Raw genomic sequence first — 49,209 nt, 5'->3', positions numbered from 1 at the left:
GGTGAAAGGAATTACATTGAGCGATATTATTCCAAACTCAGTCATTGGTGCTGTTTCAAGTGTTATTGCTGCTGACTATTACAGCCACAGTAAACTTAATGCATTATTTATGGAGTCAGGTGCACCTGGTGATGTGCCGGAAGGTAATTGTGAAAAAAAAAGTACCAACTGGTTTATGCGGTGTAATCAAGATCCTGATATAGATGCTATGCAAATATTAGGGTTGGTTATACAAAATTTTATGGATAGAGAGTCCCCTTCATCACTTTTCGCTAATGTTCAAGTAGAAGCTACTTTACAAGAAGGTCGAGACAGTATTATTTCTTCATTAGCAAGGAATAATCTTACATATAAGCCAAATGGTTACGTAATAAAGTCAGGCTCTACAGTAGCAAGTAAAACCTTAGAGGACTATCTGAAAAATGGTGACTTTGCCTCTATAGAAATTGAGTTTGATCGAGCATTGCAAAATATTAATACTGATCCTCATGCTTCAATTACTGCTTCAAGTTCAATAATCGAAGCAGTATTGAAACACTATATTGAACGTCATTCTTTAACTATGCCAACTAAGATGAATATTGGACCTCTTTGGCAAACCGTACGACAAGATTTGACATTAAATGCCAATACTCAGCTTAGCGATGATCAGAAGAAAATTCTTACTGGTATTACATCCATAATTGATGGTGTTGGCGCATTTCGTTCGCATATAGGATCTGCACATGGTCGTGGCGTTACTCCGCCGCAAATTTCAGAGTATGAAGCACGACTAGCTGTAAATGTCTCTCATAGTGTCGTTACGTTTATAATGGATCACCTTTCGCGGTAATTCACCTAACAAGTGACTAAGGTTATGAGTGTCCGCAATTGGCACTCTCCAGCCATTCAACAACATAAAATATTAATAATAATTGGCAAGATATTTTACTGTGTCGGATGGCGCTTTGCTTATCCGACCTACACAGGCACTTACCAGTCATAAATAAACCACCCAAACACTAACAAAAAAGGCGCTTCCTTTACGGTAAGCGCCCTTCTGTTATCTCACTAATGACTTATTTTACGATTGTCATTTCGTCTAACAAGTTTTGTGCATTATCTACTTTATCCATTACCCACAACATGTAGCGTGAATCAACGTGTATTGAGCGATTAAGCTCAGGGTTGTAATCCCAGTCACCAATAATACTTTCGTAAACACCGTCGAACAGTAAGCCTACAAGCTCTGCTTTACCGTTAAGTGTTGGCGAACCTGAGTTACCACCGGTAGTGTCTACATTTGATAAAAAGTTAACGGGTACTGTATTCATGCCGCCCGTGTAATCACCGTAAAGCTTGGCTTTAATTTGCTCTTGCAGCTTTTTAGGTGCGTTGAATGGGTCAACATCAGTGTTTTTAGCGAGTAACCCTTCAAGCGATGTAAAAGGTGTTGCTACCAAGCCATCTTGAGGTGAATAGCCGCCTACGGTGCCATAGGTTACACGTAGTGTGCTGTTGGCATCGGCGTATACAGGTTTGTTTTTAGCTTTGTTAAACGCAATGATTGCGCTCATTAGCTCAGGGCGAGCTGCTTGTAATTTACCTGCAAGTGCTTTTGATTTATCTTCCTGTGCTTTCATTACTTTAAAGATTGCTTTAGCGTACTGCACAAATGGGTCTTGGCTTTGATTTAGCTGGCTAAACGATTGCTCAAATAATGAATTGCGAACAGTGGCATTATCAAGTCTTGACTGTTCATACATGCTATCAAGTAACGCGCTTTGAGTTGCTTTATCAAACCCATTTTGTACTTTAAATACTTTATCAACGTCGCTAAAACGCTCTTCTTTTGGAAGTGCTGCATACAGTTCTAAAAAGTGCAGTAAAATAGCTTTGTCTACTTTGCTATCATAGCGGCGCGTCATGCGCTCAAGCCCTGCTTTAATGCGAGGTAAGTCACGTTCTTGATAACCAGATTCACGTTCGCTATTTGGCTTTTGCTTTTCATAAGCTAGGCGGTATAAACGTCGTGCTGTGCTGATCATTTGTGAGCGGTGTACATAACCTAACATACGGTCGCGCTCACTGTGCTCTTGTGATTGCGCAATTAGATCAGATAGCTCACCTAATACGCTTCCGTATTGCTCTTTACGCTCACCATCGCTATTGATCCATTGTGTTAACTCTTGCTCAAACTGTTTTTTGCGCTCAAGCATAGTGCCTTTTTTGAAGCTTTCGATCATCGAACCAAAGTTTTTAATATAGTTGTTATAACCTGCAATGGTACTTTCGTAAGCAATACGCGCTTTACTGCCGTCTTCTGAGTTTTCTTCAATAAGCGACACGTATTTTGAGTTATGAACGCGTGCTTTAGGGTAGCTGTCATTAAATACGTTATCTACCTCTGTTGAAATGCGGTAGCGGTTAGTGCGACCTGGGTAACCTGTAACCATTACAAAGTCGCCCTCTTGTACACCTTTAGCACTTACTTTTAGGTAAGAGTCTGGTACGTAAGGTACGTTGTCTTCGCTGTACTCTGCTGGTTTTCCATCTTTGCCTACATAAGCGCGGTAAAAACCAAAATCGCCGGTGTGGCGCGGCCACATCCAGTTATCTATATCGCCACCGTAGTTACCTACACCCATAGCTGGTGCGTAAGATAAACGTACGTCTTTTATTTCAAGTGACTTAATTAGGTAAAACTCTAAACCACCATGAAACGAATACACGTTACAGCGATAACTTTCATCGGCTTCACACTGGGCTACTAGCGCTTTTTCGTTTTTTACTATTGCGTCATAGCGTGCTTTAGCGCTTAGTTTTTCAATACCTTTACTAACTTTGTCAGTCACATTAGTAACCGTTTCTGTGACGTATACGCGTGAACCCGGCGTTGCAGGTAAATCCTCAGCAGGACTTTTAGCTAAAAAGCCATTTTCTAAAATATTGTTCTCAGGCGTTGAGTTATATTGCACAGAGCCATATACACAATGATGGTTTGATACTACGAGGCCTTTTGGCGATACAAATGATGCTGTACAACCACCTAAGCTAATTACCGCATTCATTGGGAACTCGGTTAATTTAGATATAGAGTCAACATCAATTTCAAGCCCTTTGGCTTTTAAAATTGATTCTAACTCTGGAAGTTGATGTGGTTGCCACATGCCTTCGTCGGCTATGGCACTATTTGAAAGTGATAGTGCAAGTGTGGCTGCTAATGTAGCTACAAGAGGTTTTAAACGCATTATAGAATCCTTTTTATTTGTTTCTATAACAGGTTACTCGTCAGTAGCTAATGAGGTCAATAGCCGTGCAATAATTTGTTACAACATAGCATTTAAGCTTACTTTAAATACTCCGATGAGTATTTAAGTAGCTCCGCTGCTGGTATTGGTTTGCTAAAATAAAAGCCTTGCATAAAATCACAGTCTAGCTCTTTTAATAAGTTGTGCTGTTCTTGTGTCTCTACGCCTTCAGCCACCACTTTAAGCCCTAAACTATGAGACATAGCGACAATTGCTCTTACTAGGTTACTATCTTCACTATTTAAAATGATACCGTCAATGAAGCTTCTATCTATTTTAAGCACATTAAAAGGGTATTCCCGTAAATAACTTAATGATGAATAGCCTGTGCCAAAGTCATCCATTGATAAGTTAATACCTAAAGCCGCTATTTCTGTTAATAAATCCACAACATTTGTGTGGCAACTCATCAATACTCCCTCTGTAATTTCAAGCTCTAAACGTTCAGGATCTATATTAGTTTCGCTGAGTAAATTTTGAATAAAGCTTAGTAACCCAACATCTCTAAATTGACGAGGAGATAAATTAACAGCCATAGTGTACTTGTGTTTGCATTTAGAGCTACATTGCCAGGTATTTAAAAAGTGTACTGCTTGGTTCATTACAAACTTACCGATGGGCACAATTAATCCTGTATTTTCGGCAATAGGTATAAACTCATCAGGTGTTACATTACCTAAAATAGGGTTATGCCAACGCAATAATGCTTCTGCACCAACTATCGCTTCGCTTTTTACATCAAATTGAGGTTGGTAATACAGTTCAAACTCGTGCCGTTCAAGCGCACTGCGCATTTGATCTTCTATTAAAAGTCGACGTTGAATAATCGCATTCATTTTTTTTGTGAAAAATGAATAAGTATTACGGCCATAAGACTTAGCTTGGTACATTGCGGTATCTGCATTTCTTAATAAATCAGAAACCGTAGTACCATTTTCTGGGTATATTGCCACGCCAATACTGGTAGTAAGTACAAGTTCTCGATTTTCTATTTTAAAAGGGGTTCTAAAATTATTAAGTAGTTTTTCAGTGATTCTAAGTGCAGAGTGATGATCCTTTATATCTCTAAGCAATATAATGAACTCATCTCCACCTAAACGCCCTACCGTATCTTCTTTTCGTAATTCGTGTTGTAATCTTTGTGCTGAATCAATTAAAAGTTTATCGCCTGTTTCGTGTCCTAAAGAATCATTAATTTTTTTAAAATCATCTAAATCCAAAAACAGTACTGCAGCTTTTTCATTATTTCTTTGTGCTTCTATAAGTAGTTGCGACAACCGATCTAGTGATAAAAATCGGTTAGGCAGTAACGTCAAACTATCGTAATAAGCCTGGTGTCTAATTAACTCATCTGATTTATGTTGCTCAGTAATATCTCTAATAATGACTATTAGCTGATTGTGTTTAGCTATTTTGTTTATTCTTGCTTCAAAAAAAACGTCGCCATGCGGCATCGATAATTCATATTTAAAGTTCATCATCTCTTCTTTTTCTAAAACAAGACTGATGTATGTTTCAAACTTTTTAGCTACATCTGCGGGTAGTACATCTCCCATTTTTTTGCCAATGAATTGTTTTGGTTCGGTGTATAAATCTGTTTCATTACTCGCGTGATATTGTAAAATAGTGCCGTCATTTTCCATTAAGAAAAATAAGTCGGGAATTGCGCCAAAAATAGTTTTTAGCATATGCTCATTAAATGATGCATCAGCTTGTGCTTTTTTTACATCAGATAAATCAATATCAATACAGTACATTTGCTTTGTATTATATTGATTTGTAAACATAACGTGGCTAGAAAAAACAGATACACTTGTTCCATTTTTACATTGTAATGTTATTTCTGACGCTGGGATCTCTATACCATCATTAACCCAATTAGAATGAGCGTTAATAACCACTTCACGCATTGGCGCTGGAATAATTAAATCTTCAAGTCTCTTTCCTTTCGCTTCCTCTTCGGTAAAGCCATAAAGTTGCTCACTTCCCTTATTCCAATATATTACTCGCCTGTTTTGGTCATATCCTTGTACAGAAATAACATCTATAGCATCAAATAGTTGGTGAAGAGGATCATTAATCACATACTGGTGAATGAGTTTATTTATATTTTGTTCAGATTCCATGTCAGCAGGCTATCCAATGTTTGAAAAGGTTTAATAGTAAGAGCAAAGTATTAGCTTACTCGCCTTAACTTTAATTTAAAAGTTAGAGAATGCATACAAAATATAAACTTTATTTAAAATAAAAAAGGAGCCAAGGCTCCTTTTAAATAAATATTAAAACAAATTGTAATTATTTGTTTATTGGATGATCCACACCAATCCATGCTTTAAATAAAGCTTTTTGCTCAGGTGTTGCATCTTTATTCGCGACAACTTTTTTAGGTTTATCGTAATCTTTTGATAAAACTAACGTTAAGCTTTCAAGAGCATCTCGACGAATATAATCAATAGTCACCTCATCGCCTGCTTTAAACGTTTCTAAGGTACTTTTAAGATCTTTACCTACATGTTTTTTATTAATAGCAACAATTTTGTCGTCAGTTGTTAAGCCAGCCTGCCATGCACTGCCACCGCGTTTAACATAGTTAAGCGTTAACAGCTCACCCGTACTTTTAGCACTAGCATCAATGCTTGCAACTACTTTAGCTTTTTCAGGACGCTCAAGCTTTAAACCAACTTTTGCAAGTAGCTCATCAAAATCAATCGTTGCAGGAGAGTCTACATTTTCTTTCCACCACATTGAATAATCGCGACCAGTCAAATCTTTTAATATATTCAGTACATCATTTTGAGTAAAACCAGCTGGCATTTTGTGTTTGTTATAAAGTGCTTTATGTACGTCACGGTAGCTTATTTTACCTCGACTTTTTTCTAGTAAATCAATATCCAAAGCAAGTGAAAGTAATGAACCTTCCAAGTATATATTTGTACTATAATTACGCGCGTGATCACCACCCTGGTTTATCCACTTATCAAAGCTTGTTTCACTTGCACTTTGTACTTCTCGACCCGGTGTTTGTAGGTGGCGGTTAATTGTTTTGCTCATCACTTTAAAAAATTCGTCTGTGGTTTCTATACCAGAGCGAACTAATAAATGATCTTCAAAATAGCTGGTAGAACCTTCTGCGATCCATAGCAATTTTGAGTAGTTTAAATTTGTGTAATCATAGGGTACTAGACCTTGAGGGCGATACGCTTTGACATTCCATGTATGCACAAATTCATGGGCAGCTGTGCTTATAAACCCAAGGTAATCTTCGCGACTAGCATAACGATTTCTAGGACGCTGTATAATGGTTGAATTTAAATGTTCAGTTGCACCACCCGCTCCCGAAGTTGCATGAACCATAAATACATATCGCTCATACGGATAGCTATCCCATATAACATTGCCAGTAGTAACCAACTTTTTTAAATCAGTTAGCATTAATTGCTCGTCGTAATTACCTTCTCCCCAAATGACAAGTTCGTATTTTCGCCCGTCGACTTCAAATTTATGCAACTTGTTGATACCGGTTTCTATAGGCGAGTCAACTAGTACATCGTAATCAGCAGCCTTAAAGCTATGCTCATTAGTATTGTTTTGCATGCCTGATACAGAACGCCATTTTTTAGGTACTTCTAGATTGACAGTGACAGGCTCTTGTCTAAATGACTCACTAAACATGAAAAACCCTGATGCATCGACAAATGCATGGCTGTCGTCAATATGACGAGCGCGTTTACCAAGTTCATTTGCATATACCTGATAATCAATATTCACTTGCGTTGGCTTATCTAGGTGTACCCGCCACGTGCTGTGATCTATTTTTTCCCATTTTAGTGCGTCGCCTTCACTATCTTTTGCATCAAAGTAACGAACACCATTTGCTAAATTTAAAATTTCATAGCGGCCTGTGCGCCAAGCTGGAAGCTTGATATCAAGGTGAGACTGCGCTGTTTTTGGAAACTCTACACTTACATCACCTAGATGATGTTGTGGCTGCGAAATGTTTAAAGAATAATTTACATCAGCAAATACTGGCGCTGAACAAGCAGCTAAAATTGACAAGGCTAATAACTTTTTCATGGACACTCTTAGTGGTAACTTAATTACAAGTAAGGTTAACAACCTCATTGTTAAAAGTGAATTAAATACGATAAGTTGCTCTGTATACGAGTTTATACGTAGTAACTTACAAAAAATTCTAAGATTTTAACTAGATAACTACACTTAATAAAATTTTGTTGTAAACTGAACTTAATGAAACTAACACAATGGCGGTATGCTTAGGTGACTGATAAATCTAACGCTACAGATAAAAAATTGAAACAAGCTATTGATGCTCGTATGGCAGTTGAAACAGCCCGAAAATACCAAGTTGATATTTTATCTAATTTAGCTGCAAAATTGTCTTTAAGTTGCAAAGGCTTAGATACAGAACTCGACAATAGATTAGCTAAATTTCGCTCTGCATTAGTCAAGGGTGTAAGCTTTGAAGATTTATTGCCATTAATTGAAGAGTTAGTTGGCTTATTACAAAACCAAGAAGCGGTGCAATTAGCGCAGCAAAGAGACTTATTTTTAAGTGTTCAGAATGCTGGTAAGCAATTACAAAAAACAAAAGGCTTACCTGATGAAACTCGTCGCACTTTGCGTCATTTGTTAGATCATGAAATCAGTAACGTTCAATCTACACACGATTATATTCCATTATTAGACCAGCTTATTCGTTTTTATCACCAGGCGCTTAATACTAAGCTTACCACCAGCCAAAATGAAGAAAACTCGGCCTCCTCAACATTGGCAAAGCAGTTGTTAGAGCTTGCAGATGAGTTAGTTCTTGAAGATGAATCGACTGGTCAAATAAAAGCAATAAAAAATTCAATCACTGATAACGACTGCCTCGAGCACCTTCTTGATGCAGCCATTAAAATAATAAGCGTTGTAGTCAAAAATATTAATAAAGAGCGCCAATCAGCACAGAGCTTCTTAACGTCTCTTAATCAAACACTAGAAGAGCTTCATCACTCCATCGTATCTACTAGTAAGCATTCTGAATCAATGAGTGTTGAGTTTAATGTTTTAAACAAAAGTATTGAAAATAAAATTAAAAACCTTAATGAGCAAACTCAAAAAGCTACGTCTATCTCTTCACTAAAAGAGCTGGTTGATAACGAGTTAAAGTCGTTAAGTGAAGACTTTATTGCCAAAGAAAAACTAGAGCGACAAGACAGAGAAATGCTCAGTACGAGTTTTAAAGAAATAAATACAAGAATTGGTAATTTAGAGAGCAAGTTAACTACTTATAAAAAACGCTTGAACGAACAACGTTTTAAAAGTCTACTTGATGGGCTGACTAAATTACCTAATCGTGCGGCATTTGACGAGCGCTATAATCATGAAATGCACTTGTTTAATGTACAACCGTCAGATGTTACCCTTGCCGTTATTGATGTAGACCATTTTAAATCAATTAATGACCGATTTGGTCACACTGCGGGTGATATTACACTACAGGTTATTTCTAAAGCACTACAAAAATCGATAAGAAAATCTGATTTTATAGCCCGATATGGTGGTGAAGAATTTGTGTTACTAATGCCGGGGGTGTCATTAGAAAACGCCGCCTTACCTTTAGACAAGGTAAGAAAAGTTATTAAAAATATTCCTTTTAAATTTAGAGAAAAGCAAATTGAGATCACCATATCTGTTGGTGCAACTCAATTTAAAAAAGGCGATACCCCGCTCAAAGCATTTGATAGAGCAGATGACGCCCTTTATGAAGCAAAAAATTCTGGTCGGGATCGCCTTTGCACTAGTAAGTAATAAATTATGAACATTTAATTTATTACCAAGCAGTTTACTATTTTAGCCTCAAGGAGAACGCCGATGTTAATACAGTTAAACCCTACAGGGGTTTTAGATTTACTGTCGCAATTAGAAGTGGATTTATTAGAGCAATCTTCCGCTAGCGAGCGTTATAAATTATTTAGAAACTGTGCGCTTGCAGTACTTAACGTAGGTAGTCATACCGATGCAAGTAACGAAATTTATGACAAATACCAAGACTTCGACATTCGATTAATTAGTCGTGAACGCGGTATTAAAATTGAGCTAGAAAACCCACCTCATACAGCCTTTGTTGATGGCGAAATAATTACTGGTATCCACGAACATATTTTTTCGGTTATTCGCGACATTTTATTTATTTGCCAAAAATATGAAAAAGACCTCAAAGAGCAAAAAACTATCACACATATGGTTTTCGATATGCTTAGAAATGCGGGGGCTTTGCGGGTTAATAGCGAACCAGACATGATAGTTTGCTGGGGCGGCCACTCAATCAATGAAGTTGAATACAAATACACTAAGCAAGTAGGCTATGAGCTTGGTCTTCGTGGATTAAACATTTGCACAGGATGCGGACCAGGTGCTATGAAAGGCCCAATGAAAGGTGCAACCATTGGCCATGCTAAACAACGTAATATTGATAACCGTTATTTAGGCCTTACAGAGCCAAGCATTATTGCTGCCGAGCCGCCAAATCCTATTGTTAATGAACTTGTTATTTTGCCAGACATTGAAAAACGCTTAGAAGCCTTTATAAGAACAGCTCACGCAATTATTATTTTCCCAGGTGGTGCAGGAACGGCAGAAGAATTACTCTACCTTTTAGGAATTTTACTTCACCCTGATAACGCTAAACAGTGTTTACCTGTCATTTTAACAGGACCAAAAGAAAGTGAAGATTACTTTAATGAGCTCTGTGAGTTTATTAAAATGACTTTAGGTAGTGAGGCACTCGATAAATTTGAAGTTATTATAGATAACCCTGAACTTGTAGGCCAAAAGCTAAAATCGGCCATGGCAAGCGTACGTAATTATCGTAAAAGTGAAGGTGATGCTTATTACTTTAATTGGACACTTAAAATTGATAACAATTTTCAGCAACCGTTTGCCCCTACCCACGAAAATATGGCAAACCTTGATTTGCATCTTGAACAACCAAAACAACAGTTAGCGGCTAATTTGCGTCGTGCGTTTTCTGGTATTGTTGCTGGAAATGTAAAAGACGAAGGTGTTAAAGCCATTAAGCAAAATGGTCCATATGTTTTAAGTGGCGAACCAGCCCTTATGGAAAATATGGATACCTTATTACAAGCATTTGTTGATCAAGGCCGTATGAAACTCCCTGGCAGCAAGTACGTTCCGTGTTACAAAATAAAAGCATGAGTTTTATAGTTTGAAACCCCAATTACTTCTTATCGATGCGCTTAATTTAATTAGGCGCATTTACGCTGTTGATGCTAATCAAAAACACCACAGTGACGCACAAATGATTGAATCTTGCTGCTCACGCGTTGCCCACGCATGTAAAAAACTACTTAAAAGCAGTAATGCAACACATGCTATTGCGGTCTTTGATGGAGATAGAAGCTGGCGCTACCATTTTTATAAAGATTACAAACATTCACGCGCACCAATGCCACAAATGCTAAAAGACGCGTTGAAAGATTTTAAAGCAGCAATAGAGCAAACAGGCATTGTTGTGTTTGAACCTATTAACGATGAAGCGGACGATATAATAGCAACGCTTGCTTACAAAGCCGCCAGTAATCAAATAAGTAATATTGTTGTATCAACAGATAAAGGGTTTTTGCCGCACATTGGCCCTTATATTAGCGTTTATGATTACTTTAAAAAGTTATACCTTGATGAAGCAAGTATAAAAGAGCGTTTTGGAGTAGAGAAACATAAGCTGGTTGATTTTTGGGCTTTAGCAGGAGATAAAACCAATGATATACCCGGCGTTAAAGGTATTGGCACAAAGTCTGCGCAGCAGTTAGTAAATAACTATAGCTCTGTAGAGCAAGCGCTAGAGGATGACTCTTTAGCCCCGAGTATTAAAAATAAGCTTGCCGTTAATATGGATATGTACGTTATTTCAAAACACTTGGTTAGTTTACGTACCGATATAAATTTAGGCTTTAGTTTAAAGCAGTTAAGACTAAGTTAGTCGCAAGCTTATAGCCTGCGTTACCATCAATACGTATACTACTATTAGTTACAGCAGCCAGAGTTAAGCATGTTTAAAAAGTTTATTAGGTATTTAATTTTAGGTTTAGGGCTATACGCGCTCATAGCAGCATCTGTGATCATGTTTTATAAAGACGATCCGCAAGCTATGATCTGGCAAGACCGTGAAGCATTTAATAAACGTTTTATAGAAAAACTATCTCTTGAGGAACCGACTACTTTAAATAGTGTGCTTGATTACTTAGGCAGCCCCGATTTAACGTATGCTAAACGCGATGGAGAGCAGGTTTTTCAAATTGTTTTTTATCGTACACAACATAAAACATCTGACGGTATTACAACAATGGATGAATGTACTGGACTACTTTTTAAAAATGGTCAGCTATTTCTATGGGGCCCGAGTGCTTATAACAAATACCAAGAACAAAATTAGGTGCAGGTTTAATGCTAGAAGCCGTATCTACCACTTTAGAGCAACTACTTAATAATACGCAGTTATTTTTAAGTAGTTATAATAATAAGCAAAAGTGGGCAGCCATCTACCCTATGGCAAATAAGCTCGCCGTGCAATATAGAACACTCTATGATGAACACCCCCATGCGCTTCAAGCACGGCTTACGCTTTACAATCCAAGTTATTCATACGCTATAAACCTCGTTATTGTACAGTGTGTTGTCACTGCAGCTTTGTGTAAATCTCAAAGCTACGACTCAAAGCTAAGCGAGCTTTATATTAGCGCCGCGCTTATTGAGCATTTATGTGTTAGTCCTCAGTTAAACAAGTTAGGTAATCAAGATGAGTTTACCGATACAGATAAACATATTTGGAAGATGCGTCATAAACTAGCCGCAAAGATTATGCTGACGGCAGGAGAGCCAGCCCAGCACGTTGCGCAATTGCTCGCTAAGCTAAACAAATACAAGCACGCATTGGTGAGTACCCCAAAAATTATGCTTTATGATGGCGGTATTACATTACTTGCCATCGCAAATATCATTGCAATGAACATTAGTAACAATTCGCAAAAAAAGCACATGAGCACATATAAAGCATTGAGTGATTTATATATTCGTACTCCAAACTTGTTTGCCCTAGAACTCATTAAATCACTAGTTGCTCATTTAGGTCCGTTATTACCAGGTAGCCGAGTAAACCATGCTGCCCAATCAATGATTTATTTAGCGACAGACCCCCAAGGGAAGCATGTATTAATAAGTACTGAAAATCCTAAAAAACTTACATGGTACAAAGTTAAAGCATCCTTTAGCGACAACGCAAAACAATGGAAGTGCGTAAGTAAAAACATCAGCTTTACCGCATTTAACAGCGAGCATGTAAAAACAAACAGTTCCACGCATGAAGATAAAGCACAAGTGCTACTTAATTTAGTAAGCCATATTAAATTACAGCATGAATATAGCTTTAAAAGGTTAAGCCAACTAATGGCAGCCCACCCACTGGTGGTTGCAAATTTATGTGAAGCAGTAAAGCCCTACAACAAAGAGTATCAAGCTGCTAAAGATTTAAAGCACAGTCTGTCAATGGTCGGCTATTATAACGCGCCAGCTATAATACAACGTGTTGTATTTGAACAGCTTGTTAATGTTACCCCCCACCCTTTACATGCCTATATTGTTAATAGATTAAATGCACTGGTAAAAATAATGGCTTTGCTGGTAAGTAAAAATAAACACGATCAGTTTGAGCATATAACATTGCCCTTATACGCATACACACATTTTTTACTAACACAGTGCAGTACATCACTCTCTCGTAAAACATTAATAGATGGTACCCCTAATAAAATATTGAGTGCACCCATATGCTCATTTTTTGGCGTTAAAGAAGTTAATTCTGATGCACTAACTCAGCAATTAACTCATCTATTAAGTGATAACCCATGGACTATGTCATTATTAGAAGCAGAGCAAACACCTAAAAAACATTTAACTAATTCTCATAAGCTATGGGTGTCACTTAAAATAATTGCACAAATCGTTTTTAAACCAGACCTTGAAATAAGTGCTTGGCAAAAGCAAACATTAAACGAGCAACTAAAAATACAAAAGTGGCATGACGAAACAGATTTCAATCTACATTTAGCTGCTTTGGGTATATTCAATAGTATTTAACCTAAATTGCGAATAATAAATTTAATTTACGTTGAGTAATGGTTATTTAATATTTCTATACCCACTATAAATGGTATTTATACCCAGTATTTACTGTATAAACTAGCAAAATGGGTGATAAATTGGTATAAATGCGCCCTTAAATTTTCAAGCACATTCACATAAATGACCTAACAAGCAGTTACTCTCTCAGAGTAATAATTTATGTGCAAATCAAACTCTTTAAAGGAAAAGTCAATGGCCAAACAAACCATCACAGTGATCAAAGGCGACGGCATCGGTCCGAGCATTATCGACTCAGCACTTGAAATATTAAAGGCCGCAGGTTGCGACTTTGATTATGAATTTGTTGATGCAGGCCTTGCAGCACTTGAAAAAACAGGTGAGCTACTTCCACAAGAAACAATTGATACAATAGCTAAAAATAAAATCACTTTAAAAGGCCCATTAACTACGCCTGTAGGTGAAGGTTTTACGTCTATTAACGTTACACTTCGTAAGCAATTTGGTTTATACGCAAATGTTCGCCCTGTAAAATCGTTTGTTGGTACTAAAGCACGTTACGACGATATTGATATCATCACTATTCGTGAAAACACGCAAGGTATGTACTCAGGTGCAGGGCAAGTGGTTAGCGAAGATGGAAACGAAGCTGAAGCAAAATCAATTATCACCCGTGAAGGCGCAGAAAAAATTGTAACGTTTGCTTATGAGCTTGCAATACGTGAAGGCCGTAAAAAAGTAACAGCGGTACATAAAGCAAATATCTTAAAATCAACATCAGGCTTATTTTTAAAAGTAGCTCGTGAAGTAGCTGAGCGTTACCCACAAATTGAGTCAACAGAAATGATTGTTGATGCAACATGTATGAAACTTGTAATGACACCGGAAGAGTTTGACGTTGTTGTAACGACTAACTTATTTGGTGATATTTTATCAGACTTATGTGCTGGCTTAGTAGGTGGTTTAGGTATGGCACCAGGCGCTAACATTGGTGAAGATGCTGCTATCTTTGAAGCTGTACACGGTAGTGCGCCAGATATCGCTGGTAAAAACCTAGCTAACCCTACATCAGTAATTTTAGCGTCTATTCAAATGCTTGAGCATTTAGATATGGGCGACACTGCAGAGCGTATTCGTAGCGCTGTAGCTGATGTAATTAAATCAGGTGACCGCACAACACGTGATTTAGGCGGCAGCCACGGTACTACAGACTTTACTCAATCAGTGATTGATCGTCTTTAAAAAGTAGCCTCTCAAAAGGAGCACCTATTTTAAAGTTAAAAAGCCAGCTATGCTGGCTTTTTTGTTTTAAGCGCGAAGAAATAGTTTTATACCAATTCGCTTAATTAAGCTATTTTGAAGCTGGAAAAACATGTTGATAGCTAGGCTAAAAATTCGCTATTTAGTTGTTCTCGTCAATTGCTCATGCATTGCGCTACCTTCTGCAACCATGCAGTCATAAATGAGAATTTTTAATACCGGTTGCAACACGTTATGCCCTGCAAAATGATTAAGTATTATTGCGCATTGGTATTACTCTCAGGGTACTAAAGGCTAGTAAAATTAGTAAACCAGCCATTGTTCCACCACTAGAGCCGGAGCTACTTTGCTCTACCTTTACACTTACAATAAAGCTTTCAGTAATCACTTCACCCGTCTGAGCATCAGTTGCTGTAAGTATTACGGTATAACTTCCTTCGTTTTCATAAACGTAACTTGGGTTTTGTATACTAGAAACACTGCCATCACCAAAATCCCAGTTGTATGTATAGTTACCAAAACCACCGCTAATATCACTATTAAACTGAACTGTTAAGTTATCAGCAGTAAATCCACTTTCAATGTTCATTGGCACTGTCGCAGAAATATCTAGCGTTTTTTCAGTTTGATTGTCTTGGCTGTCTGTTACTATTAGCTCAACTTGGTAATTACCTGAATATAAATAACTATGTGTAATACTTTGCGTCTCCAAGCTGATGTTATCACCTAGGCTCCACTGATAAGTAAAAGGTGAAACGCCACCCGTAATATTTGCTTGGGCTGTTAATACCCCTTGATTAACATCATAATCAACGTCGTTAATAGCTAAAGGCTCATTAATATTTACTTCAGTGGTAAATACTTGCTCAGCGTTCTTGTTACTCACGATAAACTCAACATTATAAGTGCCAAAATCAGCATACTCATGTAAAGGTGCAAGTTCAGTACTTGTTGAGCCATCATCAAAATGCCACACAAACGTATCAAGTGGAGTTAAGGTTAATCCTTCAATATCAAATTGTACATTAAGATCAGTAATACTAAATTTGATCCCATTTGCAGAGCTATAACTTAAATCAACATTCACGCTGTCATTATTAGTTGACTGATTTAATATAGTAAACCCAAAACCTAATTGTGGTAATTCAACCCCAGATTCATTTTGTAGCGAAAAACTATAATCAGTTTTATCACTAAATTCACTAATGGCTGATAAGTTATCATCGCCTAAACCCGCACGCTGATCGTATACACTAAATGCAGCATCGCGCATTTGTATTGCTGTATCGGCAGGTATTTGCGTAGTACCTTTATTAATTGCTCGCTGATCCGCGTCAACGACTAACGCAAAGCCAGTTCCAGGGTGCTCGGTGATATTATTATCTGATTGAGATTCATCGGCATACCACAAAAGTACTCCTGGCAAATATTGCTCACTTTGCAACCCGCTATCTATACCTAGATAAGATCGTAATTGTAAATAATAATGCGAAGGTGAGGCATATATGTAACTGCCTATTCTTTCAAAGTTTGTTAGTTGAGCAGACGTTTGTGCCTCTGCATTATTTTGCCAAATTAACGTTTCGTTTTGCCTAACCTGCATATCATCAACAACAAAGCCATAATAATGAGTATTTGCATCAGTTATGTATTCAATACTAAGCTCTACTGTTTGCCCTGCATAAGGTGTTAAATCAAACTCGTGCGTTAAATAGCCGTTAGGTTGTTTAGCATCACTATTTAAAAAAGAATCACCGGTAATGTAAGGCCCAATATCGCCATAATATGGGTTAATGCCTTGAGTGTAATTACCACTCATTGGTGTGCCGTTTACTTTTATTTGCACTAAATCGTAATCACGCTCAATACTGTAATAGGCAATAAAACTTAGCGTTAGTGCGTCATTGGTTGCTGGCAGTTCTATCGTATTTATAAAACTATTTCGCAGATTGTCGCCAGTATTTGAATAATATTGAAACTCCCCTTCAACCGGTGTTTTAAACTTTTCTAGGCGTTTAGGTAAAACTACTTTTAACTGGCTTTTTGATTGCGTAGTACTTGATGTATCAACAAGTATTTGCTCAGAATTTTCATTGACTTGTGTCATTTCAAGCTCTAGCTGATTAACCCAATTACCTTGATAGCGCGTTTGCAAGTATTCAAGTGCATAAGGGCTAAACATCACAGGCTCCGAACCTCTTAGCGCCCCCGCCCAACTACCTGTAGACATAACAGACCAAGATGCAACCGGCTCACCTACAGTATTAGATTGCAAGTCGTATTCATCAAGCAATCCTAAATCGTGGCCAAACTCATGCACAACCACACCAATTCCAGCATCAATTGGGTTGATTGTGTAGCCAAAAAGCTTAACAGAACTTCCCGTTACTTCACTAGGTTGGCTATTTTCATCAAATACATAGTAACGATGAGACCAAATTGCATCAGTAGCTAGGTAACCTCCTCCGGCTTCTTCTCCAATACTTGAATGAAAAACCATTACATGGTCTATTATTCCATTAGGTTCGTTCATATTACCGTCACCGTCTATATCATCTAAATCAGTAAGGTCATAATCACTTAAATTAATATTAAATTGCGCTACTGCTTTTTCTACAGCTTCTTTAACTAAAGATGGCGCATTAATATCTCGGGTATTACCTTGTCGCTCTCCATATACTTTGGCGTTATTATCAGCGGTTACCCAACCATAAACATCACCGCTAAAATTTAAGCTACCACCCGATGCGGCTGAATAATAGCTTTTTGCCGTTAATAAGTTTTGACCATCTGGACCTAAATAGCTTTCGCTATTGAATAACATCTGTTGATAATGTTCTTTAGAATAATCAGCGTAAAACATATCTGTATCTGGGGCTGTTAACTTATTATCGTCATGTTTTAAGTCGGGAAAGTCTATCAATATAGTCAGTATTTTTACTTGATTTACAGTTTGATCGGGGATTAAAGAAGAAGAAAAAGCAGCTTGAGATTTTACTGAAACCAGTGAATTATCAATTTTAGAATTAAACTGTCTAAAACCATTTTTAATTAAACGTGAGTTATTAGTACTCATATCCATGTATTGCATATATGAGGACTCAAGATCACTCTGCGCAATGTTATCTCTTTTATTGAGCCAATATAAAATGCGTGCCTTGTTAGTAATACCCACATCATGCGAAGAGGCAGTATCAGCAATTACTAAAGGGCTTATTAATGTAGATAAAAGCGAAATCATAGCCACTTTTTTCACTGTATATTCCTCAATCATTTTTATAGATTCATCATACCTAAAATTTACTATTAAGGCAGTTTCTAAAACATATAATTAACACAATTGATCTTAGCTAAAATTAATTTTTAGGATCGCCTTTACAACTGTCAAAAATGCATAATATTTATTAGGTATCCTGAGTAAACGGGCACCTTTTGCAAGATAAAGCTGAAAAAACACTTGAAATGAAACTTTAATGCAAAAAAGCCATTTCAAGGTTGACATAAAGCCTTAAAACCCTTAAAAATAAACCTATAGAGAATATTTAATTTAAAAGCAGTGTTTTGCTAAATAGAGTAAAAACTATGAACACACATATTAATCTTTTAGTCGTACTCGTACTGGTCTTAGTTATAAGCCCAGCGGGGATGTATTAAGAAGTGATACTGCTTTTTAAAAACCCTCGCACTACGCGGGGGTTTTTTTATGCACAAAAAAGCGCACAGAGGAATGAGGATGAGCAAACAAGAATACAATGGCTCTGAACTAGTAGTTCAGGCCTTAAAAGAGCTAAAGGTTAAATACATATTTGGCTACCCTGGTGGTTCGGTTTTAGACTTATATGATGCACTTTTTCAACAAGATGATATTGAGCATATTTTAGTGCGCCATGAACAAGCAGCAACGCACATGGCTGATGGCTATGCCCGTGCCACTGGTGAAGTGGGTGTTGTGCTTGCTACCTCAGGCCCTGGCGCTACAAACTGTATTACAGGTATTGCTACAGCGTATATGGATTCAATCCCTATGGTCGTTTTATCAGGGCAAGTACCAACAAGCCTTATTGGCGACGATGCATTTCAAGAAACCGATATTGTTGGGTGTTCGCGCCCCGTAGTTAAACACAGCTTTAACTGTCGAAGCGCTAAAGAGATCCCAGCCATACTTGCAAAAGCGTTTTATATTGCAAGTACAGGCCGCCCAGGCCCTGTAGTGGTTGAACTACCAAAAGATATGCTTAACCCGGCAATTAAGTTTGAGTACGAATTCCCTAAAACTACTGAGCTTAGGACTTATAGCCCAAATACAAAAGGTCACTCAAAACAAATACGCAAAGCAGTAACCGCTATTCTTGAAGCAAAGAAACTAGTCATTTATTCAGGTGGCGGAATTGTACTTTCTAATACATCGGAGCAATTAACTCACTTAGTAGAATCGTTAAATGCGCCCATCACAAATACCTTAATGGGCCTTGGTGGTATTTCCGGCGTACACCCTAATTTTGTGGGTATGCTTGGTATGCACGGTACACTTGAAGCAAATAAAGCAATGGCCAACGCTGATGTAATTTTAGCCTTAGGCGCACGTTTTGATGATCGTGTTACAAATAACGTTAACAAGTTTTGCCCTAACGCAACCATCGTGCATGTTGATGTAGACCCAACCTCAATTTCTAAAACTATTAAAGCTCATATTCCGGTTGTAGGATGTTTAGCAACGGTGATAGAACAACTACAAACTGCTATTGATAAAAGCCCAATACAAATCGATAGAAGCGCTCAAGAAGATTGGTGGCGACAAATTATTAGTTGGCGTGAGCAAAAATGTCTGAATTACAACACCGATGGCGATAAAATTAAGCCCCAAACTGTTATCGAAGCAGTATATAAAGCAACAAACGGCGATGCATATGTAAGCTCAGACGTAGGTCAGCATCAAATGTTTGCCGCTCAATACTACCCATTTAAAAACCCTCGCCAGTGGATCAACTCTGGTGGTCTAGGCACTATGGGCTTTGGTTTACCAGCAGCAATGGGGGTTAAATTAGCGTTCCCAGATAAAGAATCGGTATGTGTAACAGGCGACGGCTCTATACAAATGAACATTCAAGAGCTATCAACGTGTTTGCAATATAACTTAGCTGTTAAAGTTGTATCATTAAATAATCGCTCTTTAGGTATGGTACGCCAATGGCAAGACATGATTTATGGCGGTCGCCACTCATCGTCTTACATGGACTCATTACCTGATTTTGTAAAGCTTGTTGAAAGTTACGGCCATGTTGGTATTAAAGTCGACACGCTCGATGAGCTACAACCTGCCATTGATAAAGCAATGAGTATTAACGACCGTTTAGTATTTTTAGATATTAACGTTGATGAGAAAGAACATGTATACCCAATGCAAATTAAACTAGGTGGCATTGATGAGATGTGGTTACGTAAAGGAGTAAAAGCATAATGCGTCGTATTTTATCTATATTATTAGAAAACGAACCTGGTGCTCTGTCGCGCATTGTAGGGCTTTTTTCACAACGCGCGTACAACATAGATAGCTTAACTGTAGGCACAACCGATGATCAATCTTTATCACGTATTACCATAACAACGATGGGCGATGACAGAATTGTTGAGCAAATTACGAAACAAGTAAATAAGCTTGTTGATGTACTTAAGATCATCGACTTAACAGAAATGAGCCATATAGAGCGTGAATTACTACTTGTTAAAGTATTTGCCCAAGACGAAACCACACGAGCGGCTGTAACACGTGTGGTTGATGTGTTCCAAGGGGCTATTTTAGATATGGGCCGACAAAGTTACAGCCTACAGCTTGTAAGTAGTACAGACAAAATAGAATCGTTTTTAGACACTCTTCGCCACGAAACAGACATTATCGAAGTTGTCCGCTCAGGTGCCGTTGGTATTGGACGAGGCGACAAAGCTTTAAAAGCGTAACTTTAAATAAGTTACAGTGCATTTTTAGTGAGTATTAAGCAAAACCCCTGCTAAGCAATTAGCAGGGGTTTTTATATTATTCAAAAAGAAATTTGTACCAATTTGCTTAATAAAGTAATCGACTTAGAGATAATTGTTAACGCTAATTGATCCTGTACTAATGCAGTCGTATATGAGAAGTTTTTGATGCATTAGCATCAATAAAATACCTCGAATAAATCAAGTACTATTGTGGATTCGTAGTTTACAAGCGCTGCTTCGTAACTTTTTTACAGGTAAAAAAAAAGAGCTTAAAGCTCTTTTTTAAAAATTCTGTAAATCGCCAATTAAGGGTTTACTTGATCTTTAAGACCTTTACCTGCTTTAAAGCTTGGGATAGTTGCCGCTGCGATTTGAATCTCAGCACCCGTTTGTGGGTTACGGCCAGTGCGTGCTGCACGTTCTTTAACTGAGAAAGTACCAAAACCAACTAATGCAACTGAATTACCTTCTTTTAAAGAAGAAGTTACAGCGCCAGTAAACGCGTCAAGTGCACGTGTAGCTGCAGCTTTAGAAATTTCTGCATCAGTAGCGATTTTTTCAACTAATTGAGCTTTATTCATTATTAGATTCCTATTCGTTATTATTTTGCCTTCGCAAAACCTATCTTTATGTATTTTTAAAGAGTTAGCAACAGCAAATTGCATATTTTGCCTAAATTCTTAGAAAATAAATAAAATTTTAATAATTCTCGGTAAAATACAGTGTGTTGGGTTAACAAAGACTTAATTTGAGTTCAATTTTGGTACAAGTAGAACAACGCCGTAAACCAACTATATCTTCTCGATAACTAAGGTCACTTCCCCGACCTCGACACCAAACTTAACAATAGATGTGCGGTTTATCAAGCGTGATTGTGTTACCAAGTACATCCAGTCATCAAAGTTTACGTTAAGCGTAGAGCCATCGTATGGTAGCTCAACATCATAATTCCAATGAAAAACACTGCCGTTACTTTTACCTTTAGCTACACCTGTTACATCAGCGGCTGTTCCTGTTAATGTATTATCGTCGTTAAGTGTCACTTTCCATATACGCTTTTGGGTTTCACCATCATCATATACAAAATCTTCTTCAATAACGCCTTGAGAGCCATTCCAGGTTGCATGCATGTCTACAACTAGTTTACGGGTTAACTCGCCTTTATAGTCTTGTACAACGCCGTAGGCTTTCAAATTACCACTAAAAAACTCTTTAAAGTTAAACACTGGCGAACTGTTTTTATAGTGCTCGACATTTGGCGCTGAACAGCTAATTAAAAACATGGCAAAAATACACACTATGAATGGCTTTATCTTTAATAAACTCATAAATTAGTTTCCTAGTAATTGTTGTCGAATCGCAGGCTCTGACGTGTTTTTATCAAGCCAAATTGCCAAAAAGTCTTTAGCAAATTGAGCATCATCTATGTGGCCAACTTCTTCGTCGTTATAATAAAATGTACTTTTACCATTAACGTCTGTTTCTAACATTAAGGAGTCGCCTTTATTTATATTTGGCCAAATATTAAGTAATTTATCTGCATACTTTTGTGATAAATCAGGCTTGTTTAAATGCTCCCACTGCTCTTTAGTTGCTTTAACAATGTCTTTTGCCTCAAAGTCACGCAAGTATTTAAGCTTGAACTTTATCGGATTTTCACCGCTTTTATATTTACCAGAAGGTGTAAACAATATGGCATCGTAAACGTCCCAAAATAAATACTCCATTCTGGCTTCGCCTACTTTTGTAAAGTCATCATTTGCATAGGCGTTATATGAGGTGAGTAAAAAGCAAAAACTAATTAATAAATTTATTTTCAAAATCGTTCCTTAACTTTATAAAGTACTAAATATACGCGCTACAGAACGAGTTTGATCAAATCACAAGCAGACTAAGGAAAGCTAAAGAGGTTTTGTATTCAGCACCGCTTTAATTTTTGAGTTTATAAGCAATATTAGAGTAAACATACTTGCCCATATTAAGCCGTATATCAGCCAAAATTGTATCAGGGGCAATGGTAAGTTTAGGACACCAAAGCGAGCGCCTGCCCAGTAACTTGCGGGTGCAAATGCTAAACATACTAAAAATGCTTGCCAAAACTTAAGTGAAGTCAAAAAAGACATAGAGCTGTTAATACACAGCACTAAAGAGGCCCATAAAAATACAAGCCAAAGAGGAAATGGGTAAGAATGAAAATCAAGCAAGCCTAGATTTATGGCAATAAACTCGCCGAATAGGCCTAATGGTAGCGCCTTTAACATTAAAATAGCATCGTGCTTTTTTTGCTTTGATAAATAAAACATCAGAGCAATGACTAAAGGCGTTACGTAAACAGATTGCCCTTCAAGCAGTAATGACAAAAACCATACTGCTTGAAACAAGACAAAATTAATAACCGAGTGCAATTTCATCATTATCGCTAGTAAAGCGCGGTTTACGAGCCATTAAATGTACCGTACTCGTGGCACGAGTTCTAAATGCCCCTTCACAATATGCAAGGTAAAACAACCAGAGCCTGTAAAAGCGTTCGTCAAATTTGGTTCTATCTAACTCTGGCCAACTCTTAATAAAGCGCTCACGCCAATCAGCTAATGTTCGTGCATAGTGAGCGCCAATATCATTAACCGTATGAATAACCATGTTAGTGTTATTTTTAATTTGTTCGCTCATTTCGTTGAGCGATGGCAAACACCCACCAGGAAATATATATTGCTGAATAAAATCAGAATTTTTTAAATAATGTTTATAACGCTGATCGCTTATTGTTATTGCCTGAATAAGCATAGCGCCATTTTCTTTGAGTAGGTCACCGCACTTAGTAAAAAAGCTTGGTAAATACTCGTGACCGACAGCTTCTATCATTTCAATCGAAACGAGCTTATCGTACTGCCCTTCTAATAATCGATAATCAAGCTTTAATAACGTTATTTTTCTTTCAAGCCCCAGGCTTCGTACCTTTTTAGCAACGTAGTCGTATTGCTCATCAGATATAGTTGTGGTTGTTACGTGGCAGTCATAATGCGTTGCTGCGTAAATAGCGAACGCTCCCCAACCAGTACCTATTTCTATCACCGAATCGCCTTGTTGGAGTTCTACCTGCTCGCAAATACGTTTAAGTTTGTATTGCTGCGCTTGTTCAAGCGTTGCATCTTTACTTGGATATACAGCGCTTGAATACAACATTTCATCCGATAAAAAAGATTCGTACAAGTCGTTGCCTAAATCGTAGTGAGCAACAATATTCTTTTTAGAACCAGACTCTGAATTTTTATTTTTAAGGTGATTAATTCTGTGTGCTATGTTGCTAAAAAAGGAGAACTTCTTTTCAAAGTTATCTAATTGATCTTGGTTAATTGCAAATATTTCGATGAGGCGAGTTAGATTATCGCAAGACCAGTGACCTAAAATATAGGACTCTCCAGCACCTACGCTACCCGATAACGCAAATGCTTTGTACATGGCTTTATCGTTAACGCTAACTGTAACTTTTAAATTTGATGAAGTATCACCGAAAACAGAGCGCGAATTACCATCAACTAGTATTATTTGGCCAGTTTCTATAGAAGAAAAAGCGCCTGTAACTAGCCTCTTATAAAAGTTAGTAAACCAGCCTGTGTTGTGTGCGCAATTTAAACTTGATACTTTTTCCATTGAAATACCTATATTATTGTTTTAACTACCCAAGTCTAATACGAAATACATTTACGAGTGGCCTAAAAAAGGCACCTTTTTCACAAACAGTTTAAATGCTTGCACATAAATACCTTTGAAAACAGACCACGTCATAGCAGGAAACCGCTTTAATAACTGACTAACCGCATCTTTTGTGAGCTCTTGACGTTTTAGTCTTAAAGAAGCATCGAATAGCAATGTTTCATTTTTCTTGTTTTCTATGTGTATTAACGTATTACTAAGTGTATGTCGAATATGCCAGTGGTAGTTCATATTCAAATCCATGAAGGGTGATACGGAAAAGACTTTTTTAAAGTTCACTTTTTTTCCTAAAGGAACTAAATAGTAATGTCGCTCATTCCAAGGTGTATTACTTACTTCTGCTACTAAATACTTAAATTCGTCACTAGTGTGGCCATAAAAATAAAAATTTACTGGGCTAAAATATATCCCAAAACAGCGCAATTGTCCCAGCATATAAACATGCTCAAACTCTTCATCAACACCAAGCGATTTTAATTGCATTTGCGCACGTTCAAATACAGTGTGTTGTTGTGGGTTAGGGACGTGTTGCAAGTAATCTGATTGTTTAAACCTAAGTGCTTTAAACCCAAACGTACCTAACATAGGATGAATATTATTTAAGTTTAGAGGCTGCTTCAAATCAACCCACATCATATAAAGCGAGTAGTTAAAGCTATGGTTTTTAACAGCAAATCGGCGATGTCTAACATCGCCTAAGTACACTGCACTAGTCAAACTCAACACCTAACTGCTTTGCAACGTCTACACCGCTTCGTACGCCATCTTCATGAAAGCCGTTATACCAATAAGCACCACAAAAGTAACTGTTATTTTGCCCATCAATACTGTGTTTTTGCTTTTGTGCGGCTATGGATGATTGATTAAATACAGGATGGTGATAAGTAAATTCTCGTAGTATTTTACTTTGCTCAATACCTTGAAGATGATTAAGCGTTACACAAAATTGCGTGTCACTTGCGATGCCTTGCAGAATATTCATTTGATATGTAACAACAGCAGCTTTATCTGTGTTGTTATTAAGAAGGTAATTCCAACTTGCCCACGCTGCTTTTCTATCAGGTAATAAACTCGTATCGGTGTGTAAAACAACAGAGTTCTCTGTATAAGCTATTGCACCTAAAACAGATTGTTCTTGCGCTGTTGCATCGGCTAAAAGACTAAGTGCTTGGTCTGAATGACAAGCAAAAATGACTTTATCAAATTCTTCTTTGTCACCAAGTGAAAATTCTATAATGGCTTTGTCGTCAGTTCGCGTCACTGATTTAATATTACTATTTAATTTTATTTTATCCGCAAATCCCTTTATTAAGGGATTAATATACTCACGAGATCCACCCGGAATAACATACCACTGCGGTCGATTAGTTATATCTAAAAGACCGTGATTAAAGAAAAACTTAACAAAAAATTCCACACCAACATTTTCCATTTCTTTTATGCTGGTAGACCAAATAGCAGCGCCCATCGGCAAAATATAATGGTATTTAAAAAAGTCGTTAAAGCCATGTTCGTTAAGTAAATCGCCTAAAGAATGCTCTTGTTTATAGTCACCTTGCTCATAAATAGCTTTACACACTTTATTAAACTTAACGATATCGTATAAAAGACGCCAAAATTTAGGCCTAAATATATTTCTTCGCTGAGCAAACAAACTTGTAAATGTATGCCCGTTATATTCAAATCCGGTAGCGTCATTGTGCACACTAAAACTCATTTGAGTAGGCTGTTTGTTAACACCTATACGAGCAAGTAATTTTTCAAAATAAGGGTAGGTTCTATCATTAAAAACAATAAAACCGGTATCAATAGCGTATTTAGCACCACTAACAGTTACATCAACGGTGGCAGTATGCCCACCAATGTAATCATTTTTTTCAAACACAGTTACATCATAATGTTTATGAAGTAAATGTGCGGCAGTTAATCCAGATACGCCGGATCCAATTATTGCTATTTTTTTCAACGAGTTAATCCTTTTGCGATTTTAAGCCATAGCGGGAGTGGTAATATTCGCAAAGCTTTTAAAATGAGTGTAAAACGATAAGGGAAATGAACTTCTTTGCGCCGCTTTTGTATCCCCTTAATCATATAATTTGCCGCTTCGTTTGCAGTAACCGCCATAGGCATAGGAAAGTCATTTTTATTAGTTAGCGGTGTTTTCACAAAGCCAGGGTGAACAAGCGTTACATCAACATCAGTTAAATCTAACGCCAAGCTCTTAGCTAAATAACTGACGCCAGCTTTTGATGCACCATACGCTTCTGAACGTGGAAGAGGCAAGTAAGTGACACTAGAACTTACCAATACAAGTTGACCACCCGAGTTTATTTTAGGTAATAGTGCTTCTAAGCAGTAACCCATAGCGAGTAAGTTGACCGAAATTACCCGCTCAAATAAAGCACTATCAAAATTTCGTGCATCATCAACGTACTCACAATTACCAGCATTTAATATAACGCGATCAAATTGTGTAAAACCAATAGTGGATTGTTTAATGTCATCGAGGCTTGTGGCATCAAATTGACAAATTTGAATGTTTTCATGCTTTGCAAGTTCAGCGAGTTTTTCGCGGTTTCGACCACAGGCTATTACTTTATCGCCCTGCTCTGCATACTTTATCGCTAACTGCTCACCAATTCCTGAAGTAGCCCCTGTAATTAAGGTAATCATATTCAGCCCGCCCTTTTATCTATGTAATTAATAACAGAACCTAATAACGGAATATGTTTATACAAAAGCTCACCAACATTAAAATAATCTCGATGTTTTAAAATTCTATCATCTTTAAAAATCAACTTACTATGACCTTGCACAGATATCGTTTTTCCTGATGAAAGTTTTGGGTGTGCATAATGCATGGTCCAATAGATAAACGCCGTATCATTAACACTGAAAGAATCCGTTATATCAAATTGGCAGTGCTTAACATTACTATACAGGTTTGCAAAATACTCACGTAGCTTTTCAATGCCGTTAATCTCATGCATTGGATCAATAAACTGAATGTCATCACTGTATATTTCACTTAATAATTCTAAATTGCTATTATCAAGTTTTTGGTAAATATCTACAAATTTATCTACTGGAAGCACATTATCCATATCACACCTTAAAAGCAGCTAACGCACGCTCACGTGCAGCTTTATGATCTACAATTGCCGGCCAGTAGCACTCCTTTGTCTTACCCATAGAAGCTAAATAAGTATGAGGAAAGTGAATCTGTTTATCTGGCACATTCTCAAGCTCTGGCAAATACTTACGTATAAATTTACCTGTTGGATCAAAGCGCTCACTTTGGGTGATAGGATTAAAAATTCTGAAATAAGGCTGAGCATCACACCCTGTACTTGCCGCCCATTGCCAACCACCATTGTTTGATGCCAAATCACCATCGATTAAATGCTGCATAAAGTACTTTTCGCCCTCACGCCAATCAATAAGTAAATGCTTAGTTAAAAAGCTCGCAACAACCATTCGTAGACGATTATGCATCCAGCCTGTTTGGTTTAACTGTCGCATAGCAGCATCTACAAGTGGATAACCTGTGCGCCCTTCACACCATGCACTGAAGTCCTCGTCGTTTTTTCGCCACTTTACTGCGTTGTATTTTTCATTAAAGTTATCGCCTCGAGACAACTTAGGAAACTCAGAAATTAAATGGCGGTAAAATTCACGCCAAACAAGTTCATTTATCCAGGTAAACGTTTTGCTTTTTGACGTTGTTAAGATATCAGGGTATTGCTGCTGAATATTAATTAATAATTGCTTTGTACTCACTACACCAAGCGCTAAATAAGGACTTAATCCCGAAGTCCCTTTTATACTTGGAATATCACGATTGTCATCATAACTTGTTAATTTATCGGCAATAAAATCACTGACTATTTTAGATAGAGTTTCATCATCAACCGGCCATTTTTCAGAGCTGCCATCGCTTTTAAGAAGTGATTCAGATTTTATATCAACAGGCGATTTATCTAATGGCCACGGTGATAAACTAAAGTGAGTGTCTTGATACTGCTTTAACCATGCCCGTTTAAACGGGGTAAACACTTTGTACATTTCATTGCTTTGGTTTTTAACACTGCCCGCAGGAGCAATTAAATCCCCCTCGTAGAGTGTAAATGTAACATCGATATCATCACACTTATCCAAAATCGATTTATCACGATTTACTTCATTTAACTCATACTCAGTGTTAGCAACAATATGCTTAACGTTATTCGATTGACAAAACTCAATTAATTTTGATTCACAATCGCTAAAGTATGGTGCGCTTATCACATGCAATGTAATACCGTAAGCTGCTAACTCTTCTTGTAAATATTTAACTCGTCGTTTAAGTAAATCAATTTGTATTGCAGCGGTATTATGCTGCTGCCATTGTTTTTCGCACACAAAAAAAATGGCGTGTTTAGCGCCATCGTTTAGCGCCTGAATTAACGCTTCGTTTGAAAAAAGGCGCAAATCGCGCCTAAACCAAAATAATGTGTTCATTAAATACCATATCGTAGTTTTAGTTCGTTAGGGTAAGGGTTAAAGAATACTTGTTTTTCAAGGTACTCGTTAGGGTGCACTTTTAAATGATGCTTAAGTAACGTAAGCGGAACATATAACGGCACTAAGCCTGCTCTATATTCATCAATTGCATCACGTAGTTCTTGTTTTTCGATTTTTGATAAATCTTTTTTAAAGTAACCCTGTAAGTGCATTAAAGTATTGCAATTGTTTCTGCGAGAAGCTGGTTTTTTCAGGCCTGTCATTAGCCCTAAAATATATTCGTCAGCTAGTGCTCTAACATTATCACCAACAAATGTACCCAATAAATTACCTAACTCTCTATAAGCTTTATAATTGTGGGCCATTAACAGATATTTATATTGGGAGTGAAATTGGGTTAACTTATGAACAGTAAGAGGCTCTTTTGCCAACATTTGCCAGTTTTTGAATACGTAAACACGCATTACAAAATTTTCTCGCAAGTGCATATCATTTAAACGGCCATTTTCTTCACATGGCAATAACGGATTATGCTTCATTATTTGCTCTGCAAAAAAACCAACGCCTTCAGAGGTATTACCCGTGCCTGCTTCGTTGTAAATTTTTATGCGCTCCATACCACAGCTTGGGCTTTTCGCACAAAAAACAAAGCCACTTAGCGTGCTTGCTTGTTCGGTCGCTACTTTTTTACCGTATTCAGTTAACTGTGGTCCTACGTCTCCAGAGCCATCAGGTCTGCATACTTTTATTGTATCACCAACCCTAACTTGCCTAATCGTAGGTCGAGGTATAGGCAGACCTACAGCTACTTCTGGGCAAAAACGTGTGTACTCAACGTGTTTACCTAATTCGTCCATGCAAAAGTTAGATTTTTTATGACCTGTATCAAATCTAACTTTTTCGCCTGCTAAGCAGGCGCTTATGCCTATTTTTATTGTGTCTGTTTGCATAAAATCTCTTAATAAATCAAATTACCAATTGGATTTAATAACTTGCTGAAGCCCTTATTAAAATGTAGCGCACTACTGACCACTGTAAAGCATAAACAACCATCTTTTGTTAATGGTGTATGTTGGTGGCTACCATCTTGAAAAATAAAGTCACCTGGTACGTAGCTGCCTTCCTCGTCACTAAACTCACCATCAAGTAATAAAGTAATTTCAAAACCTGTGTGAGTATGCTCCGGAATTTCACCACCAGCGTCAATATGTAATAAGCTTGAACGTAATGGGCCATCTTCAAGTGCTACACGAGAACGCGCTAATTTACCTACTTGGGTAAACTTACCATGTGATATACGAGTAAGAGCACGTGGTAATTGGTAATCGTGGTTGTTGACTTTAATAGCAACAGGCTCAACTTCGTAAACCTCATCAATACTGTTATCAGCAGTAATAAAGTCAAACAGACTAGAGTCTTGCTCATCCAAAATATCATCAGAAATCATTTCTAATGGCTGGCTTTGCTCAATAGAGTCACTAAAAACCTGCTCGGCGTTGCTGGCTTCAATTTTGGCCACTTTTGCTTGACACACAGGACACATGTCCACGTGAATAGATACGGCTAAGCTAAGTGATGCGCTAAGTGATGCACTGCAATATTGTGTCAGTAAAGTTTCACTCGGGTGATGTTTAATCATGCTGATCTCCCATTTCATTACGTAATTTCTGTAAGGCTAAACGTAAACGTGATTTTACCGTGCCTACCGGAATGTTTAGTTGGTGTGCAAGTTGTTCTTGCGACATATCTTGGAAGTAAACGCCCCTAACAACCTCTCTTTGAGCAAGTGGTAGTTTGTCGAGATAACGCTTAATTTGTTTATCTTCAAGATGATCTGTGTATTCGTGATTTGTATCTTGTGTTTCATTCAATAACGGCCAAATATCTTCGCTTATGTTTTCTTCTTTATTACTTTTCATTTTACGAAGCATGTCAAACGACGCATTACGCATTACCGTGTAAACCCAGGTAGTCGCAGCGCCTTTGTCACTGTGATACAAATGCGCTTTTCGCCATACAGACGTTAGCGTTTCTTGCACAAGTTCCATAGCTTGGGCTTCAACACCAAACTGCTTTATTCCAAATCGTTTAATTTTTGGAGCAAAATATTCAAAAAGATAAGAAAATGCTTTTTTATCTCTTGATTGAGCAACATCTACTAGCGCTTGCATTAGTTCTTTGCTTGGCGTTTCTGGCATGGCAGTGTACTTACCTGTATTAGGTTCACAACGTGTTGATTGTTGTTGACTTACCATAATAATATATCCCGTTATTGCTTTTGTATTAGTAAATACGCACGCAGATTTGTTTAGGATCAAATAAAATTAGGCAAATTCGTTATTAATCACAGTATGGAGGAAACTCAGTAAGTTATCAAAGTTAGTTTCGAACGCAAGTTGCTGTTTTTTCTCAATAGATATTGGCAATAACTCTAACCAGCGTGCCACAACCCATGTAAGTTCATTAAAATGGGTTTGTTTGTAAAGTTCACTGAGTTCTGGATTGGTTAAAAATATATTTTGAAGGGTTAATTGTAGTTTCTCATGCTCACCTATATCAGTGAACGAGTCGTTATACCAATATGGCGTGCTACAGTTTGAAATTAAACCATGGCGAAGCTCTTGGTCATCTTGATAAACATCATCAATTTGTACGCTTTTTGATGCAATTACATCTATTAGCAGCATCCCACTGTCGTCTTGATCAAAATCGATAATATCGACCAAGCAGCCTTGTGCGCTTATGTTAAACGGTGTGTCATGTTCAAAGGTACACAGTACAAACCCAGTATCACTTTCGAGTGCTGTTTTAACCATATTCAAATAGCGAGGCTCAAATATACGTAAACGTGTATAGCCTTGGGGTAGTATAAAAATTGGTAATGGAAAAATCGCACGCTTCATAAAGTCTACTTATTTAAAACACTCTGCCTTTATTTACGTGCGCTTTTGCTAAGTCGATCAGCTTAGTATTAATCGAATTAATTACCCGTAATGCTATTAATTAAAGATTAAACCAACTCCCCATAACCTTAATCATTTGAACCGAATAATAAGCACTTAACATACTTACTACTGGCGCTAACATTAATGCAAATAACCCTAATTCGTTGCTCATCGTCTTATTTCCTTTAAAACATTTATTGCTGATTATTCTGGGCTGTTTGAGTAGTAGCGCTCTCACTAATCTCGCTTGATTGGGTAGTGTCTAGTAAGCTATTTAAAACAACTTGTGCATCAAAACTTAATGTTTCTTTTAACGAATTTTCTAGTTCCGTAGTTGTTTGTTTTACGTAATTACTCACACTGGTTGATAAAATATCAGTTACATCTAGGTCTACTTCAGTCGCATTAACGTGCGCAGAACCTAATACTAATAAACTTGCCATAGCGATTTTTATTGAATGTTTCATAATGGTATTCCTTGTTTGTGTATTGTTTAGACGTAAATACATAATCAAAGGTTGTGCCAATACAAAAATAAACGTAAGCATTTGAATAATTTAAATTTTAAATAATAGCGCATATTATAATGCATTCATCACTTGTTAATTTAACCACTAATTTTAATTTTTTGACTATATTTTAGTAAATAAATAAAACACTATTCTCAATCACTTCGTCACATTAAATACATTTAGCGTTTATAAAAACGTCATGTCGACACAATAAAATTCAGGCCAATTTAAATAACTCTAAAAAGTGCAGTATGCCAATTTCATCTCGTCGTAATTTTTTAAAAACAACCGCTGCAAGCGTGTTTACCGTTGCAGTTTCAAGCAGTATTTCTGGTTGTAGCAACTCATTAATCAATAAACCATTGTCATATACTGAATTTAACCACGGCGTGGCAAGTGGCGATCCATTAAGTAATGCGTTAATAATTTGGACGCGTGCAACTTCGCCACAATCAACCGCTTTAGTGACTGTTGCATGGGAAGTAGCACTAGACTCTCAATTTAAAAACATTATTAGACAGGGCCAAGAGCAAACAGATGCAAGCCGTGACTATACAATAAAAATAGACGTACAAGGGTTACTTCCAAATACCCAGTACTTTTATCGTTTTATAGGGGCAAATACGACAAGCCCTGTCGGTCGAGCTAAAACACTTCCTGTAGAGAACATTGAACACGTTAAAATGGTTGTTGTGTCGTGCTCAAACTATCCGGCAGGCTATTTTAATGCATACACCGATGCAGCTAAGCAAAAAGATCTAGATGTAGTACTCCACTTAGGTGATTACATTTACGAATACCCTATGGGTGGATACGCAACAGAAAATGCAGAAAAAATTAACCGTAAACTAGCAGATGATAATAGCGGTGAAATAATTACATTAAATGACTATCGAAAGCGATATGCTATTTATAGAACCGATAAAGGATTACAAGCACTACATGCAGCAGCCCCTTTTATAGCAATATGGGATGACCATGAAATCACTAACGACACGTATAGAACAGGCGCTGAAAACCACACGCCCGATGAAGGAGATTTTTATAAACGCCGTACTGCAGCTATACAAGCATATTATGAATGGCTTCCAATTCGCCCGCCAATGGGCGAACAAAATCCCCATATTTATCGCACGTTCAATTTTGGAGATTTAATAAGCCTACATATGCTAGATACTCGTGTAATAGCACGCGATAAACAACTCGCTTATAGCGACTATAAAAACCTAGAGACCAAGCAAATGGATGTTGCGCGCTTTGCTAGTGATTTAAATAGTCCAAATAGGCAGTTACTGGGTAGTACACAATTAAACTGGCTCACGAGTGCAATAACTGAATCAAATGCAAAGTGGCAAGTATTAGGTCAGCAAGTGTTGATGACTAAAATGTGGCTACCTACTGAAATATTTTCGCAATCCGATCGCACTAAAATACCGCACGTGTTAAAAGAGCTAGTCGCTATTAAAAAAGCCGTGTTAGCAAATAAAGCGGTAACTCCCGAGCAACTCGCACGCATAAATACGTTAATGCCTTATAACTTAGACGCGTGGGATGGTTACCCTAGCGAACGCGAAGCACTGTATAAAAGCGTTGCTGCATTAAATAAAAAATTAGTCGTCCTTGCGGGTGATACTCACAATGCATGGCAAGGCACGTTAAAAAATAAAAAGGGTGAAAACGTAGGGGTAGAATTTGCAACGCCAAGCGTGACTTCACCCGGTATGGAGCACTATTTAGCTCTTAACCCGCAGCAAGCTAAGCAAATGGCCGATTCACTTTCATTACTAATTAACGATTTAGATTATTGCGAATTATCGCATCGTGGTTATATGTTACTTACAATTACAAACAATCAAATTACAACCGATTGGCGTTATGTGGATAACATACAATCACCTAGTTATAATCTTATTAGTCAGCACCAAAGCATCTATAAAGGTTAGCTTATAAAGCAACGCTTTATAAGTTTAAATAACAGTGCTTTATAGGGTTAAAAGGCAAATACACTCAGTATTTACCTTTTACTCTTTATAAAGTGTAATTAATTACAACTAAAAATCAGTGTCCACGAAGCATCACTTCCTGGCGTCGTATTTGTGTACCAATTAGCACTGTATGCGTTGCCTTGATATTGCATTTTATCGTCTGTGTTGTTGTGCGTATAAGGACCTGCAGCATAGTCTTTTTTAACCCAATTAGGGTATGCGTTTATATCACTACAGTCTGTAGAGCTCACAATAGCGCACCCATTTGAATCAACACTTGCCCCTGCTGGTGTATCAGGACATTGATCAACATCATCATATACGCCATCGTTATCAGTATCAGTTTGTGGCTCCTCTACAACCAATACGCATCCTTCATCATTAACCGCTTCGCCGGCTGGTGTATTAGGACATTGGTCAATATTATCGCTAACACCATCAGCGTCTGTATCTGCAATTGCGCAACCAATACTATCAACGGTTGTTCCGGCAGGCGTATCATTACATTGATCGAGATTATCAATAACACCATCTCCATCACTATCTAAATCAACGCTATTGCTACTACCACCCCAACCTTGAATAATTTCTTTTGCTTTTGTACCAGAGGCTGTTAATGAATCCCAACCTCCACCTGGTGTGAACATTGACGCACCTTCACTTTTATCGTTAAGTGCCCACATTGCATGGCTGATGTTATTAGTTTTTAAAAATGCCATCCAAGCATCTGTTTCATTAATATTAACACCACCATTACCATCTGCATTTACACTGCCCCACTCGGTGGCAAATAAAGCAATGCCGTTATCTAAAGCAATTTGCGCTTTATTACGGTATGACTGGCCATGCGTACCTGCATAAAAGTGAAGAGTATAAGCAACATTGGCACGATCAATTGGGCTTTGTGACGCAACATCAACATCCTGAGACCATGTTGGCGTACCAACAACAATTAAATTGTCAGGATCTATTGCACGTATTTTGTCTATAACGGTTTCAGCGTATGGCTTAATATCGTATTCCCATGATATTTGTAATGGTTCATTATAAATCTCATAAATTACGTTATCATTATCTCCATACTTAGTGGCTACTTCTTCAAAAAATTTGATTGCAGTAGCTTGATCTTTATGCGCTTCGTGGCTATGAAAATCTATTATAACGTACATATCTTCGGCAATTGCAGCAGTAACAACTTCATCAAGTCGGCCCATATTACCGTTCCAATCTTGATTTATATCACCGCCAGCACCGTGACCGATTGCTGCACGTATAATAGTTGCACCAAATTCAGACTTAGCTTTAGCAACTGTTTGCGCGGTGTAAAATTTTTCACCACCCCAACCTGTATTACTCCAAAACAAACTTGGGCCAGCAAAGCTTTTATTTACACCATCTGCTAAAACCTGATTACCACTTACCGTTAGTTTTTCAACCGAAGCTTGCGCTGTTGAGCTAATGCCTAAACACAGTGCCAAAGATAAACTACTAACTTTAAAGCTCCTTTTGATATGACTATTTATACGACGATTCATAATATTTTCCTTAAATAAAATATTAGCTATTACAAGCCAACACATAGATTTTTGTACCACTAAAGATACACAAATAATAATTGGTATTATTTGCGCGGTAAAAATAACAGAAAACAATTAACAAAAAAAGAACAAAACTAATAAAAATAGATTGCACAATTTATTAAGATAAGAAAAAAGCAGTACATATTTGGTAGTTATGCTCTATATGTTCGACGTTACTAAGATTTACAGGGTATTTACATGCATATTGAAAAAATTAAAATAATGAGTTAAAAACAAAAATGGCTGCGTTGAGCAGCCATATTATGTAGACAAAAAATACAATTTTACTTATCGGTTTTTTTTCCTAAACGGTATGCATCCACAATACTCAAAAGCCAAATAACAACCATTAAAGGGACGTATTTATATTGTGCAAGCTTCGCACACTCATCTGAGGGTTGTTGTGCTGCTTTTAATATGCCGGTAACCGACATAGGTATTTTACCTGAAACGAGCTCATTGGCAGTACATTGAGCAATCGCAAATATATCTTTAAACGTTAAAATTAATAAAAGAGAAAATACACCAGCAAAAATACTCCCAATAAGATGTTTTTTTAACGAAAAGTGCCCAGCTCCTGGGTAAACGACGGCGGTGAGTAAAGCCGCTTTTAAATTTTTTTTCATGTTTGTTTAAGCTCGTAATGTGGATTACAGTAGACAACAGCATAGTGAATTAATTCTCTTTAAAATCAAGTAAAACCAAAACTAACTTCAATAAAGAATACGTAAAATCCATATTGAAACCTTCAGCGTACAACTGTACACTCAAACTCAACTTCACAGAGGTAGGATTTGTTATGTCTTTAGAAGCGCCGTATTCCCGTAAAGAAGAAAAGCTCAATGTATTAAGCCACGCGCTGGGCATTGCATTTGCAGTGTTTGTAATGTGGGATTTATTTACTCAAGCAACTACTCTTCAAGCGTATATAAGTACAGCCATATATGGTGCAAGCCTATTTATCTTATTTTTATCATCAACGCTTTACCACGCAAGCGTACAATCTAAACTCCGTGCCTTTTATAAAAAATGTGATCACTGCGCTATTTATGTATTAATAGCCGGCACTTACACCCCATTCTTATTAATGTCATTAAATGGGGCGTGGTCATGGGGAACGCTCAGCTTTATATGGGCAGTGGCACTAGGCGGCGTTGCATACAAAATATTGGTTAAAAATGGCAATAAAAAAGTATCACTTGCAACTTACTTACTCATGGGCTGGTTTGCCCTCGCTATTGTATACCCGCTTTATTTAAATATTGACATAAATGCACTTTATTGGTTACTCGCCGGTGGTATTTTTTACAGCTTAGGTACTTTATTTTATAGTGCTAAAAGCACGCAATTTAGCCATGCTATTTGGCACCTATTTGTTATTGCAGGCTGTGTATGCCATTACATTTCAATTAGTAACTATGTTTATTGATGGCAGCTTAGAGCGATAAGCAGACGGTCGGGTAAACTCGTTTTTGGACAAAAACGAGTTGCGGTTTTACACAATAACACGCCTTTGGACGGGAAAGTTTTAGAACTGAAGGACAGCTCAGCTTTAAAAGATGTCTCCCGTAATTAATCTAAATTATCTTCCGCAACATTTGGCATAAGTTTTTTTACTTCCGCAATAACACGGGTCTGTCAAAGACAAGTTTACGTAATCTTGCTCTGCTTTCTTTTTGGTTCTACTGTTGAAAGTAGACAACTTTGTATTTATTGTTTTAGCTAGTTCATCATCTAAAAAAACTTTAGGATTCCAATTGTCGCGGACCAAATCGACTAAAAATGAATCCACTGCCGAGGCTGCGATACCAGCTATAGGGTTAATTAAACCAACGACATTAGGATAGATGAATGATAGAAGTTTAGTTTTGATTTTTGGTTTGCAAGGTTTTAGTAAATGTTCAACTACGGCCTCTCGATCATAATTTTGTGAATACATCCATTGTCTAAATACCTTTGCTTTTGAACTCTCACGTATAGCTAGTATGTCGTCAAACGTTATGATTTTATCCATATAAAGATCTAGAAGGTCTGGAATACCTTTCATACTCATTAAACTTTCAAAACAATCTGTTGAATTAGAAAAGCCTGCCGGAACTAAGATCTTTTTCGCCATATATTCTTTGGAATATGCATCTTGCGATATAGAGCCAATCTTCAGCTCATGTTGCAATGAGTAGCCTAATAAAATTTCACAAGTCCGTAAAGCTGTCGTCTGCTGTCGCAATATAGACAAACGTTTGTTCTTATGACTTTTTATACTTAAACAACGGTCTTCGGTTACTTCTTGAATAATCTTTTTGATTAAAAACCCATCAACCAATATGGCCTATCTAAAATTATATGATTCTCATCTGTTAGGTAACGCAAGCGACTTTGTATAACTGGGTTGTCATGCTGAATATTAGAAAAGCCCTCTACAATATCTCTTAAAGGAGCAAGTCTTGTCATTCCTTGGAGTTTCCCCCTTCCAACACCCTGAACGAAAGTAAAATCAACTGAATCAAATATTACTTTTAGCGCCCCTGACTCCAAGAGTTTTATAACGTTTTCATGCCCTAGAAGCTTTATGCACAGTAAATAATCTTCATGCCTTATATAAAACATCATGAAGCAATAAATTGGCAAACAGCTTTATAAAAGCTTCCAACTGGGCTTTCAATAATTCATAAGGAGTCAAAGAAAACCCCATAAAACCTTTATTTCGTATATGGGACGTGTCGGAACAACTGGTAATTGCACCCAATTGTTTGGGGAAATTATTGAGCAAGATTGATGACATGATTAATATGCATTTTCCTTTATTAGTACAAGGTACTTTAACCCATACACTAATAAATACCAACAACGCCCTCTCAACCATGTTAGGCCTTGATCTAACTCGTATTGGTGCAGAAACGAATTACGACTGATAACACTAAGCCGAACTTCGGCAAAAAGCGATAACCGGTCATTAATATTAAATAATATAATAGTCAATTGAGTGATCAAACTACGCTTTGCGCATATATTCACGAAAATGAGTGACGCGTGCATATTGGTTAATTTAACTTTACCTAAAAATTTTAGAAACTTAGTGATAGTAATGTCTAAGGTAATTTGTTAAAAGTAGTTAAAAGAGCGTTAAGTCGGTAGAAGTATGCACAATGAGTGCACTATTAAATTCTTATCTGCCGCGAAATTATTATGTAGATTTTTATATAAGGATTAAAAATTGGAGCAGCTAGTCTTAGAGTTTAAAAAGCATAAACGGTTTTGGTATCCAGAAGTTGATGTTTCAAAACTTAACGATCGTATCTTTGAACTAAAAAATGAAGGTTGGATAGTTATTTCAATTATACCCAATAGTAATTGGCTCGGTGTTGTTAAGTCTTATAGTGTTCTCTTGCAAAGTAATTCTTAAGCTTAGTGTAGTGGATTAACAAGATTGGCCACACGGCTAAGTATGTCAAATTGCTTGGTTTGAAATAAGCTTCAATGCCACTCTAGCTTACTTTGGAGCAGAAACGAGTTAATCATGAATGACTGCAATTAGCACCCTCTAGCCAATCGACAACGTTAAATATTAATAATTGGTAAGGTATTTTACTGTGTCGGATGCCGCTTCACTTATCCGACCTACACCAAGCACTTTCTTACAATAGTTGTCTTATCACTCCCATCTATACTCGCGCATATTCACTTTGTCTTTTTTAAACAGTACGCCTTCTAATAATAACTTTTGCCGTTGCTGTTGGTATTTATCACTTCCTTCGGGAAACGATATTTTACCTTGGCTATTCACTACCCTGTGCCACGGTATTACTGAATCGTTAGGCATCACTTTTAACAAGCGCCCTACCAAGCGTGAATTTTGCGGGTAGCCAGCAAGGGTCGCTACTTGCCCGTAACTGGCCACTTTGCCTGCGGGTATATTTGCAATAATGGTGTAAATAAGGGTTTCTTTATCAATATCCGCGGTCATTAATGTACGCCTCGCTAAGTACTTTAAATTGCTCCCAAATAGAGCGCGCAACAGGTCCATGGTGTATTGCATCACGCCTAAATGCACGTACTTCTATGCCAAATTCGTCTTCTCTGTCGTTTATATGTATTTGTTGTAAAAGCCCTACTTCTATTTCTGGTGCGCAGTAATCTATATTCATCATTGCCCAGCCCGCGCCTGCAAGCAAAAATGACTTTAAGTTAGTTACGTCATCTATTTTCATTAAGGCTGAGCCTTTTGAGTACGAAAGCTTGTCGCTGTCTATACTCAAATCGCTTTCAAACATGGCTAAACACGGATAATTTTTTAGCTCATTAAACGTTATACTTTTTGGGAATTTATCTGCAAGGGCCACAATTCCAATATTGAGCTGACCAATGGGTAGGCTTTCTAAATGCCCTGTAGCATGGAACAAATCGAACCATGGGCCGATCCCGAGCTCCACTAACCCGTTGTTAACTTGTTCTAACGAAACAAAGCGTTTACCACTGGTTAAATTAAACTCTGTGCGTTTAAATAGTCTAAAAGTATTACTTATGATCTCATTATAGTTGTCTTTTTGACAGATTTGTTCGTAGCAAATTCGGTATTGTGGCTCATTACCCAGTGCAAGCTCTTTTGCAAGTTGTGCCAGCTCATCATTTGCATGTAATAATTGCTGTGCCTCACGGTGAAAAACTCGCCCTTTTTCAGTTAACTGTAATCGGTACTTGGTTCTATCGAGTAATTCAAAGCCGATTTTTTCTTCAAGATTTTTTATAGCAAGCGTGAGCGCTGGCTGAGTTTTATGGAGTTTTAGCGCCGCCCCACTCAAACTTGCGCTTTGCACAATGGCATCTAAAATTTGTAATTGATTCAGCTTCATACTGCGCTCAGCATAATCATAAGTAAAACTTATTATGTTTCTAAAATTTAATGAATTTTATTTTATATGGTTGCGGCGTATCCTGCACTTAATTATTTTGCCCATCATTGCCACGGAGAAGACATGAAACTCTTTCGTCTATGTATACTTACTACGACTTTACTTACTTTAATGGCCTGTTCAGAGCCCGAAAAGCAAGTAAAAGAAGAGCCCATTAGGCCTGTTAAACTATTTAATATAGGACATGATTCGCAAACAAATGTACGTAGTTTCCCCGCAGAAGTGGTTGCTAATCAGGGCTCGTACTTAGCGTTTAGAGTAAACGGTGAGCTGGTTGAGTTTCCGGTATTAGCAGGTGAAGAAGTTAAAAAAGGGCAACTTTTAGCTAAACTAGACCCAGAAGACTTTCAACTCCAGTACGATGACAGAAAAGCCCGCTTTGAGCTTGCTAAGTCGCAACTTGGTCGTATTGAGCAATTACTAGAGAAAAGAATCGCAAGCCAATCGGAGTACGATGAAGCACTGGCCAATATGCAAGTAGCAGAATCTGCTTTTAAAATTGCAGAAACAAACTTGGAATACAGTGAATTACGTGCGCCATTTGCTGGCACTGTAGCTAAAGTATTTGTAAAAAACTTTGAAAACATTCAAGCCAAACAAAATATCTTACGCCTAGAAACCCGCGATTTAATGGATGTAGAAATACAAGTGCCTGAAAAAATAATTGCGCGTATTAAAAAAGGCAGCGATTACCACCCAACAGTGGTTTTTGATGGTTTTACCAATAAAGAATACACCCTTGATTTAAAAGAGTGGGATACACAAGCCGATCCTACGACTCTAACTTACAAAGTGGTTTTTTCCCTGCCAGTTCCTAAAGATTTTAATTTATTAGCAGGCATGACTGGACGCGTATTTATTGATTTATCAAAAGTAACCAGCTCACAAGTGGCTTACACAATACTGCCCGTTGAATCTGTTTTTTCTGACGCTAAAGAGAGCATTTCAGATAACGCCTACGTATGGATATACAACCCTGAAACTGGTGTTGTAAACAAACAAGCGGTTAAAGTAGGTCAAGTACACCGTGACGGCATTGAAGTACTGAGCGGCGTTAAAGAAGGCCAAATTGTCGTTTCTGCTGGCGTGCATTCATTAGATGAAGGCATGAAAGTACGCCCGTGGAATAAAGAGCGAGGCTTATAATTATGAGCTTTGCACAACTCTCTATAGAGAAAAAAGTAATTAGTTGGATGTTTGCACTGCTGTTATTAATAGGCGGCAGTGTATCGTATTTCGATTTAGGCCAATTAGAAGACCCTGAGTTTACGCTTAAAAAAGCCATGGTGATTACCATGTACCCAGGTGCGTCGCCTCAGCAGGTCGAAGAGGAAGTCACCTTCCCTATTGAAAATGCGATTCAACAATTACCCTATGTTGATTTTGTTACGTCTATTTCATCAAACGGTAAGTCGCAAATCTCAGTAGAGATGAAAAGCAATTACCGAAAAGAGCAGCTTCGCCAAATTTGGGATGAAATGCGTCGTAAAATCAATGACCTTTCTCCCTCTCTTCCTAGTGGCGTATACCCAAGTACCATTTTAGATGACTTTGGTGATGTGTATGGTGTGCTGTATTCGGTTACAGGTGACGGCTACTCGTACGATGAGCTTAAAGATTACACTGATTATTTAAAGCGCGAGCTTGTACTAGTTAAAGGTGTAAGCAAGGTTACTATTGCTGGTGAGCAACAACCACAGGTAATGGTTGAAGTTTCTTCGCGTAAGTTGGCGCAACTTGGCATAGCACCTAGCCATATTTTTGGATTACTGCAATCTCAAAATACAGTATCGAACGCAGGTAAAATTAGAGTAGGAGATGAATCTATTCGTTTTCACCCCACTGGCGAGTTTAAAGATGTGAGTGAACTTGAAACTCTTCTTATATCTAAACCCGGCGCGAGTGAGCTTATATACCTTGGCGATGTAGCAAAAGTATTTAGAGAATATGCAGAAGTACCCAGCAATGTTATTCGTTACAATTCAGAGCAAGCGCTATTGATAGGCGTGTCGTTTATGAATGGTGTAAACGTTGTAGATGTTGGCAAGCGAATAGATGATCACTTATCTGAACTTGAATACCAGCGCCCGCACGGTATACATGTTGAATCGGTTTATAACCAACCTAAAGAAGTAGAAAAATCAGTAGATGGCTTTATTGTTAGCCTTGTAGAAGCAATTGCGATTGTAATTGTTGTACTGCTTATTTTTATGGGCTTAAAAAGCGGTATTTTAATTGGCGGTATTTTATTACTAACTGTATTAGGCACCTTTATATTTATGAAGTTGTTTGCCATAGACCTGCAACGAATTTCACTTGGCGCACTTATCATTGCGCTAGGTATGCTGGTTGACAACGCCATTGTTGTCACCGAAGGCATATTAATAAACTTAAAGCGTGGGCAAACAAAACTCAAAGCAGCGGTTAATATAGTAGAGCAAACTAAATGGCCACTGTTAGGTGCAACGGTTATTGGTATAACCGCGTTTGCACCTATTGGCTTAAGCTCTGATGCAACAGGTGAATTTGCAGGTAGCTTATTTTGGGTTTTATTTATATCGCTCTTATTAAGCTGGATAACGGCTATTACGTTAACGCCATTTTTTGCAAACTTAATGTTTAAGCAAGATGAGTTTAAAAAAGATAAAGGTGATAACGACGAAGACGACGACCCTTATAAAGGCTTTATTTTTACAGGCTATAAAAAGCTATTAGATGTGTCTATGCGCTTTCGCAAAACCACACTGGTGCTTATGGTTGTATTGCTTTGTTCTGCAATTGTTGGCTTTGGAGCTGTTAAACAGTCGTTTTTTCCGGCATCTAATACGCCCATGTTTTACGTAGATTATTGGCAACAACAAGGCTCAGATATTAGAGCGACGCTTGATGGTATAAAAAAGCTAGAAAACTACTTACAAAAAGAAGAGCTCGTTGAAGAAATAACCAGTACCACTGGTCAAGGTGCACCGCGTTTTATGCTAACGTATGCGCCTCAAAAATCGTACTCATCTTATGGTCAGCTTATTATTAGAGTAAAAAACCGTGAAGCGGTTGCTGTAGTAATGCAAAAAGTTCGCGAGTATTCACAAAATACGCCACTTTCAGCTGAGCTTAAAATAAAACCAATGGAAATTGGCCCATCAACCGATGCAAAAATAGAGGCGCGTTTTACCGGCCCTGATCCTGTTGTGCTTCGTAAACTGGCTGCAAAAGCTGAAGAAGCAATAGCACAAGACGACGGCGCTTATAATATTCGTGACGACTGGCGTGCACGTACTAAAATGATTCGCCCACAGTTTAACGAGCAAAAAGCGCGCCGCTTAGGGATTAGTAAGTCTGATCTTGATGATGTGCTGCTTACCAGCCTTTCGGGCAAACAAGTGGGTGTATACAGAGATGGTACGCAGTTATTACCTATTATTGCTCGCTCCCCTGCTAATGAGCGCTTAAACGTTGAAAGTGTTCACGATTTACAAATTTACAGCCCTGTACTTGGTGTATTTGTACCAGTTACGCAAGTTGTTGATGAGTTTATTGTTGAATGGGAAGACAGCCTTATTATGCGCCGCGACCGTAAACGCACGATAACAGTGATGGCCGATCAAAACGTATTAGGAGATGAAACTGCCGCCAAATTATTTGCGCGTATTCGTGGGCCTGTAGAAGCGATAGAACTGCCACGCGGGTATACATTAGAATGGGGCGGTGAATATGAATCATCAACAGATGCTCAAAAAGCAATATTTGGCTCGCTCCCTCTAGGTTATTTAGCGATGTTTGCAGTAACCGTATTACTGTTTAACTCTGTAAAACAACCTTTGGTTATTTGGGCCACGGTACCACTTGCCATTATTGGTGTTAGTGCGGGTATGTTAATAATGAATGCCGCATTTAGCTTTATGGCTTTACTTGGCTTATTAAGTTTAAGTGGCATGCTAATTAAAAATGGAATTGTGTTAGTTGATCAAATTAACCTAGAGCTGCGTGATGGCAAATCGCCTTATCAGGCGGTGTTTGAATCTGGGGTTAGCCGTGTACGCCCTGTTGCAATGGCAGCTATCACCACCATTTTAGGTATGATCCCACTATTGTTTGATGTGTTTTTTCAGTCAATGGCTGTAACCATTATGTTTGGCTTAGGCTTTGCCACGATACTAACGCTTATTGTAGTGCCAGTGCTTTACACGGTAGTATTTAAAATAGATTACGAACCAAAACAGTAATTTAGTAAAGCTATAAAACACGTATAAACGCAGCTCGCTCAATCGGGCTGCGTTTTTTAATATATAAAACAAACTAGAAGTAATTTCCTCTTTGTTGCTCAGTTTTTACTTAGCCCACGAGGTTACAATCCTCGCGCCACGATTAAATCGCCCCTAGTTTGAACAAGTTTTAATCCTGAAAGGTCAACAGGCCCTGCAGCACGATAGACGGCTTAGGGGTTGGCTTGGTATTTTTTAGACCGGTTTTAGTTTATTTATGGCTGTGGGCTAGTTTTTGTATTTCAGTAAAGTTATTGGCTTATTATAGCGATAATAGCTGGCAGCAGACGTATCGCTAGTCACCGTAGAGGCGTGCCCGACTGATTACGAATACAACTGCGCAAAACTGATTGTGCTAGACTTAAATACTTACTCAAAGCGCTCTTTTAGGTGGTACTTAGATAAACCTGCATTGCAGCGCTTACAAAACGAAAATATAAACTTAGTGGGCGTTAAAAACCCACTGGGTAATATTGTTCATCAAATACAGTGGTAGTGAAGTTTTCAGCGCTACTTTTTCAAGCTTAAGGTACCAGAGGAGCGCGTTTTACGATTAGCGGGTTTTGAAGTAGGTGTGTTATTTGAACCTTTGCTATCATTTTGTGTGTTTTTAACGGCTCCGCCCTTACCTACATACGTAGTAGATCGTTTTTGAAATGGTGAGTTACTTCTTTGAGTTCGAGTGCCTCGTTCATTATTAAATGCTCGTGGATTTTCGCCCTGAAAATCACGCTTTTTAGGCTCGCTTTTATTATTGCTTGCGCCTTGCTTATTAGTATCAACAGAGTGCTCTTGTGTTTTACCTGAACCAGCAATTGAGTCGTTAATTTGCGCCATTTCTACATCGGTTAAATGTCGCCACTGCCCTACCTTTAAGCCCTTTAGCGTCACGTTCATAATGCGTGTACGTTTTAAAGTCACAACTTCATAGCCTAAGTATTCACACATACGGCGAATTTGGCGGTTTAAACCCTGAGTAAGAACAATTTTAAATTCTTGTGGAGCTGTTTGGGTCACTTTACACTTTTTTGTAACAGTGTCTAAAATAGGAATACCGTTTGCCATTTTAGTCACAAATTGGCGGTTGAGTGGTTTATCTACCGTGACTACGTATTCTTTTTCGTGATTGTTACCAGCGCGCAAGATTTTATTTACGATATCGCCTTCGTTGGTTAAAAATATGAGCCCTTCTGAAGGTCTATCTAACCGGCCAATAGGAAATATACGAGTTGGGTAGTTAACCGCTTTAACTATATTACTCTGGATTTTACTCTCAGTGGTACAGGTAATACCCACAGGCTTGTTATAAGCAATGTACACACGTTTAGGCTTTGCACGAAGAGGATTACCATCAATTAAAACGTTATCGGTATCTGCAACTTTTACACCCATTTCTGGCATATTACCGTTAACCGTAACACGACCCTGCTCAATATATTTATCGGCTTCTCTGCGTGAGCAAAACCCGGTTTCACTAATAAATTTATTTAAACGTTTTAATTCGGTCATGGCACTTAACAGTCGTAATTTTAAAGGCGACTAGTGTAAACCACACACGCTTATTTTTCGCCCCTAATTTAATATAAATAGGTTTTTAAGCACTAATTTTTAACTGGGTTAGCTTACGCCATATAAATTCTAGCGGCCCTTGTTTATAAAAACGGCTATACAGCGCTGTAAATAATAATTGCACAATGACCAAACTGGTTGCTACTAACCAATAATCTATACGATTAAAGCCTAATACCCACTGCGGAAATAAAACTTTATAGAGCAGTAATTGCATGATGGTTTGGCTTATATATAAGGTGAATGCTAATCGCCCTGCTTGTTGAATAAGCGTGCCTACATATGCGCGATTATTACAAAATTTAACAAAAATATGAATATAAAGCACGGCCACAAAAAGCGCTGCAAATGTATTTACTAATTCTTGAGTCGCTATACTTAAACCATCATTTCCCTGAGGTATTAAAAGCCTTAAGCTTGTAAAAACAAACGCCCCACTAACGCACACAAATAACTGCTGCGAAGTAAGCCCTTCGGTAAATACCTCCAACTTATATAAGTATATTCCAATGAGCATAATGCCAGAAAACATCAAAAAAGCTAAAAATGGAACCGCTACAACTGCAATCATATTGTAACCTAAGTTACTGATAAAATAGTCTATATAATGCGGGCTATATAAGTCTATAAATGCTTGAGAGTCACGGTAAATATTCTCATCAGGCAAGTTCATTAAAAACAAAAAGGTTATTGCACTCGCTAATAACATTAATATAATGCCTCTTTTTAAAAGCATATCATTATTAGTTTCTACATATTTGAGCACCCACCAACCACATACGCCGTAAACAAATAAAATATCGCCAGCCCAAAGCAAAAAACCATGTGCTAAGCCAAAAATAATGAGCCAATAAAGTCTCGCTTTTATAGGAATAGTTGATTTGCAGCACTGCCATTGGATAAATAGCCCAGCACCAAAGAGAAGGCTGAACAGCGTTCTAAAACGCCCATCGATAAAAATACTACTAAGGGTATGAATTACAGCATCACTAAAAGGTGGGGTAGCTAAAGGCGTATAGATATAATCCATTAATCCAAAAGCATAGCCATTCATGTAAACAAGGCAAAGCACTGCAATACCACGTATAAAATCCATATTATGATTGCGCATAACTTAGGTAAAACTTCCTTTAACTGTTATTTTTGTAATTGTCTGCCCAGTCAACTGCTTGTTGGTAGAGCTCAGGTAAAGCTTTGCTATTTAAGTTAATTAATATTACAGCTTGCTCTAGCGCCCACCAACTTCCTGTTTCGAACGCTTTAACAACATTTAGAATATAATACAGGGTGTTTTTTTCATCTAATAACGCGGCTTTTATCTCATCTGGAAAGGGGAGTTTTTCAACAAGAAGGCTCATTGGCTGATCCAGTATTGCGTCAAGTAATGAAAATAAACCCGTCAAAAAAGCTTCGTCTGATTGTTGCTTTGCTATTTTTTTTGCAATTAATTCACAAAAACGGGCACGAACAACGCATATTTGCATAAGTTCTGCTGGTTTTTTACCTGCAGTATGGGCGGTCACAATAAGGCTCACAAACTTTTTTAAACGCTCATGACCAAGGTATACTAAAGCTTGTTTAAGTGATGAAATTTTGCTTTGAATAGGAAAAACACCACTGTTAAGCAGCCTAAGTAATTTATAAGCTAATGCGGCATCAAGTTCAAACAAGCCAGCAATTGCTTTTATATCTGGGCTTGGTTTCATTATTTCTGCGTATATGGCAACCACCAAAGAATAATTATAATCAATGTCGTTTTGTGTGATCATGGTTGGCTTTGCAAAAAAGTACCCCTGGAAATAATCAAACCCCATTTTATGCGCAAGCTCAAAATCCTCTTGAGTTTCGAGCTTTTCAGCTAATAGTTTTATTTTTTTGTGCTGCTGGAGCTTTTTTATTACGGGTGTGATCTCATTGAGTGGTGTAACTGAAATATCAAATTTTATAAGCTTGACGAGCTTTAAAAACCTATCCCATTGCGGCTTATATACAAAATCATCCAGTGCAAGATTAAAATTGCGATGAAATAAATCCCGACACATTTCGTAGTTTTTATCGTTTGGCTCTATGGTTTCAAGTAATTCAATTACAACATCTTGGCAAGGTAAAAAAGCACACAAATCAAGTTCTAACGATTCGGGTCCTATATTTATTAAAGCTTTTTTACCAGAGGTAATATGGCGCGTTCCGAGGTTTAGTTGGTTTTCCATGATTAGACGCGCGGTTGCCTCACCTTCACAAATATCAGGGAAATAGTTTTTTGGGCTGTCTCTAAATAACAACTCGTAGGCTACTACGTTTTGACGACGATTAAATATTGCTTGCCTTGCAACAAATACAGACACATTACCTACTTTTATTAATTTAACTAATACCAAGTAAGTAATAACGCAAATACAGTGTTGTGTCACCAAGGCATACCATATTTACATTAACTTTATTGATATAAGTATGAAATATAATCAGTTGCCACTTTCGGCCACGAAAAACGTGCCCCTTTAGCATTAGCTTTAATTTGCTGCCATTGCTTAGGATCTTGTTT

42 protein-coding genes (1 of these 42 cut by a window edge) are annotated in these 49,209 nt (G+C 37.6%); 14 read left to right on the top strand and 28 right to left on the bottom strand.

Annotated elements, in window-relative coordinates:
* A partial coding sequence (locus J8L71_RS16340; protein ID WP_247655341.1) for an abortive infection family protein occupies positions 1-832 on the top strand: 832 nt, incomplete at its 5' end.
* Positions 833-1,058: 226 nt separating this feature from the next.
* On the opposite strand, the gene J8L71_RS16335 is transcribed toward J8L71_RS16340, so the two are convergent.
* From J8L71_RS16335 to J8L71_RS16325, 3 genes are all read right to left on the bottom strand, one after another.
* Positions 1,059-3,230, bottom strand: a complete 2,172-nt coding sequence (locus tag J8L71_RS16335; protein ID WP_211001463.1) for a S46 family peptidase — start codon at positions 3,228-3,230, stop codon at positions 1,059-1,061.
* Between the two features lie 98 nt (positions 3,231-3,328).
* Entirely contained in the window at positions 3,329-5,416 is a 2,088-nt protein-coding gene (locus J8L71_RS16330; RefSeq protein ID WP_211001462.1) for a bifunctional diguanylate cyclase/phosphodiesterase, read from the bottom strand.
* A gap of 169 nt (positions 5,417-5,585) precedes the next feature.
* Positions 5,586-7,364 (bottom strand): PDZ domain-containing protein, encoded by a 1,779-nt coding sequence (locus tag J8L71_RS16325; protein ID WP_211001461.1) that lies wholly within the window; start codon positions 7,362-7,364, stop codon positions 5,586-5,588.
* Positions 7,365-7,568: 204 nt separating this feature from the next.
* Between J8L71_RS16325 and J8L71_RS16320 the strand changes: the two genes are divergently transcribed.
* The 6 genes from J8L71_RS16320 to J8L71_RS16295 all read left to right on the top strand — a co-directional run bounded on the left by J8L71_RS16320 (position 7,569) and on the right by J8L71_RS16295 (position 14,693).
* Positions 7,569-9,104, top strand: a complete 1,536-nt coding sequence (locus J8L71_RS16320) for a GGDEF domain-containing protein (RefSeq protein ID WP_211001460.1) — start codon at positions 7,569-7,571, stop codon at positions 9,102-9,104.
* A gap of 63 nt (positions 9,105-9,167) precedes the next feature.
* Complete coding sequence (ppnN, locus tag J8L71_RS16315) at positions 9,168-10,511, top strand: nucleotide 5'-monophosphate nucleosidase PpnN (RefSeq protein ID WP_211001459.1); 1,344 nt, start codon at positions 9,168-9,170, stop codon at positions 10,509-10,511.
* Between the two features lie 10 nt (positions 10,512-10,521).
* Positions 10,522-11,295, top strand: a complete 774-nt coding sequence (gene xni / locus J8L71_RS16310; RefSeq protein WP_211001458.1) for a flap endonuclease Xni — start codon at positions 10,522-10,524, stop codon at positions 11,293-11,295.
* Positions 11,296-11,364: 69 nt separating this feature from the next.
* Positions 11,365-11,748 (top strand): DUF3192 domain-containing protein, encoded by a 384-nt coding sequence (locus J8L71_RS16305; protein WP_211001457.1) that lies wholly within the window; start codon positions 11,365-11,367, stop codon positions 11,746-11,748.
* 11 nt (positions 11,749-11,759) lie between these two features.
* Entirely contained in the window at positions 11,760-13,448 is a 1,689-nt protein-coding gene (locus tag J8L71_RS16300; RefSeq protein WP_211001456.1) for a hypothetical protein, read from the top strand.
* A gap of 237 nt (positions 13,449-13,685) precedes the next feature.
* Positions 13,686-14,693, top strand: a complete 1,008-nt coding sequence (locus tag J8L71_RS16295; RefSeq protein ID WP_211001455.1) for an isocitrate dehydrogenase — start codon at positions 13,686-13,688, stop codon at positions 14,691-14,693.
* 268 nt (positions 14,694-14,961) lie between these two features.
* Here the strand turns inward: J8L71_RS16295 and J8L71_RS16290 are convergent, their stop codons facing one another.
* Positions 14,962-17,967: an immune inhibitor A domain-containing protein gene (locus J8L71_RS16290; protein WP_348771817.1), complete on the bottom strand. Its 3,006-nt coding sequence runs from the start codon at positions 17,965-17,967 to the stop codon at positions 14,962-14,964.
* A gap of 477 nt (positions 17,968-18,444) precedes the next feature.
* Between J8L71_RS16290 and J8L71_RS16285 the strand changes: the two genes are divergently transcribed.
* Positions 18,445-20,169 carry an acetolactate synthase 3 large subunit gene (locus J8L71_RS16285; protein ID WP_211001454.1) on the top strand — a complete coding sequence of 575 codons (1,725 nt, stop codon included), beginning with the start codon at positions 18,445-18,447 and terminating at the stop codon, positions 20,167-20,169.
* Positions 20,169-20,666: an acetolactate synthase small subunit gene (ilvN, locus tag J8L71_RS16280; RefSeq protein WP_058550273.1), complete on the top strand. Its 498-nt coding sequence runs from the start codon at positions 20,169-20,171 to the stop codon at positions 20,664-20,666. The genes J8L71_RS16285 and ilvN overlap by 1 nt, the downstream gene beginning before the upstream one ends.
* A gap of 326 nt (positions 20,667-20,992) precedes the next feature.
* On the opposite strand, the gene J8L71_RS16275 is transcribed toward ilvN, so the two are convergent.
* From J8L71_RS16275 to J8L71_RS16205, 15 genes are all read right to left on the bottom strand, one after another.
* Complete coding sequence (locus J8L71_RS16275) at positions 20,993-21,268, bottom strand: HU family DNA-binding protein (RefSeq protein WP_004586404.1); 276 nt, start codon at positions 21,266-21,268, stop codon at positions 20,993-20,995.
* Positions 21,269-21,478: 210 nt separating this feature from the next.
* Positions 21,479-22,015 (bottom strand): DUF3833 domain-containing protein, encoded by a 537-nt coding sequence (locus J8L71_RS16270; RefSeq protein WP_211001453.1) that lies wholly within the window; start codon positions 22,013-22,015, stop codon positions 21,479-21,481.
* 3 nt (positions 22,016-22,018) lie between these two features.
* Positions 22,019-22,414 (bottom strand): chalcone isomerase family protein, encoded by a 396-nt coding sequence (locus J8L71_RS16265; RefSeq protein WP_211001468.1) that lies wholly within the window; start codon positions 22,412-22,414, stop codon positions 22,019-22,021.
* Between the two features lie 174 nt (positions 22,415-22,588).
* Complete coding sequence (locus tag J8L71_RS16260) at positions 22,589-23,098, bottom strand: DUF2878 domain-containing protein (protein ID WP_211001467.1); 510 nt, start codon at positions 23,096-23,098, stop codon at positions 22,589-22,591.
* Complete coding sequence (locus tag J8L71_RS16255; protein ID WP_211001452.1) at positions 23,076-24,338, bottom strand: cyclopropane-fatty-acyl-phospholipid synthase family protein; 1,263 nt, start codon at positions 24,336-24,338, stop codon at positions 23,076-23,078. Before J8L71_RS16255 ends, J8L71_RS16260 begins: the two co-directional genes overlap by 23 nt.
* A 51-nt stretch (positions 24,339-24,389) precedes the next feature.
* Positions 24,390-25,118, bottom strand: a complete 729-nt coding sequence (locus J8L71_RS16250) for a DUF1365 domain-containing protein (RefSeq protein WP_211001451.1) — start codon at positions 25,116-25,118, stop codon at positions 24,390-24,392.
* Positions 25,111-26,367 (bottom strand): FAD-dependent oxidoreductase, encoded by a 1,257-nt coding sequence (locus tag J8L71_RS16245; protein WP_211001450.1) that lies wholly within the window; start codon positions 26,365-26,367, stop codon positions 25,111-25,113. Before J8L71_RS16245 ends, J8L71_RS16250 begins: the two co-directional genes overlap by 8 nt.
* A complete protein-coding gene (locus J8L71_RS16240) occupies positions 26,364-27,074 on the bottom strand; it encodes an SDR family NAD(P)-dependent oxidoreductase (RefSeq protein WP_211001449.1) in 711 nt (236 codons plus the stop codon). Before J8L71_RS16240 ends, J8L71_RS16245 begins: the two co-directional genes overlap by 4 nt.
* A 2-nt stretch (positions 27,075-27,076) precedes the next feature.
* Positions 27,077-27,505 (bottom strand): nuclear transport factor 2 family protein, encoded by a 429-nt coding sequence (locus J8L71_RS16235; RefSeq protein WP_211001448.1) that lies wholly within the window; start codon positions 27,503-27,505, stop codon positions 27,077-27,079.
* Position 27,506: 1 nt separating this feature from the next.
* Entirely contained in the window at positions 27,507-28,901 is a 1,395-nt protein-coding gene (phrB, locus tag J8L71_RS16230) for a deoxyribodipyrimidine photo-lyase (protein ID WP_211001447.1), read from the bottom strand.
* Positions 28,901-29,854, bottom strand: a complete 954-nt coding sequence (locus tag J8L71_RS16225; protein WP_211001446.1) for a DUF523 and DUF1722 domain-containing protein — start codon at positions 29,852-29,854, stop codon at positions 28,901-28,903. Before J8L71_RS16225 ends, phrB begins: the two co-directional genes overlap by 1 nt.
* Before the next feature lie 8 nt (positions 29,855-29,862).
* Positions 29,863-30,543 carry a ChrR family anti-sigma-E factor gene (locus tag J8L71_RS16220; protein ID WP_211001445.1) on the bottom strand — a complete coding sequence of 227 codons (681 nt, stop codon included), beginning with the start codon at positions 30,541-30,543 and terminating at the stop codon, positions 29,863-29,865.
* Positions 30,536-31,159, bottom strand: a complete 624-nt coding sequence (locus J8L71_RS16215) for a sigma-70 family RNA polymerase sigma factor (RefSeq protein ID WP_211001444.1) — start codon at positions 31,157-31,159, stop codon at positions 30,536-30,538. Before J8L71_RS16215 ends, J8L71_RS16220 begins: the two co-directional genes overlap by 8 nt.
* 69 nt (positions 31,160-31,228) lie before the next feature.
* Positions 31,229-31,807: an LON peptidase substrate-binding domain-containing protein gene (locus J8L71_RS16210; RefSeq protein WP_211001443.1), complete on the bottom strand. Its 579-nt coding sequence runs from the start codon at positions 31,805-31,807 to the stop codon at positions 31,229-31,231.
* A gap of 236 nt (positions 31,808-32,043) precedes the next feature.
* Positions 32,044-32,316, bottom strand: coding sequence for a hypothetical protein (locus J8L71_RS16205; protein ID WP_211001442.1), 273 nt, complete (start codon positions 32,314-32,316; stop codon positions 32,044-32,046).
* Between the two features lie 296 nt (positions 32,317-32,612).
* Here J8L71_RS16205 and J8L71_RS16200 point away from each other — a divergent pair, with 296 nt between their 5' ends.
* Entirely contained in the window at positions 32,613-34,304 is a 1,692-nt protein-coding gene (locus tag J8L71_RS16200) for an alkaline phosphatase D family protein (RefSeq protein WP_211001441.1), read from the top strand.
* Positions 34,305-34,402: 98 nt separating this feature from the next.
* On the opposite strand, the gene J8L71_RS16195 is transcribed toward J8L71_RS16200, so the two are convergent.
* On the bottom strand, positions 34,403-35,881 hold the full coding sequence (locus J8L71_RS16195) for a cellulase family glycosylhydrolase (protein ID WP_211001440.1): 1,479 nt from the start codon (positions 35,879-35,881) through the stop codon (positions 34,403-34,405).
* A 329-nt stretch (positions 35,882-36,210) separates the two neighbouring features.
* On the bottom strand, positions 36,211-36,552 hold the full coding sequence (locus J8L71_RS16190; RefSeq protein WP_211001439.1) for a hypothetical protein: 342 nt from the start codon (positions 36,550-36,552) through the stop codon (positions 36,211-36,213).
* A gap of 173 nt (positions 36,553-36,725) precedes the next feature.
* Here J8L71_RS16190 and J8L71_RS16185 point away from each other — a divergent pair, with 173 nt between their 5' ends.
* Positions 36,726-37,355: a hemolysin III family protein gene (locus tag J8L71_RS16185; RefSeq protein ID WP_211001438.1), complete on the top strand. Its 630-nt coding sequence runs from the start codon at positions 36,726-36,728 to the stop codon at positions 37,353-37,355.
* Positions 37,356-37,508: 153 nt separating this feature from the next.
* On the opposite strand, the gene J8L71_RS16180 is transcribed toward J8L71_RS16185, so the two are convergent.
* Positions 37,509-38,249, bottom strand: coding sequence for an SEC-C metal-binding domain-containing protein (locus J8L71_RS16180; RefSeq protein ID WP_211001437.1), 741 nt, complete (start codon positions 38,247-38,249; stop codon positions 37,509-37,511).
* A 439-nt stretch (positions 38,250-38,688) separates the two neighbouring features.
* Here J8L71_RS16180 and J8L71_RS16175 point away from each other — a divergent pair, with 439 nt between their 5' ends.
* Positions 38,689-38,838 (top strand): hypothetical protein, encoded by a 150-nt coding sequence (locus tag J8L71_RS16175; RefSeq protein WP_211001436.1) that lies wholly within the window; start codon positions 38,689-38,691, stop codon positions 38,836-38,838.
* Between the two features lie 740 nt (positions 38,839-39,578).
* Here J8L71_RS16175 and J8L71_RS16170 read toward each other — a convergent pair.
* Together J8L71_RS16170 and J8L71_RS16165 are read right to left on the bottom strand one after the other, a co-directional pair.
* Positions 39,579-39,890 (bottom strand): MGMT family protein, encoded by a 312-nt coding sequence (locus J8L71_RS16170; RefSeq protein ID WP_211001435.1) that lies wholly within the window; start codon positions 39,888-39,890, stop codon positions 39,579-39,581.
* Positions 39,874-40,776 carry a LysR family transcriptional regulator gene (locus J8L71_RS16165; protein ID WP_211001434.1) on the bottom strand — a complete coding sequence of 301 codons (903 nt, stop codon included), beginning with the start codon at positions 40,774-40,776 and terminating at the stop codon, positions 39,874-39,876. Before J8L71_RS16165 ends, J8L71_RS16170 begins: the two co-directional genes overlap by 17 nt.
* A gap of 123 nt (positions 40,777-40,899) precedes the next feature.
* Here J8L71_RS16165 and J8L71_RS16160 point away from each other — a divergent pair, with 123 nt between their 5' ends.
* Both J8L71_RS16160 and J8L71_RS16155 read left to right on the top strand, forming a co-directional pair.
* Positions 40,900-41,982, top strand: a complete 1,083-nt coding sequence (locus J8L71_RS16160) for an efflux RND transporter periplasmic adaptor subunit (RefSeq protein WP_211001433.1) — start codon at positions 40,900-40,902, stop codon at positions 41,980-41,982.
* Between the two features lie 2 nt (positions 41,983-41,984).
* Positions 41,985-45,059, top strand: coding sequence for an efflux RND transporter permease subunit (locus tag J8L71_RS16155; RefSeq protein WP_211001432.1), 3,075 nt, complete (start codon positions 41,985-41,987; stop codon positions 45,057-45,059).
* 549 nt (positions 45,060-45,608) lie between these two features.
* Here J8L71_RS16155 and rluF read toward each other — a convergent pair.
* The 4 genes from rluF to J8L71_RS16135 all read right to left on the bottom strand — a co-directional run.
* Positions 45,609-46,607, bottom strand: coding sequence for a 23S rRNA pseudouridine(2604) synthase RluF (gene rluF, locus J8L71_RS16150; protein ID WP_211001431.1), 999 nt, complete (start codon positions 46,605-46,607; stop codon positions 45,609-45,611).
* Between the two features lie 85 nt (positions 46,608-46,692).
* Positions 46,693-47,763, bottom strand: a complete 1,071-nt coding sequence (locus tag J8L71_RS16145) for a DUF418 domain-containing protein (RefSeq protein ID WP_211001466.1) — start codon at positions 47,761-47,763, stop codon at positions 46,693-46,695.
* A 34-nt stretch (positions 47,764-47,797) separates the two neighbouring features.
* A complete protein-coding gene (locus tag J8L71_RS16140; RefSeq protein ID WP_211001430.1) occupies positions 47,798-49,012 on the bottom strand; it encodes an HDOD domain-containing protein in 1,215 nt (404 codons plus the stop codon).
* Between the two features lie 92 nt (positions 49,013-49,104).
* Positions 49,105-49,209, bottom strand: partial view of a glycogen/starch synthase gene (locus tag J8L71_RS16135; protein ID WP_211001429.1) — the final stretch only. The gene runs 1,431 nt beyond the window's last position; 105 of the gene's 1,536 nt are visible here — the last part of the coding sequence; its start codon lies off the right edge, out of view; its stop codon occupies positions 49,105-49,107.

Origin of the sequence: Pseudoalteromonas sp. MMG007 (assembly GCF_018100985.1) — a bacterium.
Lineage (GTDB): Bacteria > Pseudomonadota > Gammaproteobacteria > Enterobacterales > Alteromonadaceae > Pseudoalteromonas.
The sequence above is the reverse complement of the archived record's forward strand: the minus strand, read 5'-3'. Positions and strand labels throughout refer to the sequence as shown.

Excerpts from the sequence above, each read along its gene's own strand:
- J8L71_RS16335 (WP_211001463.1), bottom strand. The coding sequence starts at position 3,230 with ATGCGTTTAAAACCTCTTGTAGCTACATTAGCAGCCACACTTGCACTA.
- J8L71_RS16170 (WP_211001435.1), bottom strand. The coding sequence starts at position 39,890 with ATGACCGCGGATATTGATAAAGAAACCCTTATTTACACCATTATTGCA.
- J8L71_RS16215 (WP_211001444.1), bottom strand. The coding sequence starts at position 31,159 with ATGGTAAGTCAACAACAATCAACACGTTGTGAACCTAATACAGGTAAG.
- J8L71_RS16165 (WP_211001434.1), bottom strand. The coding sequence starts at position 40,776 with ATGAAGCTGAATCAATTACAAATTTTAGATGCCATTGTGCAAAGCGCA.
- J8L71_RS16285 (WP_211001454.1), top strand. The coding sequence starts at position 18,445 with ATGAGCAAACAAGAATACAATGGCTCTGAACTAGTAGTTCAGGCCTTA.
- J8L71_RS16190 (WP_211001439.1), bottom strand. The coding sequence starts at position 36,552 with ATGAAAAAAAATTTAAAAGCGGCTTTACTCACCGCCGTCGTTTACCCA.
- J8L71_RS16145 (WP_211001466.1), bottom strand. The coding sequence starts at position 47,763 with ATGGATTTTATACGTGGTATTGCAGTGCTTTGCCTTGTTTACATGAAT.
- J8L71_RS16155 (WP_211001432.1), top strand. The coding sequence starts at position 41,985 with ATGAGCTTTGCACAACTCTCTATAGAGAAAAAAGTAATTAGTTGGATG.
- J8L71_RS16300 (WP_211001456.1), top strand. The coding sequence starts at position 11,760 with ATGCTAGAAGCCGTATCTACCACTTTAGAGCAACTACTTAATAATACG.
- J8L71_RS16195 (WP_211001440.1), bottom strand. The coding sequence starts at position 35,881 with ATGAATCGTCGTATAAATAGTCATATCAAAAGGAGCTTTAAAGTTAGT.
- phrB (WP_211001447.1), bottom strand. The coding sequence starts at position 28,901 with ATGAACACATTATTTTGGTTTAGGCGCGATTTGCGCCTTTTTTCAAAC.
- J8L71_RS16255 (WP_211001452.1), bottom strand. The coding sequence starts at position 24,338 with ATGGAAAAAGTATCAAGTTTAAATTGCGCACACAACACAGGCTGGTTT.
- J8L71_RS16325 (WP_211001461.1), bottom strand. The coding sequence starts at position 7,364 with ATGAAAAAGTTATTAGCCTTGTCAATTTTAGCTGCTTGTTCAGCGCCA.
- J8L71_RS16205 (WP_211001442.1), bottom strand. The coding sequence starts at position 32,316 with ATGAAACATTCAATAAAAATCGCTATGGCAAGTTTATTAGTATTAGGT.
- J8L71_RS16270 (WP_211001453.1), bottom strand. The coding sequence starts at position 22,015 with ATGAGTTTATTAAAGATAAAGCCATTCATAGTGTGTATTTTTGCCATG.
- J8L71_RS16240 (WP_211001449.1), bottom strand. The coding sequence starts at position 27,074 with ATGATTACCTTAATTACAGGGGCTACTTCAGGAATTGGTGAGCAGTTA.
- J8L71_RS16275 (WP_004586404.1), bottom strand. The coding sequence starts at position 21,268 with ATGAATAAAGCTCAATTAGTTGAAAAAATCGCTACTGATGCAGAAATT.
- J8L71_RS16225 (WP_211001446.1), bottom strand. The coding sequence starts at position 29,854 with ATGCAAACAGACACAATAAAAATAGGCATAAGCGCCTGCTTAGCAGGC.
- rluF (WP_211001431.1), bottom strand. The coding sequence starts at position 46,607 with ATGACCGAATTAAAACGTTTAAATAAATTTATTAGTGAAACCGGGTTT.
- J8L71_RS16200 (WP_211001441.1), top strand. The coding sequence starts at position 32,613 with ATGCCAATTTCATCTCGTCGTAATTTTTTAAAAACAACCGCTGCAAGC.
- J8L71_RS16235 (WP_211001448.1), bottom strand. The coding sequence starts at position 27,505 with ATGGATAATGTGCTTCCAGTAGATAAATTTGTAGATATTTACCAAAAA.
- J8L71_RS16305 (WP_211001457.1), top strand. The coding sequence starts at position 11,365 with ATGTTTAAAAAGTTTATTAGGTATTTAATTTTAGGTTTAGGGCTATAC.
- J8L71_RS16210 (WP_211001443.1), bottom strand. The coding sequence starts at position 31,807 with ATGAAGCGTGCGATTTTTCCATTACCAATTTTTATACTACCCCAAGGC.
- J8L71_RS16295 (WP_211001455.1), top strand. The coding sequence starts at position 13,686 with ATGGCCAAACAAACCATCACAGTGATCAAAGGCGACGGCATCGGTCCG.
- J8L71_RS16160 (WP_211001433.1), top strand. The coding sequence starts at position 40,900 with ATGAAACTCTTTCGTCTATGTATACTTACTACGACTTTACTTACTTTA.
- J8L71_RS16330 (WP_211001462.1), bottom strand. The coding sequence starts at position 5,416 with ATGGAATCTGAACAAAATATAAATAAACTCATTCACCAGTATGTGATT.
- ppnN (WP_211001459.1), top strand. The coding sequence starts at position 9,168 with ATGTTAATACAGTTAAACCCTACAGGGGTTTTAGATTTACTGTCGCAA.
- J8L71_RS16265 (WP_211001468.1), bottom strand. The coding sequence starts at position 22,414 with ATGGAGTATTTATTTTGGGACGTTTACGATGCCATATTGTTTACACCT.
- J8L71_RS16220 (WP_211001445.1), bottom strand. The coding sequence starts at position 30,543 with ATGATTAAACATCACCCGAGTGAAACTTTACTGACACAATATTGCAGT.
- ilvN (WP_058550273.1), top strand. The coding sequence starts at position 20,169 with ATGCGTCGTATTTTATCTATATTATTAGAAAACGAACCTGGTGCTCTG.
- J8L71_RS16185 (WP_211001438.1), top strand. The coding sequence starts at position 36,726 with ATGTCTTTAGAAGCGCCGTATTCCCGTAAAGAAGAAAAGCTCAATGTA.
- J8L71_RS16260 (WP_211001467.1), bottom strand. The coding sequence starts at position 23,098 with ATGAAATTGCACTCGGTTATTAATTTTGTCTTGTTTCAAGCAGTATGG.